This is a genomic window from Sebaldella sp. S0638, from assembly GCF_024158605.1.
GTDB lineage: Bacteria > Fusobacteriota > Fusobacteriia > Fusobacteriales > Leptotrichiaceae > Sebaldella.
In genome coordinates, this window is record NZ_JAMZGM010000026.1 from 1 (window position 1) to 47,789 (window position 47,789).

Consider the following 47,789-nt stretch of genomic DNA (forward strand, 5'->3'; position numbering starts at 1 on the left):
ATTTCGGACACCTGCCTTCTCTCAATTAGTTTACACAATCAAGATTTTTGTGTCCACTTTTTCATACTAACACCAAATACTGTATTTCTTTCTCCCTTTATATTTACTGTGTTTGTTCCTGTTGCATTCATGTTACTTCCTGAATCAAGATATACCCCTACTGAATTATTTTTATTCATATTCAGGGTCATATTAGATATATTCAGATCACTGTTTTTTGCATAAAGTCCTGTTCCTGATTCTCCAACACTTATTGTACCTCCGCCGCTTACAGTGGCATTATCTGCATAGACTCCTGTACTTCCATTAGAAAGTGACATATCTACAGTACCGTTTGATAAGTTTAGAGTTCCTGTACTTCTCACTGCTCCGGTTTTATTGTTATTTACATAAATACCTGTTGCTTTTTCAGAAGTGTTCGCAGTTATGATTCCGTTATTTGTTACATCTACTAGTCCATTTCCATAACCTGCATCAGGCTCAGCAGGATTCTGATAAGAAACTGCATATATTCCCACTCCGCTGTCAGCTATATTTATATTCCCGTTATTAGTAATAACAGAACTGTTTTCACCGAACAAGCCTGCGGAATTCTTTCCTGTTACACTTACATTTGAAACATTATTAATTATTCCGTTATTCGTATATATCCCTACTGACTTATCGCCGGAAAGATTTATAGTTCCGTTATTCTCCATTACTACATAAGTATTTCCGCCCGGAGTCCCTCTGTAAGTATCTTTTCCTCCTAATGCTATCTGATTGTCCTGTGTTCCTGTTATGACAATACCTGATTCTACTGTAATTCCTGTAGCTGCTTTATCAGTATTAGCATAAAAATCATCAGGATCATCAAGATTAATTGTTCCAGTACCGTCTAACACCAAAGTACCCTTATTTAAAAGTGTGTTTCCGCCATTTCCTGATATACTTCCAAATAGTCCTGCACCAGTATCAAGATTTTCTAATTCGCTCAGTTTTAATGTTCCGTAATTATTAAGAACGAATAATCTCGCATCATCAAGTACATTTACATTTAAGTTGTTAAGACCTGCAAAATTTGCATTCAGATAATTGTACAGTGTATCCTGCTGCATTTTTGACGAATCACCGTCATAGACAAAACCTATACTTCCGCCTGACAGATTAAGAGTCTGGTTTGCTCCTGAAAAGTTTACTTTTATTCCGGCAGTTCCAAGTGCATATGCGAAAACAGAATTATTTTTAACATTGTATGTATTACTTCCGTTTAAATTAATACTTCCTCCGTTAGCCATGATAAGAGTTCCCTTATTGCTGACCTCAAATGTTGCATCACCTGTAATATTTATATTTCCGTCTTTATTATACAGAACTACACTGCCTTCACCAAGAGCTTTATATGTCCCTCCTTCAAGAAAATTAATCTCAGATTCTCTATTATATATAGCAGCAGAATTATCACCATGTGTGATTACCGAAATGGATTTTGCTGCTCCGTCTATTGTATTATCAAGTTTCGATCCCAGAGTATAAAGAACTTTACTAAATGTTTTATTTATTGAGTCATTGTATAGTCCGTGTGAATACTCCCCGTATGTTTCTATATTTCCTGTAAGATGGGCTATACCTCCGTAATTATACAAAGCTAGTGTATTATTTACCGGCTTATTTGCTGTTCCGACATTTATATCCGGTTTTATATATAAAATAGGGACAGAAGCATAAGTACCATTACTCATATTACCTTTATTATAAAAAACTACATTGTTTGAACCTGAATCCGCATCAATGGAAGAAACTACAGAATTATCCATGTAAGTTTCAAGTAATGTTGATGTTGAACTAAACGTCTTGCTTGTCATATTATATGAATTGTTGCTGTCATTTAGAAACAAAACACTGTTTTTGGCATAATCTCCAAATTTTATATCATAATCCCTGAAAATTGCTGTTGATGTTCCGGCAGATCCGTTAGGTCTCGTATATATATAAAGACCAATGGAATTTTCGACATAATTTGGATCATTATTACTTATATTTCCCGTGTAACTGTTTTTTTCTGTTCCGATAGTTACTTTGAATATTGAATTTTCAGCTTTCATATTAGTAGGTGTATAATAAACCCCTATGCTGTTGTCACCATGTATATTGATAGGTTTCTCAAGCAGAATTTTCGAATTTGTCTGATCGCTCCCAGGTGTATATCCGCTTAAAGAAGAATAAACCATTTTTATACCCAAACTATTTGAACCATACATATCAATACTGCCTCTGTTATATGCAGTTAGATATTTCCCTAAATTGACACCTCCTATATGAAACCCGGTTGAACTTGGTGCCCTGAATTCCATTACTCCATCATTTCCCATAATAAGTCTTTCGCCTTTAGTACCCAGAGTAGCAGAACCCTGAAATGCAAAACCAATTTGTTCTTTATTCCTTGAATCAGCATATTCTCCTATAATTGTACCGTCATTTACCAGTAAATAATCATTTCTGTTTCCAGTCTGATTATTTTTATTCATTAACATACCCGCTACTATATAGTTACCAGATATAGTAATAGTCCCGCTGTTTCTAAGGATAGAAAACGGCACATTTGCCGCAGAATCCGGATACGCCATAGAACCGCCGAAAGCATAATCAGCATCTGCATTAAGAGCTGACCGGTTTGAATTCAATGGGTATTGTAACATTATAGGTGCATATTGATGACTGCCCGTTGTATTATCATAGGATGTATAATTTATATTTACAGCACTGCCTATTCTTATACTAGGTGATGATGTAGAAACTACCATCATAGCTGCCATGCTGTTAATAGAATTAGAATCTGATGTTGGAATAACAGCCGGCTGATTTAGTGTAGCATCGGCTAATGCAGTAGGATCTATACTTCCCACAGCATTATCAAAACTAAAAGAGGCACTGTTTACAGAATTTGTAATATTTCTGTTAAAAGTATAGTCACCGCTTTCCAGATTATAATTCGAAAATAAACCGCCGTTCCACGTCTGTACTGAAGTAAGCCCAGGATTATAAAATGTCTTATCATACATAGAAGACGAGGAAAACAAACTAGCTGCTGATACTGATACAGTGGGCTGATCAATTATTACAACCGGCAATTCCGGTATAACAAATTCCGGTATTGTTATATTATTACTATAACTTACCTCAGGAATAGCGGTAGTATTTTTATTTATATTTACTGCCGGAGACTTTACCGATACACCATTTATATTTATATTACTATTGTCTATAACCACATTTGGCATACTTATACTTACGTCTATTGTGCCGGATGTGGAAGGAGTCGGTATTTCATTTACCTCTTTTTCTCCTTTTCTGTCTTTTACATTATAGAAACCTGAAAAGAATATCTGCCATTCCAGATATTCAGGCTTCACAATATAGTCACTCTGTAAATACAGATCTTTTAATTCTCTGTTTCTCTGATTCAATACCTTTTCCAGCAGCTTATAATTACTGCTGTTTGATATATTTTTATCAAGATTTTTTGTCATCTTGTTATACATGTTTTCATATTTATTAAATTCATTACTGCTGCCGACTGCTGTAGCACCAGCTAATGAATTTAATGCTAAAAACATCAATAATTTTTTATTTCTAAACATTTTTTATTACTCCTTCTTTGTTTGCAACTACAAACATTCTTTAGAAAATTTGTCTTATAACTTATTTTATTCCATCTTTTCATCAAAATCAATCTTTTTAACAAACAGTTAATTTGCATAATTTATGTTTAGATACTTATTTTATTTTATTTATTTTATAAAAAAATCTATTAAATAAAAAAACAAATAATTATTATCACTTTATTTTCAGGCAAAAAATGAATTTAGTTTTCAGTTTTTCTTTTATAAAATTCTATTTATTTTTATTTTATATCATTCATATTTTGTATTTTCAATTTATGATCAAACCCAAAAATAAACTTAAGTTTATAAAAAAATTAAAAAAACATTAGAATATTTATTCTAATGTTTTATAAACTAAACTTATTTTATTTTTTTACTGAACAAAACTTTTACTTCGAGTATCCGGAATCCCTTTCATTATGAATAAATTCAGGGTCTTTAAAATGCTCTGTAGGATCTGCTGCCATACAACTTATTAATGATGTTAAAATTGCTAATATAATAAAAATTCTCATATTCATCGCCTCCAAACTGCATCATTGTTTATACAAGAATTTTATATCAGAATCTAATAATTGTCAAATAAAATCTATAACAGAATAATTTCATTTTTCATTATTTTTTCTGCTTTTGCTTTAAGTTTTTCAAGATCATCTGTATTTGGAAGGGGTAATAATTTTTCCTTAAATTCTTCTTTTACTCCAAAATGTCTGTAAGCTATTATTTTATATCTTACTTCAGGATAATCCTTTAATATCTCTGCTGTTTTCATTATTGTCTCTTCGGCGTTTATCATAGAATTAACCACGGTTCTTACTTCAAACATTTTATCTTTTTCCAATAAAAACTTCAGATTTTTCAGCACTTTATCATTGATTACACCTGTAAGTTCCTTATGCTCTTCTGAATCCCATGCTTTTATATCCAACATAAATTTATCTGTTATTTCTATAAATTCTCTGTATTTCTCAAGGCTTATATCTATACCGCCGTTAGTATCAACAAAAGCACTCAGATTCATCTTCTTTACTTCTTTAAAAAATTCTGTTATAAAGTGTGCATTCAGCGTAGCTTCTCCTCCGCTTACAGTGACTCCCTGTATAAATATTTTTACTTTTTCCACTTCTTTTATTAAATCTGTCACAGTATACTTTTCAGTTTTCGGGCTGGAAAAAAATCTGCATGTTTTTATACATTCATCACAGTCTATACATATCTTTTTATCCCATTTTACGATTCCGTCTTCTGTTTTCAGAGCGCTAACAGGGCATACCCGCACACATTCACCACAGTTATTGCAAAAATGTATAGTTTCAGGATTATGACAATATGTGCATCTAAAATTACAACCCTGAAAAAATATTGCCATTCTGTTTCCCGGACCGTCTACATTTGAAAATTTTATTATATTATTTACTACAGCGTACATATTGTTTCTCCTCAAAAAATAAGACCTGGAATGTAATTTCCAAGTCTTATTATATATTTTAATGTCTTAATTTTCTATCAAAGGCTTTTGCATTATCTCTTGCACCCATACCAAGAACTGTAGTATCAGCAAGAACAGCTTCTCCTTTTTCCAGCTTTGCTATTTCTGATTTTTTCACGAGATATCCAGTAACTCTTACTACGTCACTGTCCTCGCTATACACAGAAATAAATCTCAGATCTGTGGAGTTAAAAGCTCCTCTTATTATATCCAGTATTGCCTGTGGATTTTTCTTATATGTCTCATCAAATGTAAAGATGTCACCTATTCCGCTTGGAAAGTATTTGTGGAAAGGTGCGCTCTGTACAAGATGATTCCATATTTCAGGCTCTTCTCCCACAGGAATTCTGCATCCCGGTGAATCAGACGTATCTGTATCTATTCCCACCTGTGCATGAAGCAGGTGATTTCCATCAGTGAAAGGACAATATTTATTTTTATGACCTTTTACTTTTTCATTTAATTTTTGTATAATCTGCATTCCCAGCTGATTTGCCTTTTCGGAATATCCGAATCTGTCTTCCTGGTTTTCAGCCTTCAAAAGATTATTTACACATTCTGCAAGACCTACCACACCGAATAATCCTGTAAATTTATCTCTTTCGATCAAACCTTCCCTTGCAAGAAAATTAGATTCAAAGAATGGAGTTTCCTCTACGATAAATCTTACTCTTTCATCTATATAACCAAGCATAGTATCAGCAAGATCAGGAAGCACTTCATCCATAAACTGTTCTACACTGTCAGCTTTTTCAGATAATTCACCAAGCTTTACCCTTACCAGTGTATAAGCTCCTCCTCCTACTTTCAGCCCGTTATAACAGCTTACTATTCCGTACTCTCCCTTAAAATCTTCTGAATATACTTTATGATTAGCAAAACTTGGTTTTGCAGTAACAAGTGATGTTTCCACAGAGGCAATTGCCAGTCTGTCACTTGTTTCATCACTGTATTTCAGTGTAAGATTAGGTGTAGGAAGCTGTAACTCTTCCATTACTCTTAATATAATAAATGCCGCTTTTGTTTCTTTAGGCCCTATATTTGCATGGCAGAATGAATCTGTAATTGTAGTGTCTATATGCTTCAAAAATAATTTTATAGCTCTGTATGCCTCTTCTTCATCTTTTACATACGGCTCCAGCAAATAGTCCAGATTACCTAGATATACAGGCATTGTTGTAATTGATGGAACATGTTTGTAAAGCATTAATAAATTATGTGTTGCTTCCCAAATATCATTTGCCGGCTCTATTCCCAGAAACTTGGAACCGTTTTTCATGAACTTCCCGTAATCAGGAACTATGTATCTAGGCCTGAAAGGTGCGTTCCCTTCGAATAAATCACATATTATTCCTTCATCTCTGTATTTTTGTGCTTTTTCACTGATATTCAAAACATTCAGACTGTTTTCGCCTTCTTTCGCAAGATTCATTACTATCTGCTCATATGTTAGTGTCTTATTTTTAATAATGTCTAATGCTCCCATATTCTCACCTTCTCAAAACTTGATTTAGTTACTTTATCTGGTCTCTCGTAGGATAAACTACTATTTCGCCAGATACTATTTTTCCTTTTATATCATTTAATTTATCAATATTTTCCTGACCAATAACTTCTTTTGTAAATTCAAAATCTGTAAGCCCCAATCCGTCTTCTTTCAAACCGTATTCATAGACTTTTCCTTCAAATTTATCTTCTGTTACTTCTTTTACTGAATTAAACACTGCTGTATCCACTTTTTTAATCATTGATGTAAGTATAGTTCCTTTTACCAGCCCGTCCTGATTAGAATCTACACCTATTGCATATATTCCTCTGTCTTTGGCAGCCTGGAATACTCCGCTTCCGCTTGCTCCTGATGCGTGATATATTACATCTGCTCCCTGATCTATAATGGCTCCTGCTTTTACCTTAGCTGACGCAGGATCATTAAATGCATTTGTTCCACCTATATACACAGGTAAAAATTTTATATCAGGCTTAACATACTTTGCACCCTGTTCAAATCCTATTTCGAATTTCTGTATTACCGGAGCTTCTGCTCCTCCTACATAACCTACTACATTTGACTTAGACATCATTGCAGCTAAAGCACCTGCTAAAAAAGATCCTTCATGTTCTTTGAATGTAAGTGATGCAACATTAGGCATTCCTTCTATTGTCTCATCTATGATAACAAACTTTTGTTCCGGAAATTCTTTTGCTACATTTACTAAAGCATCTTTCATAGTGAATCCTGTAGCCACTATTAAAGCATAATCTCCTGATTCTGCGTATTCTCTCAGTTTATTTTCTGCTTCTGTGTTCGGGTCTTTTGGTTCATATTCGTCATAAGTGATACCAAGTTCCGCTTTTGCCTTTTCCAAACCTCTTTTTGTAGCGTCATTATACGAGTTATCCCCTAGTCCTCCCGTAGAATAAACCACTGCTACTTTTACATTTGCATCTTTGGCAGTTCCTTCCGCAGCTGCTGTTCCTGCAGTTTCACCATCGGTGCTTTTTGATCCGCATGATATTAAAAATAACATCATCAAAGTTAAAATGAATAGTGCCTTTTTCATTAATCCTCCTAAAATATCTTTTCTACAACTAAATTATAACCCTCTTTCCTGCTTTTGCCAATTAATTTTCACAGACTTCTATATTATTTTAGAATTAATTATTTTAATGCAATATTTTTTTATTTTAGTTTAGAAAAAATATCAGACAGCATTACAAGGCTTTATCATGACAATACTATTCCTTACAATTGTATATAACAACATTTTTTAAACATAAGTTTATAAAATAGAAATTATAAAAATATTTTTATTTTAAGTAATTTGAGAAGAATAACAGCTGAAATTTTATTTCTTCTCTCCAATAATCCCAATTATGTTTTCCCGGTCTTTCAATATAAGTGTGTTTTATTCCTGCTTCAAGCATTTTTCCGTGGACTTCCCTGTTTATATCAATAAAAAAGTCTTTATCTCCGCAGCTTATTACTATATTAAATTTTTTGTCCGTAAGCTTATCAAGGTTATTTTTTACTGCGACACTATCCCACAGCTCTTTATTATCTTCATAGTTTCCAAAAACTTTCCGTAAATTCCATTTATTATCAAAACCGCTTATTTCTACTGCTCCGCTCATGCTTCCCACATTTCCGAAAGTTTCGGGATAATGAAACACTGCATTAAAAGCTCCGAAACCGCCCATGCTGTATCCTGTTACTGCTCTTCCGCTTCTCTTCTTCACTGTTTTATACTTTTTATCTATATATTCCGGAACCTCTTTTCCTACATATGTCCCGAATTTTAGCTCAGAATTTATCTTGCTGTCATAATACCATTTATTCAGATTTCCGTCAGGCATTACTATTATAAAGTCATATTCATCGCTAAGCTTCCCTATTTCAGTATGATAATTCATGCTGTCATAATCATTCAGCCAGCCGTGAAGAATATAAACCACTGAATATTTTTTACTTGTTTTTCCATAAGTTTTTGGTGTAATTACTGTTGCATTAAAAGTTTTATTCATGGTACTGCTGGTTATTTTTTCCACCTGAACGTTATAAGGCAGAAGTATAAATGATAATATCAGCATTAAAAATCCCACAGTGAGCTTCATCTTTGTTCCTCCGTTTTTTCTGTTATAAAGAGAAAGTACCCTGTTAAAAAACAGAGTACTTTTCTATTATTATCTTGTTGATTTTATCTCTATTTCACCATCAGCAATTTTCTTTTGTATTTCTTCCAGTTTCTTGATGTTTTCTTCACCTATTTTTTCTCTAGTAAATTTGAAATCTGTTAATCCGACTCCGCCTTCTTTCATACCGTATTCATAGATTTTCCCCTCAAATTTACCATCTTTAGTTTCATTAATAATATTGAAAACAGCTGTATCTACTCTTTTCAGCATAGAAGTAAGAATTACGCCTTCTGCCAGTCCGTCCTGATTAGAGTCTACTCCGATAGCATAAACACCTTTCTCTTTAGCCGCCTGGAAAACACCTTTTCCACTTGCACCTGCAGCATGGTAAATCACGTCTGCACCTTGAGAAATAAGAGCTTCTGTTCTTGCTTTAGCAGAAGTAGGGTCATTAAATGCATTTGTTCCGCCAACATAAACTACAAGTACTTTTATATCAGGCTTTACATATTTTGCACCCTGTACATAACCAACCTCGAATTTTTGGATAAGAGGTGATTCTGCTCCTCCTACATAACCTATTACATTTGATTTAGACATCATAGCTGCAAGAGCTCCTGCAAGGAATGAACCTTCATGTTCTTTGAAACTTAATGATGCTACATTTGGCTGACCTTCTATTCTCTCGTCGATTATTGCGAATTTCTGATCAGGGAATTCTTTAGCCACATTTAATAATGCATCTTTCATACTGAAACCTGTTGCTATAATCAAGTTGTACTGTCCGCTTTCAGCATAAGTTCTTAACTGATTTTCTGCTTCAGCACTAGGATCTTTTGGTTCATATTCGTCATATGTGATTCCAAGTTTTGCCTTAGCTTCTTCCAGTCCTCTTTTTGCCGCATCATTAAATGAATCGTCCCCAAGCCCTCCTGTAGAATAAACTATTGCTACTTTCATATCGCTTGCCGGCGCAGCTGTTTCTGTTTTAGTTTCTGCGGTACCGTCTTTCGGTGCCTCTTCTGTCTTCTTTCCGCATGATACCAGAAATAATAACGACAGTGTTAAAACTAATAAGATTTTTTTCATTACTTTCCTCCTAGAGTTTATGAAATTTTGATTTTATTAAATTTATTACATAAAACATTTAATAATAATACTTATATAAAAATGAGGCTCCAAATCAAATACAGGGTTACCTCAGTTTTATTTTTTAATGCATATTACAGGAAAAATATCCCTATAAATGACTGTTTATTTTATCTTTTATTTCGTCTTTTGTCAGGAATCCTATCATCTGTTCTGCAACTTCCCCGTCTTTGAAAATGAACATAGTCGGTACACTTCTTACTCCGTACTCAGCTGCCAGATCTCTTGACTGATCCACATCTACTTTTACTACTTTATAATCAACTTCTTCTGATAAATCATCCAATACTGGTCCGAGCATCTGACAAGGACCGCACCATGTAGCAAAAAAATCTACAAGAGTTATTCCTTTTGCACTTACCACTTCACCTTTAAAATCTTCACCGTTATAATGAAAAACTTTGCTCATTTTATATTCCTCCTAGATCTAAATTATCGCTTTTATCTTATACTAAGTTTACTATACTACCCTTTATTTGTCAATATTCCGGAATTACTTAAATATCTCCCCTGCCTCTTTATACCACAGAATCAGGTCTAATTTGTCCATTGTAATTTTTGATTTTTTGGAATATTCTCTCATTTTACTCTCTATTTCATAATAATTTTTTTCTGTAATAGACTTAGGTACTTCGTCAATTACTCCCAAAGCTGCTATATTCCGAAGTATATGTCTGTCCAGAATAGCTATATCACGTCCGAATCCCAGATTTCTCAAAAGATGGTTAGCTTCTTTCATACCCATACCCTTGATATTATCAAAAATCCATTTTCTTGTCTGGAATACGTCGCCCTGCTCACTGAGAATTGTCTTCGGCATAAGCTTGCCGTCCCTTGTCATAAGGTTTCTCAGCTCCACGAGATACTTTGCTTTATTATTCTTAAATCTCACAATATTAAGATGTTCTGCTATTTCTTCAGCTTCACCGTCAAACAGCAGCCCGTTTTCCTTTAATATACCTATTGCCTTCCATGCATTTCTGGCTTTAGACTGCGGCGTCAGTACGCAAAAAGCGACTTCGGCAAAGATATCTTCTTCACCTCCCTTTTCCCAAACCTCCTTAAATTCACCCAGTCTTTTATCTACATCATTCCCTATTTCCTTGTATATCTTTTTTATTTCACTGTCCAGTTCTTTATTTACCTTCATTTGTCCTCACTTTGTCAAACTCTTTTATTATATACATTTTACCACATTAATTTTAAAAATGAAAGTTATTTGCATATTCAAATTTCATACTTTTAAAAGAAATATTCTCTAACTCTGATAGTCTGTACTTTACCCATTTTTCATTTCTAACTGTTTTTATTTAATAATTAATTTTAAAAATAAAATTTTTACATATTTTGATACTTAAAATTCTAATTTGAATTTTTGCTGTATATATAATCTGCGAGCCTGTCCATTTCGCCCCACTTCATCAGCCATCCGCTTATATTTGCCCTTGATCTGTTTCTATAAACCAGTGTGATATTTGTACATAATGCGGCTCTGTCTGCTGTCTTGTTTATTGTTTTTACATTTACTATCTCTACTTCTTTTGAAGTGAATATACTTTTTACATAGACATAACTCTCATCAATAATTATTCTTTTTCTTTTTATAACCATTCTGAACAAAATCTGAAGCAGTATAATCAGAATTAACGTTCCTCCAATAGTCAGCCAGAGTTCAGGTGCGGCATTTTTCACATCCCTTATTACAATGTCAGGTTTATTTATAAGCCCTATAACAGGTACCATAAGTAATAAAAACCACATTGCAAAGGCTGTCATGGATAATATCCCTGCTGGAAACATCATTCCGAACTTTGACGGCTTTAATATATCACCGGATTTTAACTTAGTCACTTTTCCTCTCCTTTATTTCTCTGTAAGTATTTTTTTCATAAATATATGAAGGATGGTATAAACCTGTGGGTTCATAATATTCATCCCCTGTATAGGTGAACCCGAGTTTTGTCAGAAGTTTTGCCGAGGCTGCATTAGCCGGATTATGCCCTGCAAAAAGCTTTTCCGCCCCTAATTTTTCAAAAGCATATTTTATCATACCTTCTGCTGCTTCTTTTCCGTATCCCTTTCCCCAGTATTCAGGCTTTAGATGAAAGCCTATCTCGAAAATCTTTTCACTGTTTTTATACGGGCGCAGTCCGCAGCATCCTGTGAACTCGCCTGTTTCCAGCTCAAAGACAGGCCAATACTGTATACCGTATAATCTTTCATTTTCTATTTCCAGATTTAATCTCTCCGATGTTTCTTCTCTGGTAAATATTCCAGATGCTGACAGATATTTCGTCACTTTTTCATCTCCCCACAAAGAATACGCTGTCTCTATATCCTCTTTTTTCCAGTGTGAAAATCCCAGACGTTTTGTCTTTAGAAAATATTCTCTCATTATTTTCCTTTCTATTTCATAAGTTTATCTCATTAATCAAAATCTCTGTTAAAAAAATTCCTGATTTCATTTATATTCAGACTTTTCTGATTTTTCCGGTGTTTTTTACAGGGTTTCTTATAAAAATTATCCAAACAGCAGTATTCCCGCTATAATAAATAAAGTGAACAATGCTGCCTGTATACCGCACATAAGCACTATAATAACAGACAGTATTCTCTTTTTACTTAGTATAGCCATAATCAGAGAAAGCACCATAATAAAAAAAGGAAAAAGTGTATTTAATGAAAAAAAAGCCCCGTTAGACAGGTCAATCATTCTATTTCTTCCATATGCACCACTTACCCAGAGACCTATTTGAATCATATTCAAAAGCTGTAAAATATAACTTCCTATTTGAATTTTCCTTACCATTTTTCACTCCTTAAAAACATTTGTAATGTGTTAATTTATGTTTTGATTTCATATTATACTATATTTTAATATAAAAAAGAACCATCGAAGTTCCAAGCCTTCTTAAATAAAAGAAAAAATCAAAATATCTGCTGTTAGTTGATATTTCGTATATCATGTTACCTCATTATCCAGCCATATCTCAATATCTTTTTTCATTTCAAGCACTGAATTATCCAAAAGAATGCGTATTCCCTGACAGCCGCCCTGACAAGGCTCGTTACGCAGTTTTCTGTCACAGCCATATCCTTGTGAAATTTTCTCTTGTAAATATAGAGGAAAGCTTTTTATAACATCTGCATATTTATCTGTTTTTTTCGCTCTTACAACTAAACTATAGCCGTATTTCACAGATAAACTAAACTCCCATACCCTTTTCTGAAAGATATCCCGTCTGGACAAAGTTTTCTTGCTCTTCTTTGTATTCGCATAAACAAAATGATTCGCATCATCATAAAGCGTTACGCAAGTCATCTCCATATCTGTATAACGCCGGTGTAATTCCAGCGCGAATTCTTGAAGCTTTTCAGGCAAAGGCTGTAGAAAATCTTTTAAAACATCAAGAATATCAGAATCTTCCACTTTTATAGTTCTGTAATCATACCGTAACAGGTTATCAGCATTATTATGAAATCTTACCCATAATTCCTTCGCCGCTATTGAAAGAGCTTTTAGACCTGTGAGCATTTTGGGATTGTCAGGATACGTTACTTTGAAAAGCTGCCCTTCCGAAAAATCAATTTTCTTTGTATCTAAATCAATATCGGAGAAAACAAAACCGCATAGAGTTAAGAACTTTAGACATTCAGTCTGTTTAGAAAAAGGTATTTTGGGTTTTGATGCAGTGAACAGCGGCATTTTATCAATTAATAATGAATTGCCGTTTTCAGAAATTTTGCCGTGAAAGCCTATTTCAATTAACAGGTGATTAATATTATTCAGAAATGGATAATCCTCTAAGTTTTTTGTTTTGCGCGGTTTTGAATATAAATGTCCGTCTGAAATCAAGCGGTCACAAAATATATGCAGATAATCTCTGAAAGCTATGATGCCGTTCCGTATATTTTCTTCGCTTGCAATATTCTCAAATATGGGCTTTAGTGCATAAGTTTCAGGTATATCTGCCGGTATCATATTCTTAATATATAAAGCATATTCGTTAATTGGCTTTTGCATTACTGTTTCACCATGATCTGAACTCATTCTATCACTCCTTTTATTGATTTTTTTGCATATATATCCTAAATCTTGTATAAAATTTCTTAATTGCTGTATTTTTTATCTTTCATACATTATTTTTTTATGCTTCACTCTTTAGTCTTTCTCTCATTTTCCTTTTAATTATACCCTACTTTCAGGCATATTAAAAGAACCTTTTCAGGCTCTTAAAAAGTTTTATTTAATTAATTTATTATATCTTATTCAAATAATTCAAGTCACTCTGATAATCTATATTCTCCCCTACCACTTTATTCCCGCCTTAATTCCGATTCTTGCTTCCTCAAGTTTATTTATCTGCCCTTCCAGATACGCTTCAAGATATCCTTTATCCTTTTCTGTTATTTTAAGGTTTGTAGTCGCAGCAAAATCATTATTTGTATACTTTGTATTATTTAGTATATTATCTACTGTTTTAGATACTATAACATCTGGTATACTGTTTATAGCTTCATTTTTATTATTGGTATTTTCTACATTCAAAGCTGTCCACAGCAAGTCTGTTTCCGGCCAGAATAATTCTATAAAAAATTTCAAAACACTGTTTTTAGTATTTGCTAAAACCCATGTTCTCAGAGTATTCAGCAGTAAAACAAGCTTTACTTTATTTAGTACATGTTTTCCGTAAATATTCAGTAAGTTTACCAGATATTCCGTCACTTTATCAAGTTTGTTTTTTTTGTAAAGAATATATGCGGTTCCTCCTATTAGTAATATAAGTATAGTTATTATGAATGTATTCATTTTTTCCCCTCCCTGAATTCTAAAACTGCTTCTGTCACAGCTTTTGCCATTGCAGCTATATTTTTATTTCCTGTTTCCAAATCCTTGCTGTTTGTAATAAAAAAGCTTTCCATCATCACAAAAGGAACTTTTGTATTCTTAAACATTGTCCATCCTCTTTGATTAAGAGCGTCTTTAGTGTCTTTGGGCTTTCTTCTTCCCTTTATTCCTCTGTCAGGAAGTTTTAGCACATCTGTGAGTTTCTTTTGCAGCAAACCTGCGAGCTTTTTCCCGTTTATGCTAGTTTCCCAGTAAAGTACCTCGGTTCCCGAAGCTTTTATATCGCTGTTCAGATGAAAGGATAAAATAATGTCGCCAGTCTGAGCTGCTTTGTTCAAATCACTTACTAATTCTTCGGTATCTGTTTTCCTCAGGATAATTTCATAATTCAGATTATTTTTCTGAAATTCCTGTATCAGATAATTTTTCACAAAATTTTCATTCCAGTGAAATTCATCTGTTTTATAATTCTGGTTAACTGCGCCAAAATCTCTTATTATTTTTCCTGATGAAGATTTTCTGCTTCCTCCGTGTCCTATATCCAACAATATTTTCATAATACCATCTCCTTTACTAATAGTAATATGTCAACTGTTTGGTTGCTTTATGACAAACTCTTATTATTTTGTTTTTACTTTTTTATAATTCATTGCGAGTGATTTTTATATTATGCGGAAGCAAAATTTCTTTATATGATAATATATTTTTGTTAGTTTATTTCAACAGCCTCAAAACTGTGAGCTGTACTTTTGAAGAAATCTTCCATCTCTTTTAATGAATTAAAGAATGTATCATGTTTATATTTGTTTTCCAGTCTTACTTTTCCTAATTCCTCGTATGCGTGAAATTCAAATTCTTCGTTTTTATATTTTCCTTTTATAAATAATCCTTTCATGGCTATTCCTCCTATTTATTTTATATAGAGATTTTAGCATTATAAATAAGATTAATCGAAGTCGAACAGCGGCTTTTTCGGGAGATTTGAAAAATTCAGCATCAGGGATTTTTCGGCATTTAAAACAATATTTTTCATTTTTCGCAGTTTTTTGAGTTTTTGAGAAAAATATTCATTTATAATTATCTTTATATTCTGAGATATAATAATAAAAAAAGGAACTATATTTTCTATTTCAATATAATTCCTTATTTATACACATTCTTCCTATGACCAATATTTAAAAGTAAGATAAGAACTGTATCATCATTAATATCTGCAATAATTCTGTAATTTCCTATTCTATATCTCCATTCTCCTGAATGGTCTCCTACCAATCCTTTACCATGTATTCTAGGATTTTCACAATTAATAAGTTTCTTTTTTATCCATCCAACAATATAAGCACTTTCACTTTTATCCATTTTTTTCAGTTGTTTTAAACATTTTTCAGTATATTCAACATTATATTTTTTTCCTTTCATAATTATAAATCCAATTCTTTTTCAATATCCGCCTGCGAATATGTTTTCGAATTTTTTTTATATCTTGCCATCTCTTTTTTATATATGTCTAAATCTATTTCATCTTCGATTTTTTCCAATAAAGTCTTTCTTATTAGATCAGACACAGATATATTATTCATCTTCGCATAATTCTCAATAACCTTTTTTTCTTCTGATTTAACTCTAGCCTGTATTGTTTGAGTATGATTTAAATTCACAAAAACCACTTCCTTCCGTAACACATTGTAACACAAGCATATTTATATGTCAATGATATACTCCTTTTATATTTTTACTCCTACAGCTTGCATTTCCATATATTTAAATGTTAAAATATATTAAATTTTTATTTTTTGGAGGGGTTATGGTTACATCTCGATTAAGAATTTTAATGGCTGAAAATAAAATAAGAAGTATTTCAGAATTATACAGGTGTTTAGACCAAAGTAACCTGTACATATCAAGGCAGACTTTGCAAAGAATAACACAGGATGAAGGTGTTAACAAAATGAATTTTGACACTATTCTAAAACTTATGAAATTCTTTAACTGTTCTCTTACTGATCTATTTGAAATTGACTGGGACACTGTTTAGTGTCTTTTTATCTACATTTTTTGGTAAATATATTTGACAATTTAACATATACATATTACAATATATTTGAGTTAAAGGAGGTGAATAAAAAAATTAAAAAAGGCATCTGACTTTTTACGGTCAAATGCCAAAGAACTATATATAATATAAACTTAACTCATCTATTATAATATATTTCTATTTTAATTTCAAAAAATAACATTAAAAAACGTTGAATTTAGAAAACAATAATATTTTTAAGAGGGGGAAATTATTTTATGAACAATAGTCAAAAAGATTTAATATTTTATTTTCTTGAAGAAATGGACTTAAATAATACTGACAGTACTTCTTTCCATAATCAAACCGTTACTTTAATTGAAAAATTTGAAGAAATCAGCCGGAATCATGACGAACTTAAAAATACCATGAATGAACTATCTGATCTTTTTATTAATCTGTGTGCATCTATAAAAGCCAGATATTTTGAATACGGTATTATAACTGCTTCGGTAATTGAAAATACACGATTTGAATAAAAATAAGGGTCTGTATCCTGTAATTTCAGATACGACCCTTTCTATTTATACTTGCTTTATTTACATCTCAAACTTCTATCCTGATATATTTTTTCCATTTTATCTTCTGCAATATTTTCTTTGTATACAGTACCTGTTTTCATATCCAGTTTTAAATAAGCTCTGTTTACAGTATGTGTATCATGATCTTCAAATACTTCATACTTATACTCTTTTCCATTTATTTCCGGACTGAAATATTTCAAATTATCTTCCGGAGAAAAAGTAAGTTTTTGTTTTATCACATTCTTTACTAACTTATCAGCATTCAAACTGCAATTCGCAAAATTCATTATCACTGAAACTAAAAATATTCCGATTATTAACTTTTTCATTTACATCACTCCTATATTTTTTTATAAAGTTCCTCCTATAATATCCACATAAAAATAATAAAGATTACTCTCTATCCATCTTACCTGAAATCCATAACGGTCTCCTACACTCATCAGGTTATATTTTCGGTCATTGCCTACATAAACCCTGTATTTTGTGTCTTCACACGTTAGCATGCCGCCCTCGGCTTTCTGATCAACATTACTTGGAATTCTTTTTTGTTTTGCTGTCACTAAACATTCTATAGAGTCAGAAGATTCCCCTTTTTGGGTTGAACCTTCAAAAGCCTCTTTTGCTGTAATAAAATTAGCTTTATTTTTAACTGCTAAGCAAACCATTCGTAGAAATATTATCTGTTTTAAAATCCCAAATTCTCTCGCATCTATTTTATTAGTAAATACATCTGTAATTATTCCGCCATTATAATCATAGTACAAATAGCTTAAAAACCTGACAATAATAAAATAATATTTTTCCCCTCTTCTTTTCCTTTGAAAAAATTTCACTCTAGATAGAACATTCACTAAATTATATTTCATTTACTAAATATAATCAAGCAAAATATATTAGGAAGTAAACACTATTTATATTGATTTTATTCAATGTTCTAATCCAGAGCGAAGGTTTTTTTTATTTCAAGTTTATAGATTCTGTGCTTTTATCTGAATCTCGGCGGTCTGGTATCAAGATGTCTGTAATTATTATAAGGTACTCTCCTATTCTCATATCTTATACATCTTCCCCGTCTGTCTTTTCTTACACATACTTTTCTATAAGTATATCTTCTGTCATTTCGTCTGTTATGCCTGTCATGTCTGTATGACCCAAATCCTACAGATGATATTGATATTAATAATATCGCCATTGCTAAAATTACTTTTTTCATATTATCCTCCAAATTTCTAATATAGTTTAAGTCTAACATTCCTATGTGAAGATAATGTGAAATAATAGAATAATTATTCCATTATTTTTTCTATCTTTAAAATTTCAATATTTACAGCTGTATAAAAAAGGCATCTGACTTTTTACGGTCAAATGCCTAGGAACTATCTATAATATAAACTGAACTTATCTATTATAATACATTTCAATTTTAATTTCAAAAAATTACATTAAAAAATGTTGAATTCAGAAAACAGTTTAAATAAAATAAGGATCTGTATCTGGTAATTTACCATACAGATCCTGTTATTATATTTCTATTTTCAAACTATTTAACTTTAACTACTGCTGGAGGTGTCCACTGTCCGCTGTTTATCGCCTCTTTAGGCCAGTAAGCTCTTACATACAGAGAGAAATCTCCGCTTTTTGGTGCAGGAAGCCAGTTGCTTTCCTTGTCTTTCGACGGTTTTTCCGCCTGGACATATAATGTCAGCGACCCGTCTTTATTATATTTCAAATCTTTATTCTTTGTACCTAATGAATATCTGTTTATATCATTCGGCTCAAAAAAGTGAGCTGAATTATATAATGTTAATGACCAGAAGCCGTTTACAGGCGGTGTCTGCCCTTTTGCAAATGTTACTGTATATTTGCTGCTTCCGTTTAATCTTACTCTGTTTGAATCAAAATCCTGATAAAAATATTTTGTTTCATTAGATTTATTTATAAAAATATTAGATTTTGCCGCTGCTGTTCTTGTATAATAATCTGTTCCGAACTCTGCTCCGTTACTTGTAGTTGTCCAGTTATCTTTCAGCTTAGTTCCGTAGTTGCTGAATTGGAACAATGGTGTTACTAATTCATTGTCAGCTTCTATTGCTCCCTGAGTGAAGGCTTCTTTTAATTTCGGATTATTCTTTACTGCTTCAAGTACAGTTTTCATAGTGGCATAAAGGCTTTCCTCCCCGGCTAACGGCGGTACATCCTGTAATATAGCAGGAAGCTCATCCACAAATTTAGCGGGGTCTACCCACTTCACTTCTTCACTTCCGCCTTGTGATGCAGCCACAGGCAATATTGGTAAATCAGCCCAGCTTCTTTCCTTCATTTTTCCGTCAAATTCTGAAAGCGGATAAATATCTATCTTATTAATAAACTGCTGTACATCTTTTTTATCTTCTGCAGTGTCATTCATGAATATTCTAGGTACTGCATATGCAATTTTTGTATCAGAATGAAATACTTTGATTACTTCTTTCGGTACCGTTCCTTTCCAGTCAGGCCCTACTATCATATAGAATCCCGGTTTTGAATTATACATAGAACCTAATTCTGCTATAGAATCTGTTCTTTGGTTTACTATCTGATAAACCCAGAATCTTCCTTTAAAATCCGGAACCTGTACTATAACAGCATCTTTGTCAAGAGACATCATTGACTGCCCGTAAACTACGTCCTGATTAGGGCATGCTACTATTCTTCCCGTAGGGTCTGCATAATCGTGAAGCATTGCAATATGATTAAGCGGTGCAGCGGGAACTTTTCCTACCTGTAATCCAATTGTAGTATTTTGTGAAGTTATCATATATCTGTTATACATATTTGCCATTGGCCAGCCCCAAAAATATGACATTTTACCTACTTCTTTTACATATGCTTCTGTAAGTTCTATGTTTTCAGCATTTACAGTTTTTGCAGCTGCGGTAGTTGTTTTCGCAGGAGCAGCGGCAGTTCCTGCCGAGTATCCCGCTGTTGTCAGCATTAATGCCAATAGCGCTACAGAAAATAATTTAGATTTTGACATGTATTTCCTCCTTGTTTTTCTAGTTATTGATCCGTTTTCTTATTTTTCTCTTAAGTTAATTTAAGTATATCCTATATTTTAAATATTGTCCATTATAGTTTTCTTAGATTTAATTATTTTTTTCTATTTTGAAAAGATATATTTTGGCTCTTGTTATCTATGTTTAAGTGTACACCCTTAAAACTCCCCTTTTTCTCAATTAAAAATATTGACTCAGAAATTAATTAATGTTAGCATAAATAAAAGAGGTGGGGGATTATGGCTATTACTATTTTAAGTGCCAGTTTTACAGGGATGAATTCATATATTGTAAATGTGGAAGTGGATATTTTTAATGGATTACCCGGTTTTTCCATTGTGGGAATGGGTGATACGGCTATTATAGAAAGCAGAGAGAGAATACGAAGCAGTCTGAAAAATATAGATGTTATTTTTCCTGCTAAAAAAGTCGTGGTGAATCTTTCTCCAGCAGATATCAGAAAAAAAGGAAGCCAGTTTGACCTGAGTATATGTACAGGAATACTGGCTAATTTAGGTTATATTGAAAATATGGCACGGCTGGAAAAGTATCTCATCTTAGGAGAACTTTCACTAAACTGCGCCGTAAAAAGCTGTAAAGGAATAATAAACGCTGTTATTCTTGCCAAAAACAATAATCTTGAAGGTATTATAATCCCATATGAGAATTACAAAGAAGCCTCATTAATAAAAGGAATAAAAATAGTTCCCGTAAAGAATCTAAATGATGTATTCAGATTTTTAAACGAAGGGAAATACTATACGATAAAAAACACAGAGCCTGAATCTGAACTTCACATTGACGATATAGATTTCTCCGATATCAAAGGTCAGTCCCATGCTAAACGAGCTGCTGAAATAGCTGCTGCCGGCGGACATAATCTGTTTCTTATTGGTGATCCTGGTTCGGGAAAATCCATGATAGCTAAAAGGGTTATCACTATACTCCCTCATATGCATGAAGAAGAAATAATAGAAACTACACGTATATACAGTATCGTAGGTATGCTCTCGCCGGAATTCCCCGTAGTTTCCCAAAGACCGTTCAGAGCTCCGCACCATACCGCGTCTACGGTTTCACTTGTAGGTGGTTCACAGCGTCCGGGCGAAATTTCACTTGCTCTAAACGGCATCTTATTTCTTGACGAACTTGGCGAATATCCCCTGAAATTACTGGAAGTATTAAGACAGCCCCTTGAAGACGGGAAAGTAACCATATCAAGGGCTGATTTTTCTGCTGTATATCCTGTTAGCATGATTCTCATTACAGCATCTAACCCCAGCCCCAGCGGATATTTCCCTGATGATCCCCGCTGCACTGATACTCTGCGTGATATAAAAAGATATATAAAGAAATTCTCTGGGCCATTATTAGACCGTATGGATCTTTATGTAGAGCTGAAAAAGCTTTCCCATACAGAGATTTTGAGTATGACTAAGGGAGAATCTTCGTCTGAAATCAAGAAACGTGTTTTAAAAGCACGTAAAATACAGTATTTCAGATATAAAAGCATAAAATTAAATAAAGATATGAAAAAGAAAGACATAGAAAAATACTGTGAATTAACTGATGAAATGTTTGAGTTTTTGAACTCAGTAATAGAAAAATTTGATCTGTCTGCGAGAGCTTATGATAAAGTATTGAAAGTAGCAAGAACCATAGCAGACCTTGAAGGAACAGAAAATATACAAATACATCATTTATCTGAAGCTTTGAATTACAGGAAAAAATAATCAGTATTTTATGCTGAATTACATATAAACGAAAGATAAGGTTTATATAAGCTTATTAGGGTCATTCTTTTTATAGCCCTAAAATATATATATTTCATAAAATAATAAAAGGTTACAAAAAGTGATAATGCCGTAAAGCAAAAAACAGAAAAATTAAAAAGGGCAAAATGCCCTTCTTCACAGTATCATAATTACTAAAAGCTCTGATTACACTGATAGAATTACTTCCAATACAGTAATTATGATTCTTTCTTAGCTTTACATTTCCGTAAAACTCTTTTTATTATATAAATTATCCGGATTAATGCATATCAAACCAAATACCATAAAGCATCAGATAAGAAACCAAAATACCCATAATTTTTATAATTTTATGTGCTTTATTCAAATTTTCCTTACTGCCTAATTCCTCTAAGTTTTCCCCTACATGCTCATTTTGAGTATTGTACTTTTTATGAAACCGAACCTGTCCGGTAAAAAGCATATACATTCCATATGGTATCCCGAGTATGCCAAGCACTACCCAAATTGTCATTGTTACAGCAATAATAATCATAAAGCTGTCTCTCTCTATATGTAAATCTAAAGTTTTAACAGCAATCCCCACTCCATATGGAACTACTATAGATAAAATAAATAAAACCACGCCTCTCTTTAAGTTTATTAATTTATCACTATATATCGCTATTGTTGTTATAATCAGAGTGATTATAAAAAAAATTATTTTTACAGCCATGATGTATTCTCCTAATCTTTCTAATGTTTTATAAATATGCTACACTTTAATATTATACACAAGCAGCAATTAAATCTGCCTTTCACCTATTTAGCCAAAATTACCAGTCCGTCTATTACATTAAATCCGTTTTTCTCATAGAATTTCTGTGCCGGATACCCTGCTTCCGTATTTAAAATTATAGCGTTCATTCCCTTTTTTTCTATATCCTCTTCAATCTCCCGTATAAACCAGCTTCCTATACCGCTGCCCTGCATTTCATAACTCACGCAGAACTCATCAATGTAATACTCTGTTCCATTAATCCACGGCTTTTTAAAACCAACACTTAAAGCAACAACTTTATCACCCAGCATTGCTGCGTAACCTGTAAAATAATTATTTCCAAAATGATTATTAAAAAAATCAACTACCTGCTCTCTGGATTCATACACATCATTCCACGGCTCTTTAGTAAATGTATTAATAAATAAATCAACATAACTGTCTATCATATTTTTCTTCATTTCCAATAAGATTATATTTTTCATATCAATACTCCCATTCCAAATTACTAAAAAGTATAACATAATTATACTGCTTTGACAATTTTAGGTTTTTTATTTAATCCATGCAGCATTTACTGCTTAAAATATGTAATTTGATTTTTTTTACTAAATAAACTATAATTGACTTATATTCAATGTCGAATAAATAAAATCAAAGGAGATCAAATATGAGAAAATTATTGTTATTTACATTAGTCTTATTTGGAATCTTGAGTGTACAATCTTTAGCATGGAATTACGGATGCGGAGAAAATATCCCGCCTGATGTGTGCGGTGCAAGCAATGGCGGTAACAGCAGCGGTGATTCATGGATTATAACGCCGACTATAGGAGCAGTTGCTATAGACCCTGACACAGGAAAATGGGCAAGTATTTCCAATACTACAGATAGAAAAGCGGCTAAAAACAGTGTATTGGAACGTTGTGGTGCTGACTGCAAAGTTATTATGGTAGACAGCAAAAGATGTGTTGGTGTTGCTTATTCCAAAGGCGATAAAGCTTTCGGCTCTGACTCTGCTACAGATAATATCGGCGGAATCGGTTATAATACACGTGTACAGAGATCTAATGAAAAAGCACTGAAAAAATGTGAGAAAAGCGGCGGAAAAAGCTGTAAAGTAATAGTAAATGTCTGTGCTGTAGAAGGAACCACTAAATATTGACTTATTTGATAAATTTACTATATATGAAAAAGAACCTGACTGTAGTTTTTCAGCCGGGTTCTTTTTTATAATATCGTTTCTGCTCTAATCGTTCCAAAACTTATTCTTCCGCTTTTCCAAAATACTTTACTTTCTTAAAATTTATTTTATTTTCTGAAATCAACAGTCCCGCAAACGTAATAATCACTCCACATACAGAAACAACAGTAAGTTTTTCTCCCAAAACTGCCGCCGCACTCAAAACTGTAACTATCGGTACTATATAAATATACACGCTTGTTTTTACGGCACCGAGTATATTAACAGCTGTATTCCATGCTGCAAAACACAAAGCCGAAGCCCCGGCTCCCAAAAATATAATATTAAATAAATTTACCGGATCTGCAAATCTGATAAATTCCCATTTAAAATCAGACATTAGTATAGCTGGAATCATAAAAAACAATCCGTAAAAAAATACACGCTTTGTACTTTCCAGATTACTATATCCGAATTTACTGGCTTTTTTCATTAGTATAGAGTAAAGCGACCAGAAAAATGCTGCAAGTAAAGCTAAAAAATCTCCCATTGGATTCAAATTCAAATTAACCATTCCGTTAAAGGATATAAGTGCTATCCCTGCCAAAGCTATAACAAAACCAATGAAAAAACTCGCATCAGGTTTTTCTTCATCTGAAAAATAAAACGATAAAATCCCTGTAAAAAACGGTGACAATGATACGATTACTCCCGCATTGGAAGCTGTAGTATGCAGCAATGCTATATTTTCCATAAGAAAATACATTGTTATTCCGCAGAATCCCGCGGCTGCGAATATAAATTCCTGCCTTACATTTTTCACTGATATTTTATGCGGACATAGTATAAAAAGAACAGTGAATCCTATAATAAAACGAAAAAACAATATTTCCACAGGAGCAAAACTTCTTAATAATATTTTAGTTGAAGTAAAAGTTGTTCCCCATACCAATATTGCAGTTAATGCAAAAAGATGTCCCGATATTTCTTTTTTTGTTCTCATTTTTCTCTCCTGTCAAATACTTTCTTTATATAATTTTTGATACTGTTTTGGTGTAAGCCCGATAAGGCTCTTAAAAAATCTTGTAAAATGGCTCTGATCAGAAAAACCTGTATTCAAAGCTGTTTCTGCCGGTGTACTGCCTTCTTCCAGATATATTCTGGCTTTCTCTATCCTGATTGTTTCCAAATACTGATAAGGTGTTAAACCATGTATTTTATTAAAATTTCTAAGCAGAGTAAACTTATTCTGTCCTGCTATTTTGCTGAAATCATCAAGTGACAGCTTCTGGCAGTAATTATTCTCCATATATCTGCATAAACGTCTTATTTCGGCTGTTGCTGTTATTTCATCATTTTGGTCCTGTTCTGTATATTTTTCAAATAACTTTTCAATAATTTTATAAAATACTGCCCTTCTTGTTTCGCTGCTCTCTGAGCCGATAACAATCATGCTGTGCAGTTCTTTCAGCAGAGATAGTATTTCATCATCTGAAAAAACTGTTTTTGAAAATACCGGCAGATAATCGTAACCATAGATTTTTTCCACAGCTTCCTTCATTACTTCTTTTTTTATATTAATGCACCGCCAGTCAAGTGCCTCGTCATTAACCTGCAAGCATGTATGACTGTCAAAAGGATTCAACACCACCATATCTCCCGGATTTATTATATAATCTTTATTTTTGCAGTACAAACGACGCTGTCCGTTTTCTACAAAACCTATAACGTAATATTCATGAAAATGATTAGGAAATTTCTGCATTATTCCATAAAACCAGTAAGCTTCTGCTTCCAGTTCCCTGTCCAAATATACCCGGCGCTTTTCAAGTCCCATTTTTTCTCCTTCCATTTACATTGAATATATAATAAAGTAAAAATTTTTTATTGAATAATATTGACTTTTTACCTTTTTCTTATTTTAGGTATGAGATAAATCAGGAAATTTCAGTTTATTGCTGTCAAAAATAATTTTATCTCTGCTGTAAACAAACAACACATTATCTCTGTCAGTTTTCAGCACATTCTGATAATGACTACCCTCATATGCAAACCCCAGCACGGCTTTTTCTGTTTCAGCTAAAGACATTATGTCTATAATATTATCCAAGTCAATTTTCTTGGAAGAAAAAACATCATATAAATAAAGTACATTTCCGTCATATTCAGCAATAACAATAATATCAAGATTTTCGATATAATACACAAAATTTTTCATAAAAAGCGTACAGTAAAACATAACAAGCTCAGGATTTCCCAGCATTGATACTTTGAATAAAGGTATACTGTCTCTGACTTTTCTGTATAAAAACTCTTTATTTTCTGAATTATTCATATCAAGTCTTTTTACTTGAGCATTCGTTTTCAAATAACTTATATCCTTAGAATAATTATATTCTTTAGCTTCCCTAAATCCCATTTTCGGATAAAAATCAAGAACACTTTTATTGGCAAAAAGATATATCAGATCACACTCTGACTCTATCTCCTTTATTACCCTTTCCATAAGATAACGGCTCAATCCCTGATTTCTGTATTTCTTATCAGTCATAACAGTTCCTATCTGCACATAATTTTTCTCTTCTCCCAAAATAGAAAACTTTATCTTATTCACAGAAACATTAGAAACTGCAGTTCCTTCATCGAACAATGTATAAGGTATGTGCTTTTCTCCCCAGTATCCGTTCTGATACCATGCTTCAAAACTAAATCCATATGTTTTCTCAGTTAATTTATTATACTCTTCCCGCAGTTCATTGTCTTCCCTGTAATCTTTTGCAAAACCGTATTTCTTCCCGTTTATAAATAAATATTCCATCTTATTCCCTCACTATAGCCGTATTTTCAGCTATTCTCCATTATTAATAAGCCTTTTTACACTTTCGTTATGCCACGGATATGGTATTACATATTTGTTTATCTTATATTTTAATTTTTTACCATCAGAAAAATTTATAATCAATGTATGACTAAGAAGCCCTTTTTTCAGTTCAAACCCGTCTATTTCATCAAAAATTTTCAAAACCACAGGATTTTTATCCTCCAAAGCTCCCAAAACCGTCACAGGCAGCATAACTATACAGTTTTTTCCTGTTCCGAATATCTGCATATCTGCAAAACCTGTTAACTTTGATAATTTATATCCAAATATAAAATTATTATAATTATTTTCAATATTATATTTTTTCAAAATTTCTTCCAATGTTTCCATTGTTATTTTAGCCATTCACACAACCTCCCTGAATAATTTTCTATCTGATTTTATTTTCTCATGTATAATCGTATCTATTTTATAATAACATTTTACTATTCTTTTTAGAAGAAAAGAATTATTTATTTTTGTATTTAAAAAAAGCCCGAAGGGCCTTTTAATGTATGTTAACTGTACTATCAAAATACTAAATTATTTCTGTAACAGTATAATGTCCTGAACTGGTAATAATATTTTCTATCAACTCATTATCAACATCTCTTGATAATTCAAGCGAAACAATACCTTCCGCAGGATTGATTTCCACCTTTTCTGTTTCTGTAAGACCCTTTAGTGCATTTTCTATTTTTGATGTGCACCCTGAACAACAAATTCCATTTATTTTAATAGATTTTTTCATTATCTGTCTCCTTTATTTTGAAATAAAAATATTATAACATACAAACTATTTTTTTGTAAGGGAATTTTTCTGCATTATTTCAAACTGCTCTAAAGGATTTCTCACAAAAACAGGGATTTTTTCTTATCTAACTCTGCGATTTCTCCGTTATAAACCATATTTCATCTGATTGTAGTGTTCCGTCACCTGAATTTCAATACTTTATTTACTATTGTGCTTTCATACTTTCTTCTAAAATACCAACAATTTCATCATGATTAAGCACTTTATAACCGCCCTCAAGAATAAAAGAACCTTTTGCAATGCCGTCCAACATATCTTCTGTAGCGCCTAATTCTTTGATACTCATTGTAAGTCCTATTTCTTTCATCCATTTCTCCATGCATGCAAGCCCTTCCAAAGCAACCTGTTCGTCACTTCTACCTTCAGGATTTACATTCCATACATTTACGGCAAAACGTTTGAATTTTGCAAGACCATACGGCATAATATGCTTATAATAAGGAATTGATATTGCTGAAAGTGTCATTCCGTGTGTTGCATCAGTATATCCTCCTATAGACTGCCCGATCATATGCACCATCCAGTCAGTAGATTTCCCTTTTGCAACAAGTGTATTTAATGCCCATGTTGCGATCCACATAATATTACTTCTTGCTTCATAATCTTCAGGATTTTCCACAGAAATTTTTGAAGAATGAATAAGTGATTTTAACAGACCCTCCATAAGATAATCTGATGTATTATCATCTTCACCTGAAAAGTATTGCTCAAGAATATGAGACATAATATCGAAGAATCCAGCAACCATTTGATATTGCGGCAAAGTAAATGTATAAACCGGATTCAAAACAGCAAATTTTGGAAATACATTTTCGCCGAATACATGACCGATTTTTAACTTACTTTCAGGGTTTGTAATAACAGAACCGCCGTTCATTTCAGAACCTGTTCCCACCATTGTCAAAACAGAACCTACAGGAATGATTTTATTATCCACATCTTCCATACGTAAAAAATATTTATCCCAAGGATCTTCATCACTGTAGACAGAAACAGATACAGCTTTTGCATAATCACAGACAGAACCGCCGCCCACTGCTAAAATAAGATCAACATTACCTTCTTTTGCTCTTCTGCATCCTTCGTATAATTTTTCTACAGTAGGATTAGGCATAACTCCGTCATCTTCAAAAATCTCTTTGTTATTAGCTTTCAAAATTTTTACGACTTCATCATAAATACCATTTTTTTTAATTGATCCTCCGCCGTAAACCAGTAATACATTCTTTCCGTATTTTGGCAGTTCTTCATTCAGACCATTTAAAGAGTCTTTCCCAAAATATAATTTTGTTGGATTTGAATAAGTAAAATTCCCTAACATATTATCTTTCCTCCTAATTTTTTAATTTATTAAATCTTTACTATTTGAAGCATTTACTTAAATATGCTACAATATTTTCAACTTAATTCAATTGTACAACTTAAAGTTAACTTTAAGTCAACAAAAATTTTTATTATTTGTGTAAGGAGATAATTTATATGTTATATAGTATAGGGGAAATGTCGAAAATGATGAATATAGCACCTTCAACACTTCGTTATTATGATAAGGAAGGACTGCTTCCATTTGTAAAGCGTTCTGACGGCGGCATCCGCCAATTCGGCGAATCGGACTTTGAATGGCTTTCCATTATACACTGCTTAAAACAGGCGGGAATGCCCATAAAAGATATAAAAAAGTATCTTGATATGATAACAGAGGGTGATTCAAACATTGGGAAACGTCTGGAGATTTTTAAAAAACAGCGTGCCAAAGTGGAGAAACAAATTGAGGAGTTAACACAGACTCTCAGAGTTCTTGAGTATAAATGCTGGTATTATGAAATTGCGAAAGAAAAGGGGTCTGTTGACCCTGTGGAGAATATGAATATTGAAGATATGCCTGAAAAATACGGACAGGTTAAAGAAAAACTGAACAGCCTGAAACTAAAGTAATATTTATCCGGAAATTCAGCTGATAATCAGAACATAATTCATGTAAAAAGTAAGTTCTAATGAACGGATTACATTTTGAAACCTGAAATTGAATCTCTCAATATTGTAAAATAAGTGTAACTGTCTGAGTATCTGAGCATACTTCTGCAATTACACTTTTTTAGCAATAAAAAATAAGCCCTAAAGCCTATTTTCTATTAAAGTTATGTAAATCAATCTCTTTCAATCAGCAGAAAAGTCAAATCATCCTCCAGCTTTTCACTTTCTGTGAATTTATATAATTCTCCCAGAATAATATCAAGTATATTATCAGAATTTTTACTTTTCAAAAGTATATCTTTTATTCTTTCAATCCCGAAAAACTCTCCGGCATTATTTCTCGCCTCTACTATTCCGTCTGTATACAGAAGAAGTTTATCTCCTTTATTAAAATCAGTGGTTTTCTCCTCAAAATTCACAATATCAGGAAAATCAATTTTTGAAAATAAGCCCAGTACCTGACCTTCTGTATTAAGTTCTTCTATTTCATCAGTATGCCCTCTCAGAAGAAAGGCACTTTCCTGTGCTGCTTTACAAAATTTCATTTTATGATTATAAAAATCTATCATTAAGTAAAACAAACTAATAAACTTACCTCTCGGAAAAACTCTTATTACATCTTCATTAAGTGTTTCTGTGAGTTTAGCTGTATCTGTTATATCATATCCATAGTTAAGAATATACACTTTAAGCATAGTTGACAATAACGAAGCCGGTATTCCATGCCCTGATATATCTGCGAACGCCACTGCAAAATTATTCTCGTCAACCTCCAGAATATCACAAAAATCTCCGCCTATATCCTGTGAAGGTTTATAAATGTATCTGATACGGTATTCCCCAAAATGAAGATCATTTTTAGGCATAAGGCTTTTCTGTATTTCAGAAGCAAGTGTAAGCTCTTTCTCAAGATTATTATAAAGTATAGTCAGCTCTTTTTCCCTTTTTTGAATCTCTCTGAAAAGTCTTGCATTTTCCTTTACCAGCTCTGACTCCACAGCTACTCTCTTTACAGCATTACTAATTTCTTCCCTTTTAAAAGGCTTTCTCACTATTTCATTTACACCAAGTCTTATAGTAGTCAGTGCCTGTTCCAGATCACTGTCATTGGAAAGAAGAATTATAGGTATATTTTTATCTAAATGCTTTATCCTTTTTATTACTTCAAAAAAATTCTTTTTCTCATCTTTATACTCAAGAATTACCACATCTTCATCTATTTTCTTTTTCATAAGAAAATCTTTTGATGAATATTCAGTTACGTTAAATCTGTCATTTGTAAGAATATTGGTAATGAGTTCTTTTACGAACTGTTCATTATTAACATTAGCAACTTTAAATTTTATGAACCTTTTCAGATTTTCGTATTCTTTATAAGTATTGAAAATAGAGAAATATTTATTATACTTTTCAAGAAGAAGCTTTTTAAATGAAGCTTCGTCTCCCACAATGAAAATTACCGGTCTCTTGCGTAAAACGGCCTCTCTTTGTATAAATAACATAAAATACAAAATTTGGGGATTAATAAAATTATCCCCAAAATCAATTAATATATTATCATTTGTCTCTTTTTCAAAAAGAGTAAAAATTTCACTCTTTGAAGTTTCTATATCTTTAAATATCACTATTTCCATATTTTTCTCCGATAATTCAGCTCACCAGATCTGCAAGTATTCCGTTTATGAAATCCGGTGTTTTATCTTCACCATATTTTTTAGCCAGTTCCACTGTTTCATTAATAACTATCTCATGTCCGGTACCTGCTTCTGTTATTTCATAAAATGACATTTTCAGAAGCGTCTTCTCCACAGTTCCCAATCTATCAAAGGACCAGCCGACAAGCTTGGATTTTATTTTATCTTCGATACTTTCTTTATGTTCGGTAACATTCTTTATGTATTCTCTCATAAATTCAATATCTTCTTCTTTGGTAATGTCATTTTCCTCAAGAACTTCTGCCAGTCTCATATCCATGTCATTATCCACAAGTTCTCTTTCAAACAACAGTTTAAATATCTCTTCCCTAAGCTTTCTTCTACCCATTTCGGTCCTTTCTTATTTTGTTTCCTGTAAGTTAATCTCTTTATTTTCTTTCTCTTCTTCTTCTTTCATTCCTGAAATTTTCAGTGTAGACTCAAATTCTGGTTTTTCTTTATAGTCCAGTATTTTAGTATCTGTATTTTCAGCATAGAAAGTATAAATTTCCTGATTTTGTATAAGTTTTTTTATCTTAAAGTATGATTTTTTCAGCTCTACCCCGGTAGAATTAAAAAGATACTCCACCAGTTCATTTTGCAGCTCCTGAAGCCTGCTGTTCAAGTCTTTTATTGAGTATAATTCCAAAACTGCATGTATTACCACGCCACGCCCTTTTTGAGCTGTTTTGGTCTTTATTGATTTTATAAACTTCTGGGCTCCGAGATACTCCTTTACCAGATTGTTTATAGTTTTATATGTTACGGTAATTTCACCGCTTTTACTTTTTATTACTTTATTTTCAGAGTACTTTGTCAGTTTGTGGACAAAATATAAAACGAAAATTATGAGATACACTACTATTAATAATACTAAAATTATTATTACCTGCGGATCAGATAAATCTATTCTTCTCTGCACCGCTTCGAGATATCCCGTTTTCATTACTACATCTGACAGACCCATTGTTACTATAATAAGACTTCCTGATATTATCGATAACCAAGCTAAAAATACTAAAAATGTTATCATTTTTGCCTCCTTAAGCTACGCTTTGTCTAATTCATATCCAATATTAATATAACAAAGTGTTTCTACATTGCCGTGATTTGTTATCCTAAAGCACAGGTTTCTATAATTCGCTTTCATCCACTATTTCTTCAGCATCCAAAGGTTTTACATCTGAATTTTCCAATTTTGGAGTATCAGCTTTTACTATTTTCTGAATATATACATTTACTTCCTGTACTTTTAATCCAGTCATTTCAGTAATTGCCTTAACTACTCTTTTCTGTATTTCTCCCGCAAGTGCCGGAAGCTGGAATCCCATTGTTGCTATTACATATAAATCTATTGTACATTCAGTTTCTCCTACTTCTACCTCAATTCCTTTATTACCCGAAGATGAAACAGATTTAAAAAATTTCGTAAATTCATTTTTAGGCTCTGCACCTGCTAAACTGTATACCCCTTCTACGTCTGAAGCAACTGAACTTGCTATTGTAGCTACTACTTCCGAAGAAATGCTTATATTTCCTAAATCATTCATATTTGTTCCTCCTAAATTTTAATTATTAAAATGTGTTTCAATAAAGTTAGTAAATATCTCCCCGCTTTCGAAATCCTCATTGTCAAGGACTTTCAGATGAAACGGTATTGTAGTGTCTATTCCTTCAATTATAAACTCCTGAAGCGCTCTCTTCATTCTAATGATAGCTTCTTCTCTGGTATTTCCCCATACGATAAGCTTAGCAATCATAGAATCATAGTAAGGCGGTATATCATATCCCTGATAAGAATGTGAATCCACTCTTACACCTGCCCCTCCTGAAGTTATGTAAGTCTCAAGAGTTCCCACAGAAGGAAGAAAGTTGCTTTCCGGATCTTCTGCATTTATTCTGCACTCTATTGCATGTCCTTTTATCTCTATATCTCTTTGTGTGAAACTCAGTTTTTCTCCTGCTGCTACTCTTATCTGCTCTTTTATCAGATCTACTCTTGTTATTTCTTCAGAAATAGTGTGTTCCACCTGTATTCTCGTATTCATTTCCATAAAATAGAAATTCCCTTTTTTATCCACAAGGAATTCCAATGTTCCCACGCTGTCATACTTTATCCCTTTGGCAAGTGCTACAGCTGTTTTCCCCATTTTTTCCCTTATGCTTTTGTTTATTCCTGCAGAAGGTGCCTCCTCTATAAGCTTTTGGTGTCTTCTTTGTATAGAACAGTCTCTTTCTCCAAGATGAACTACATTACCGAATTTATCCCCGATAATCTGGATTTCCACGTGTCTTGGTTCCTCTACGTATTTTTCTATATATACATCAGGATTTCCAAATGCTGCCTGTGCTTCTGTCTGAGCGGCAACCATGTTTTCTTCCAGTTCCTTTTCGTTTCTGGCTATTCTCATCCCTTTTCCTCCGCCTCCGGCAGTTGCTTTTATGATAACAGGATAAGTTATTTCCTTTTTAGCAAGAATCTTAGCTTCTTTAATGTCTTTTATTATTCCGTCAGAACCTTTCGTAATAGGCACTTTATGTGCTATAGCCGTGGCTCTGGCTGTTGCCTTATCCCCCATTTGACTGATAACTTCAGGACTTGGTCCTATGAATACTATATTATTTTCAGCACATATTTTAGCGAATCCTGCATTTTCTGCAAGAAATCCATATCCGGGATGTATCCCTTCAGATTCTGTTACAAGTGCCGCCGAAATTATATTTGGTATTTTCAGATATGATTCTGAAGCACTCGCAGGCCCTATACATACAGCCTCATCAGCAAGTTTCACATGTAATGAATCCTTATCCGCCTCTGAATACACTGCTACTGTTTTAATCCCAAGTTCCCTAGCTGCCCTGATAATCCTAACAGCAATCTCTCCTCTATTGGCAACTAATATCTTTTTAAACATTTTTCCTCCTAATAATTATTCACTTATCTCAATCTCAAATAAATTTTTCCCGTAATCTACAATTGATTGATCTGCTACAAAAATTTCAGTAAGTATTCCGCTCACCGGAGCTTTTATATCTGTTGTTACCCCTATTGTTTCTATTGTAGCAAGTTTCGTTCCAGCTTTTACTTCCATTTCTTTTTCAATATTTAAAAATTTTATTTTCCCAACATTTTTAGATTTTACTATTTCTTTTGCCGGTTCAGGCTCTTCAAGAAAAACAACTTTTTCCTGAACACTCTGGAAATTCGTATTCGGACTCTTGGTATTTTTCAGATGCAGTTTTTCTGCCCCGATATTTACCTTAATTTCTCCCAGGTCTTCTTCCTTTATAAGTTTCATTAACTCCTTTATTTCTTTTAATTCCATTTCTCCTCCTGCAAAAAATCTTTATATAATTTTACCACACAGTCGTTCTTTTTGCAATCTAATAGTTAAACTGGCTGTTTGAACAGCTAATTCTCACACAAAACTGTTTAATATTTATGCTTTTTATCTTTAATTTTTCTGTAAATTTTGTCAGACTTAGATTACTCTATACACATTTTATCATTATTTTACAAAATATATACTACTTTATTTTTATTTTTTTATAATCAAGAAGTTCCGAAAGCTCTTCAATGAACTTGCTTGTAATACTTACCCTGTATTTTTCGCTTAATTTTATTATCTCTTTTTTGCCGGCTTCATTTACTGCGAAGTAAACCTGATTTGTCCCTTTATTTTCAGTTATGATTTTTTTTACCTGAACCATTTTGCCTTTTGTTTCTTCGTCTATTAGTATATAAAGCTTTAATTTACGATTCTCGTCTATATCCTTCAATGAATTTATACTGGTCATATTAACATTAAGTCTTCCGATGTTATCTGATGATACTGTTCCTTCCGCTATTACCACATTCCCGTCAAATATTTCATGGCTGAAATTTATATAATCTCTCGGAAAACATACGACTTCCGTCTTTGTGCCGTAATCCTCAATAAAGAATCTTGCCATAGGTTCCCCGGTTTTTTTGGTAATCATTTTCTTTATATCTTTTACCAGCCCTATTACCCTTACTCTTTTGCCCTGTTTCAAATTATCCATACGGCTTTTGTCTATTGTATCCATAAGAATTTTGTAATTATCGAGGGGATGCTTAGATAGATATACACCCAAAAATTCCTTTTCTTTTTCCAAAAGAAGGCCTTCACTGTATTCCTCCGACTTCTCTATAGAAAATATCCCTATTTTCTGAGACTTTCCTCCAAATAATATCATCTGAAGATCTTCCTCGGAATTGAATTTTTTCTCACACCATTCCAAAACTTTATCTATTGATAAAAACATCTCTTTTCTGTTATTGTGTATTTTATCAAGACTTCCTGAAAATACAAAAGCTTCCAGCTGTTTTTTATTAAGCCCTTCTTTTTTCAGCTTATACACAAAATCTTCATAAGAATCAAATTTCTCGTTCTTTCTTACCTCTATAACCTTTTTTACTATATTTATCCCTACATGCTTTATAGCCAGAAGCCCGAAACGTATTCCGTCTTTTTCAGCAAGAAATTCATATGCTGACAGATTCACGTCAGGAAGAAGCACTTTCACTCCCTTATCCCTTGCTTCATTTATAAAAAGCGAGAGCCTGTCTATATTATACATTTCCGTGGACATTGTGGCAGCAAAAAACTCTTTAAAATAATTAGTTTTCAGATATGCCGTCCAGTAAGCCACAAGTGCGTAAGCCACAGAGTGCGACTTTGGAAATCCGTATCCGGAAAATTTATCTATGAGATTAAATATCTCTTCTGCCTTATCAGGAGTAATATTATTTTCCACAGCTCTTTTTATAAATATTTCTCTGTTTTGAGCCATTAACTCGGGAATTTTTTTCCCCATTGCACGCCGGAGGCTGTCCCCTTCCCCCATAGTATAATTGGCAAGCACATTTACTATTTTCAAAACCTGTTCCTGATAAAGTATTACCCCGTATGTCTCACTTAAGACATCTATTAATGCATCATGGGGATATTTTATTGCGGCACCTTCATTTTTACTTGCTATAAAGTCATCCACCATTCCGCTCCGCAAAGGTCCCGGTCTGTACAAAGCCAGCAGTGCCACTATATCTTCGAACTTCTCTATTTTCATTTTCTGCATAAGTCTTCTGATACCGGGAGATTCACACTGAAATACCCCTAATGTATCTCCTGCTGTGAGCATTTTATACGTTTCTTCGTCATCAAGAGGTATATCGTCGAGTTCCATGACTTTTTCCTGTGTTACCCTTATATTCTCCATGGTTTTCCTCAGAATCGTAAGGTTTTTCAATCCCAGAAAATCCATCTTAAGTATTCCCAAATTTTCCAGTTCTTTCATCTGATACTGTGTAGACAGAAAAGAAGCCCGTCCGTCTGAATAAGTGGGTATTTCATCATCAAGAATATCTTTGGAAATAACCATTCCCGCGGCGTGAACCGATGCATGTCTTACTTTCCCCTCTAGTTTCAGGGAATAATCTATTACATCCCTTACCTCATTATCACTGTTATAAAGATCTTTTAACTCACGGACATTTTTCAATGCATCTTCCAGTTCTGAAAAATGCGGTATTAGTTTTGCCACTTTATCTACTTTTTTCAGGCTGATATCCAGAACTCTTCCTACATCCCTGATTGCCGCTCTGGCTTTTAAAGTACCAAAAGTAATTATATGTGCCACTTTTTCATGCCCGTATTTCTTTACTACGTAATCTATTACCTCTTCTCTCTGCTCCTGATCAAAGTCTATATCTATATCAGGCATTGAAATTCTTTCAGGATTCAGAAAACGTTCAAAGATCAGGTTATATTTTATTGGATCTACTTCTGTTATGTTCAGGGCATATGAAACTATGCTTCCTGCTGACGACCCCCTTCCGGGTCCCACATAGATACTGTTATCTTTTGCATATTTAATAAAATCCCAGACTATTATAAAATAACCGTTATAACCCATTTTATTTATTATATCAAGCTCATAATCCGCTCTTTCAGTAATTTTTTCCTCAAGAGGTTCTCCGTATTTCTTCCTAAGCCCGTCATACACAAGCTCTCTTATATACTCTGCCTCGCTTTTCCCTTCTGGAAGATCATATTCAGGGAACTTAAATTTATCAAACTCAAAAGTCACATTACATTCTCTTGCTATTTTCACACTGTTATCAATAGCTTTTTCATATCCTGAAAAATTTTCTTTCATCTGTTCTGCTGATTTCAAATAAAGATCATTATTTTTTAGTTCTGTATTTTCCGAATTTATTTTGGTTCCGTCTTTTATGGAGATCATTATTTTTTGCAGGACACTGTCGCCGAAATTAGGATAATATACATCATTGCTCGCCACATATTCCGCGTTGCATTCCTCTGCCATTTCTATATAAAGCTTTATCTTATCCTTTAGTCTCTCCGCGGCAGGCACTTCCACATAAAAGCTTTCGCCGAAATCCTGTACAAGCTTAGTAATTATATTCTTAAACTCGCTGTATTTATAAGTCAGTATTGACTCAGTCAGTTCGCTGTTTATCCCACCTGAGAGTATAAAAAGACCCTCAGAATATTTTTTTAATTCTTCATATCTTATTTTATTCCTGCTTCTGCTGAATCTGCTGAATGACAATGATGAAAGCTTACACAGATTCTTATAGCCTGTCTGGTTTCTTGCAAGCAGTGTCAGCGAAAATTCACCTTCGGAAAAAAAACCGTCCATAAATATTTCAAGCCCGATTATAGGCTTTATTCCCTTTTTAAAAGCCTTTTCATAAAATTCAACCACGCCGAACATAGCTGTGTCAGTCACAGCCAATTGCTTAATATTCAGTTTTTTCGCCCTGTCCAGATATTCTTCTATTTTGCCTACTCCCTCAAGAAGTGAATATTCTGTATGCAGTTTTAAATGTACAAACTCTTCTCTCATCATTCAATCACCAGTTTAGATCAATTTTTCCAAAATCTGTGCTACTCCGTCTTCGTTATTCGTTGCAATAATTTTTTCTTTATCAAATATTTCTTTGAGATTTTCAGGGGCATTTCCCATTAAGTAACCGTATTTCACATAACTGAGCATCTCTTTATCATTCCAGTGGTCTCCGAAAGCCATGGCATTTTCTCTGGAAATTCCGCTTTCTTCTAACACTTTTTTTACAGCACTTCCTTTATTTACACCATTTTGCAGAATCTCCATATAATACTCACTTGAAAATACATATTCCACTCCTGAAAGCCTTTTCTCAAGTATTTTTTTCATCTCTTCAAGCCTGTTATATTCTGCTACAAAGAGAGCCTTTGTGGATTTTTTCCCGACGAAATCGTCAAAATTTATAAGATTCCATTTGATATCTGTTAGGCTTGAATAATATTCTGCCTCTTTACCTGCATTTTCCACGTACCATTTATCATCTTTATATAAATTCAGGTGAATTTTATACTCACGTGATATCTCTATGAGCTTTTTTACTGTTTCTTCGTCAAGCGGTCTTTCTGAAAGCACTTCTTTTGTTTTCAGATTAATTATTCTTGCTCCGTTATAATTAATTGCCAGATCATCAAGACCTAGTTTTTCTACATATGAAGAGGCAGATTCCCAGCTTCTTCCTGTGGATACATATATGTTTATCTGTTTTTTCAGCTCTGTTATTACATCCAAAAGTCTTTTTGATATACTTTTGTCATCATGCAGAACTGTTCCGTCCAAGTCTAAAAATACCGATTTTACATCCATTTTTATTTTCTTCCTCCCGCATATTTAGTATCTTATTTATTTTATTGCCGCTAATATAAATATAACAATATCAACAGCTTATAATTACCAATCTTATCCATCAATACAAGATTCTATATTTTTGCAGTTATTCAAATAATCAAGAGCTATATCCAGAATATTCAAAAACAAAAAATCCGGTGATGCTGTTACTCCATGATTAAGTATTTTTGCATAAAAATCCAGAAAAGTCATATTTTCTTTCTCTTTGTCAAAGCTTCGCAAAATCTCTATTGTTTTATAATTCTTCACAATATATCCCGTATTGCCCAATGTTTTCATATTTCTTTCCAGATCAAAAATAAATTCTTTTTCTCCGATTATTTTCATTGCTTTTTCCAGTTTTATAAAAGTAGAATATATATTTATTCCGTTATATTTATAATAAATTTTCTCGAATTTCTGCATATTTTTCTTAGATGTAAATTTTTTCAGAAATTCTTCATATCTTTCATCTGTTAATATATCTGACACATTATCCGTTCTGAATTTTTTACCAAACCAGTTTAGTGAAAATATTGATTCTACCTCTTTTATTTTGGAATAATTCAGATTCTTTTTCTCTGACTCCAGTATTTTCTCATTTCTCAAAAGGTAAAAATATTCTTTCTCGATTGTGTAATAAACATCTACGGCTTTAGCCGGAGAAACTCCGCTTTCTATTATGCCGTCAATTATGCTTATATAGATTTCCACTATATAATTCAGTATGGTATTCTTCCAGTCAATAAGCCTTTCTTCCCCTTTATCGCCGTAATAATAATGAAGCCTTCTAAAATTATGTATTGATTCAAACAGCCTTTTCTCATTATCTGTATAAAGTTTCAGATATTTACTGTATTTTTCAGGAAGTTTTTTTACTTTTATCAAAAAATATTTAAGTATATGAACATAGACCTCTTCATACCACTTTTTCACAGCTTCGGCAAAATCATCAATTTTGTAAATTTCCTGAAAATTTTCTATCATTTCAAAAGTAAAGTCATTATATTCAAAGTCTATTCCTGTTATTTTCAAAAGGATTTCATTTCCTTTTATTTTTTCAGCTGACAGCTTCATCTCCCTGTCAGTTTTGTATAATTTTAAAAAATCATTTCTTCTTTCTTCATGAATAATACATTTATTAGCCAGTGAAATATCCTCATTTGTTTTTACCATATTTACAAAATCGATAACAGCGTAAAGATATCCCTGATCTCCCTGTTTTTCCCTGCTTATAAAATATTTATGATCCAGTACAAATATAAACAGATCATTTATATTAAAGCCTTCGTAATACTCTGTCATAGAATTAGACTCAAGAATACCCGTAATACTTCTGAAAATATCCCTGCGCCAATATCTTGCGGCTTCCTTATAAGTGCATTTTACGGATTTTTTTTCAAGAAGAAATTTTTGATATGATTTTATTTCGGTATCCAGTCTGTCGTATCTTCCAAGTTCTGTGAAAACAATATCCTGTATATCTGTTTCTTTTTCAAAAATAAATTTTTCCCTGTATACAAGATCTTCTGTATCTTCACCTGAAGGGAGAAATTCAGTAACTTCCGCCTCTATACTGGGATAATGCAGAAACTTCGCCACCGAAACACGGTGGTTTCCGTCATAAACATAGTAAGTATCTTTTATTTTATATAAAATTACAGGTGGCAGTGACTCTTCCTTCATACAGGCTACATAAATCTTTGTCCATCTTTCCTTTATTACTTCATTTTTCGGAACAAAATTTTTATCAAAATCCTTATATTTTTCCACGCTTCCTGCTATTTGATCCACTCTTACGTCCCTTATCCCGAGAATAGAACTATTATACGCCTGTTCCTGTTTCTGTACATTTTTAAAAGATTCCAGCCCGCTTTTTTGTTTATTTATACCAAATAGTCCTTTAGATGTCTTAATAAATTTCTTATATGCATTTTCTGCTTCTCTCTGTAAGTTTTCATTATACAGATCCATAACACATTACCTCTTTATTTCTTCATTTTTCAATCTCAAGCAGTTTATAACCAAAAACATTCATTATCCTCGTCTCACCCACATAAGTTTCCTGCACTGCAAGATAATTATGAAGATGCACATGACCATGAACCCACAGCTTCGGCTTAAACCATTTTATTACTTTATTAAATATCTTAAATCCCTCATGGACTTTCTCGTCAGTGTCATGTATACCTTTTGGCGAAGCATGAGACACCACAATATCAACTCCCCGCCATAAGCTGAAAATATTCTTTATCACCTTGCATGTCATCTGAAAATCCGTGTACTGATGTTCCTTGTGTGAATAAAGCTTTGAGCCGTCCAATCCGAAAATCCTCAGTCCCTTATACTTTAAAAACTTTCCGTCTATATTTTTCGCAAATGTAATGGGATGATCTTTATGATAAATATGATTACCATTTACATAAATCAGATCTTTATCCAGTGTGGATACAAGAAAATCTATATATCTGTTGGAGACATCACCTGCAGATATTATAAAATCAATATCCCTGAATTTATTTTTCATAGATTCCAGATTCATATTAGACAGGATATCTATGTCACTGACACATAAAATCTTATACTTTTTCTTCATCATTTCATTCCTTTTAACTTCCAGTATAGTTAAAACACGTTGCAATTACTGCTATTTTGATAATGAAAAATATTTTTATACAGAAAAAACGAAATTTCTGCTGCCGCATTCTGTCTGACTGATTAAACAATACAGAATAAAGTACAACATTAAAGTCTTTTTTGAATTTTACTCGTCATATCCAAGTTCTTTTAAAAAGTCTTTTTTCTTTCTCCAGTTTTTCTTTACTTTTACCCATAAATTCAAAAAGACTTTCTTTTCAAGAAGAGCTTCTATTTCAAGTCTTGCTTCACTTCCTACTTTTTTCAGCAGATTCCCGTCTTTTCCTATGATGATCCCCTTCTGCGAATCTCTTTCCACATAGATATTTATGTCGTATTTAGCTATTTTAGGAGTATTTTCTATATTTACTATCTCTATTGCTATACTGTGAGGTATCTCGTCTTTTGTATAAAATAAAAGTTTTTCCCTTACAATCTCTCTTATCATCTTATTTATGGAAATATCAGTATACATATCCTCAGGATAGTACCATACATCTGATGTGAGGTATTCCTGAAGCTCTCCGTATATTTTATGCATCCCTATTCCATATTCAGCTGCTATTGTAATAATCTTGTCAAAATCACCGAGTTTTTCCTTTATTTCTTCAAGTTTATCCTGTATCTCCTGATCACTCATTTTGTCAGTTTTGTTTATCACAAGTACCACGGGAGTATTTACCGCTTTTACATGATCATTTACAAATTCATCGCCTGTACTTATTTCCTGAGTACCATCGAGCAGAAACATTATCGCGTCTACTCCTTTTAATGTTTCCAAGGCTACATTTGTCATATGTTCACCCAGAAGATGTCTGGGTTTGTGAATTCCCGGAGTATCCATAAAAATATACTGGTTTTCCCCTTTATTCACTATACCTTTTATTCTGTCTCTTGTTGTTCCAGATTTATTTGAAACTATTGCTACCTTTTCCTCTATTAGTTTATTCATCATAGTAGACTTTCCTACATTTGGTCTTCCTACTATTGCTATGAATCCTGAACGCATATTACACCTCTTTATTTAATATATTAATTTTTTTCTGTTGACTTTTCTTATAAAACATTGCATAAACATCACTGAAAATAAGATTTTTCTTTCCTGTGTATGATTTTTATTATTTTTTATATTGTACCACATTAAAAACCACAGAATCAATAAAAACCGGAAAAGCCGAAATCTTATAAAAAACCTACTCCGCCCTTTCTTTATAGCTCATATAGACTTCATTCAGCTTATTTATGCCAAAGTATTTTTCATAAAGCTCAACAGTGTATAAATCCATCATTCCTGAAAGATAATCTATTATGTTACGTTCTTTATCTGATTTCCAGTTTATTCTGTATTCTTCTGGAAGTAAAATACCGTTTCTGTTAAACTTTTCATCCATAAATAATTCAAACAGGCTTCTTAGAATTATTTCTCCCCGTTTTTCATAAATCACAACATTACTTTCCCTGTTTATCAGCTTAAATATCAGTTTCTTTAATTCTGAAGCCAGATTTCCGTATTCGTTGAAATAAAGTCTTTTTACCCCGTTTTCCTCGACGCAGATAATATCCTGTATTAAATCATTTACTATATTGCCTCTTACATTTTTTCTGAAAATTTTGCTGTATTCCTCAGTTGTATTAGATTCTTCTGCCTCTTCATGAGCATTTTCAAAGACATTTTTTACAAGTTCGTATTCTCGCTCGCTCAAATTTTCTTTTTTCAGCTGATTCATAAACTCTCTGTCATTAAAAAATTTCAGATTCAAGGCATCCTCAAGGTCATGTCCTATATACGCTATTTCATCTGCAAGATCCATTATCTGTGCATCAAGTGTCATAGGCTTTATCCCAGTTTTATCCACAATAGACTTTATCACTTCATAATCATCAGCGTATAAGAATCTTTTCTGTCTCTCTGTATTTTTATTAAAAGACTTTACTATTGACAAAAGACTTCTTTTAGACAGATTCAAGCCTTGTATTCCGCCTTTTGCCCTTTCCAGTCTCGTTAATATACGTAATGTCTGAGCATTTCCTTCAAAACCTTCAAGACCGTTTTCCACTGCAAGCCTGTCAAGCACTGTCTCTCCGTAATGACCAAAAGGAGGATTTCCCAGATCATGAGCCAGCGAAGAAAATTCCAGAACATAGTTATCTTTTATGGAATAAAAATTATCATCCCCAAGCTCATCAGGAAAAATACTGATAAAATAATCTACTATTCCCCTTGCTATCTGTGACACCTCTATACTGTGCGTAAGCCTGTTTCTGTAATGTTCTGCATAATTAACATCCAGAAGCTGCATTTTCCCCTGAAGGCATCTGAACGAAGACGAATGTATAAGCCGTGCATAATCCTTTTGGTAAGGGTTTCTCTCTACTTTGCTTATTATTTTTTTCTTTTCGTTTTCGAGACGTTCTTCAAACACCGGCTTATTCAGCTCGGCATATTTTTCTTTCAGATACTTAAGCAGTTTCCCGTTATTTTCCGAAGTTCTCGGCATAAGTTCCCTCATTTCTTTATATAATAAAATTTTTTTATAATCTTAAATTTCTCTTTTATATTATAACATAAAATCACTTTATATGCTTTATTTCGGTAAACGCTTTTTTTCATACCGCAGAAACCATTTTTACATATCAAATACAGTTTTTTAAATAACATAATATTCTTTGATAAAACTTAGAGAAAACTAAGCTTTATTAAGATAAAAAATAACGTTGACTTTGATTTTTTTTCAGAGTATAATTTGTTAACAAAAAACATTTATATTCTTTTTAATCATATAATGACTGGAGGCAAATATTATGTCAGCAGAAAATGTGAGGAACAGAAAGGCGTATTTTATAGGAGGAGGTGTAGGTGCACTTTCCGGTGCGGTTTTTCTTATCAGAGACGGAAAGATGCCCGCAGAAAACATTCATATATATGAAAAACTAAATATAAGCGGCGGAAGTATGGACGGAAGCGGAAATGCAGATGACGGATATGTTATCAGGGGAGGACGTATGTTTGACTATGAGCAGTATCCCGCACTCTGGAATGTCCTTTCGGAAATACCGGCTATTTCCAATAAAAATATCTCAGTTTATGATGAAATAAAAGATTTTAATGAAAAAGTACAGACAAACGGCAAAGCCCGTCTTGTGGACAGAAACGCTCAGATAACCGATGTTTCTTCCATGGGTTTTGATGAAAGCGACAGAATATCACTTGTAAAACTTATGGTAAAATCTGAACATTCTCTTGAAGATATTACCATTGAAGACTTCTTTTCACCTCATTTTTTTACTACCAATTTCTGGTATATGTGGGCCACTACTTTTGCTTTTGAACCCTGGCACAGCGCTATAGAGTTCAAGAGATACCTGCATATTTTCATTCATGAATTTCCTAGAATAAATAATCTTTCCGGAGTAAAGCGTTCTCTTTATAATCAGTACGATTCTGTTATCCTCCCTATGGAATTATGGCTGAAAGAACAGGGTGTTGTTTTTGAATACGATTGTGAAGTAAAAGACATAGAATTTAATACCATTGAAAATAATGAAAAAAGCGTTTCAAAATTATACATTTCGCGAAACGGTACTAATGAAAACGTTAATATAAATCATGATGATATAGTCATAATTACAAACGGTTCCATGACAGCTGCCACTACGCTGGGAACTATGACATCCCCGCCTGTTTTTTCAAAGTCAAACCTTGGCACTTCATGGGAATTCTGGGAGAAGATATCTGCCGGAAAGCCTGAATTTGGTAATCCAAAAGTTTTTGACAGTGACATTGACCGGAGTTTCTGGGAGTCATTTACTGTAACATGTAATAAAGACAATAAATTCCTTGATATGATGGAAAAGTTTTCGGGTAATACACCGGGAACAGGTGCCTTAGTTACCCTGAAAGATTCAAACTGGCTTATGTCTATAGTTATAGCATATCAGCCGCATTTTCTGAATCAGCCTGAGGGGGTCACGGTTTTCTGGGGATATGGTCTGTTTCCAAACAGGGAAGGCGACTATATTAAGAAAAAAATGACAGAATGTACAGGAGAGGAAATACTTGCCGAACTTCTTCATCACTTGAAATTTGACGACTATATTCCGGAAATGATCAGTACATCGAATTGTATTCCTTGTATTCTTCCTTTTATCACCAGTCAGTTTATGCCGCGAAAAATTTCTGACAGACCCCGTGTAAGACCTGCGGGATATAAAAATCTTGCTTTTATCGGGCAGTTTGTGGAAATTCCCGAAGGTGTGGTATTTACCGTAGAGTATTCTGTGAGAACTGCTATGACTGCTGTTTATGACTTTCTGGAAATTGATAAGAAAATACCTGCTTATTTCAAAGGCGATAAGGATATAATGGTGTTGTTTGATTCATTTGTTACTATGCATAAATAATATATTAAATTAAATATTAAGGGTAAAAGAACTGCACGATCTTTTACCCTTTTTTTATTCCTAAATTCTGATTATAAATCAAACTGCATATAAAAAGAGCTGATTTCGCTGGCAGCTCTCCTGTGTTATAAATTTTTATTTCATTAAAACATCGTGAATATCATTATTCTTATCAAATATTAATTTTGCAAATGGGCATAAAGGCAGTATTTTCAGATTATTTTTTCTGGCAAAATCTACTCCTGCCATTACAAGGCTCTTCCCTACTCCTTTTCCTTCCGCCGGAATTTCTACTACAGTGTGGTCTATAATGAACTTGTCATCTCCTATCCATGTATAAGTCATATGTCCTAACATTTCGTTATTTTCCCATGCTTCAAACTGTTTCTGTTCTTTTTTGTGAATTATTTCCATAGATATTCATCCTCCGTCTTCTTTAAGTTACTCCGTTGTGTGGAATTTTTTGTATACTTTATTTATTTCTAATTTAAATATATTATAATATTATTTCCTTAGTTTTCTATTATTCTTTGAGTTTATTTTTACTAAATCTATATATTGAATTTTTATTTTATATTTTGATCACAAATGCCGGGAAATGATATCATTCACGTATAATCCCTTTTTGCAGTCCTGTAAAAAATTTTATTATTCCCTTCAAAGCTGTTTGATTTCTAGAATAGCTGAAATTTTCATAAACTATTTTCTTTTTTCCATTTTCAAATTCATATACTGCCGCTCCCTCAGCTGAATTTTTATCTCTTGTAATGTATACCCTTATTAATTTATTTTCTAACTTTAACATTTTCAAATAATTCTCTATTTTCACCATCAGGTTGTCTATAGATTCTTTTGTAATATCTTTATTTAAAGTTATTAATAAACTTCTATCCACATTCATATTTATATTTTTTTCATTTTGCCCGAATATATACAAATACCCCATTTCTTCATCAGAATATTTGAACCCTATATCTATTTTTTCTGTTGTTAAATATACTTCTTCTAATACAGGCATATTATTTAATATTTTAAGCAGCTCTTCTACATTCTTTATGTTTGAAATATTCGTGGAATAAACTACATTCTGCGGTTCAAAATAAAATATTTCAAGAAAATCCAGCAAAATGATTCCTAATATCAGACTAAAAAATATTTTTACTGCTAATTGAAACTTCTTTCCTTCTTTTCTAAATTTCAAAAATATTATAGTCAAAATTTCGATTAACAAAGTTATTAAATATGTGTATATTATGAATTTGTTCATCCGCTTGTTAAAATCACTATAAGCGGAAAATTTAATCAAATAGGCACTAAAACTAAAAACGAATAATAATAAATAGAAATTATACTTTTTCACTTTGAATACTACTAAAAAATAGAAAATCATCATAAATATGATATTAATAAATAGCATTATACCTGTAGTTTTATTAGAATAACCGTTAGATAACAGTACAATATTTTTCCCTAATAAAAAAAGAAAAAAATAATATATTACATTTTTCAACAATTGAGAGCCTGTGATAAAAAGTCTGTAAATAAAAAAATCTTTTTATGATAAACTAAAAACAGGAGGACTTTATTATGAAA

Annotated in this window: 49 protein-coding genes; 6 read left to right on the top strand and 43 right to left on the bottom strand. The window is 32.8% G+C overall.

Annotation, left to right across the window (positions count from 1 at the left end; translation table 11 throughout):
* Positions 1–38: 38 nt before the first annotated feature.
* From NK213_RS08825 to relB, 17 genes are all read right to left on the bottom strand, one after another.
* On the bottom strand, positions 39–3,620 hold the full coding sequence (locus NK213_RS08825; protein WP_253348586.1) for a hypothetical protein: 3,582 nt from the start codon (positions 3,618–3,620) through the stop codon (positions 39–41).
* Positions 3,621–4,233: 613 nt separating this feature from the next.
* Positions 4,234–5,073 (bottom strand): YjjW family glycine radical enzyme activase, encoded by an 840-nt coding sequence (locus NK213_RS08830; RefSeq protein ID WP_253348587.1) that lies wholly within the window; start codon positions 5,071–5,073, stop codon positions 4,234–4,236.
* 58 nt (positions 5,074–5,131) lie between these two features.
* Positions 5,132–6,619: a YjjI family glycine radical enzyme gene (locus NK213_RS08835; protein WP_253348588.1), complete on the bottom strand. Its 1,488-nt coding sequence runs from the start codon at positions 6,617–6,619 to the stop codon at positions 5,132–5,134.
* A 28-nt stretch (positions 6,620–6,647) separates the two neighbouring features.
* Positions 6,648–7,694 carry a BMP family protein gene (locus NK213_RS08840; RefSeq protein ID WP_253348589.1) on the bottom strand — a complete coding sequence of 349 codons (1,047 nt, stop codon included), beginning with the start codon at positions 7,692–7,694 and terminating at the stop codon, positions 6,648–6,650.
* A gap of 247 nt (positions 7,695–7,941) precedes the next feature.
* Positions 7,942–8,745 carry an alpha/beta hydrolase family protein gene (locus tag NK213_RS08845; protein ID WP_253348590.1) on the bottom strand — a complete coding sequence of 268 codons (804 nt, stop codon included), beginning with the start codon at positions 8,743–8,745 and terminating at the stop codon, positions 7,942–7,944.
* Between the two features lie 69 nt (positions 8,746–8,814).
* Positions 8,815–9,855: a BMP family protein gene (locus NK213_RS08850; RefSeq protein ID WP_253348591.1), complete on the bottom strand. Its 1,041-nt coding sequence runs from the start codon at positions 9,853–9,855 to the stop codon at positions 8,815–8,817.
* Between the two features lie 151 nt (positions 9,856–10,006).
* On the bottom strand, positions 10,007–10,324 hold the full coding sequence (gene trxA / locus NK213_RS08855; RefSeq protein ID WP_253348592.1) for a thioredoxin: 318 nt from the start codon (positions 10,322–10,324) through the stop codon (positions 10,007–10,009).
* 84 nt (positions 10,325–10,408) lie between these two features.
* Complete coding sequence (locus tag NK213_RS08860) at positions 10,409–11,065, bottom strand: N-glycosylase/DNA lyase (RefSeq protein WP_253348593.1); 657 nt, start codon at positions 11,063–11,065, stop codon at positions 10,409–10,411.
* A 212-nt stretch (positions 11,066–11,277) separates the two neighbouring features.
* Positions 11,278–11,766, bottom strand: coding sequence for a hypothetical protein (locus NK213_RS08865; RefSeq protein WP_253348594.1), 489 nt, complete (start codon positions 11,764–11,766; stop codon positions 11,278–11,280).
* Positions 11,759–12,310 carry a GNAT family N-acetyltransferase gene (locus tag NK213_RS08870; RefSeq protein ID WP_253348595.1) on the bottom strand — a complete coding sequence of 184 codons (552 nt, stop codon included), beginning with the start codon at positions 12,308–12,310 and terminating at the stop codon, positions 11,759–11,761. The genes NK213_RS08865 and NK213_RS08870 overlap by 8 nt, the downstream gene beginning before the upstream one ends.
* Positions 12,311–12,436: 126 nt before the next feature.
* On the bottom strand, positions 12,437–12,724 hold the full coding sequence (locus tag NK213_RS08875; protein WP_253348596.1) for a hypothetical protein: 288 nt from the start codon (positions 12,722–12,724) through the stop codon (positions 12,437–12,439).
* Between the two features lie 153 nt (positions 12,725–12,877).
* Positions 12,878–13,966 carry a hypothetical protein gene (locus tag NK213_RS08880; protein WP_253348597.1) on the bottom strand — a complete coding sequence of 363 codons (1,089 nt, stop codon included), beginning with the start codon at positions 13,964–13,966 and terminating at the stop codon, positions 12,878–12,880.
* Positions 13,967–14,224: 258 nt separating this feature from the next.
* Entirely contained in the window at positions 14,225–14,725 is a 501-nt protein-coding gene (locus NK213_RS08885) for a hypothetical protein (RefSeq protein WP_253348598.1), read from the bottom strand.
* A complete protein-coding gene (locus NK213_RS08890; RefSeq protein WP_253348599.1) occupies positions 14,722–15,321 on the bottom strand; it encodes an N-acetylmuramoyl-L-alanine amidase in 600 nt (199 codons plus the stop codon). The genes NK213_RS08885 and NK213_RS08890 overlap by 4 nt, the downstream gene beginning before the upstream one ends.
* A gap of 152 nt (positions 15,322–15,473) precedes the next feature.
* Positions 15,474–15,659, bottom strand: a complete 186-nt coding sequence (locus tag NK213_RS08895) for a hypothetical protein (protein ID WP_253348600.1) — start codon at positions 15,657–15,659, stop codon at positions 15,474–15,476.
* Between the two features lie 248 nt (positions 15,660–15,907).
* Positions 15,908–16,183: a type II toxin-antitoxin system RelE/ParE family toxin gene (locus NK213_RS08900; protein WP_253348601.1), complete on the bottom strand. Its 276-nt coding sequence runs from the start codon at positions 16,181–16,183 to the stop codon at positions 15,908–15,910.
* Positions 16,184–16,185: 2 nt separating this feature from the next.
* On the bottom strand, positions 16,186–16,422 hold the full coding sequence (gene relB, locus NK213_RS08905; protein WP_253348602.1) for a type II toxin-antitoxin system RelB family antitoxin: 237 nt from the start codon (positions 16,420–16,422) through the stop codon (positions 16,186–16,188).
* Positions 16,423–16,568: 146 nt separating this feature from the next.
* Between relB and NK213_RS08910 the strand changes: the two genes are divergently transcribed.
* Both NK213_RS08910 and NK213_RS08915 read left to right on the top strand, forming a co-directional pair.
* Positions 16,569–16,799: a helix-turn-helix transcriptional regulator gene (locus tag NK213_RS08910; protein WP_253348603.1), complete on the top strand. Its 231-nt coding sequence runs from the start codon at positions 16,569–16,571 to the stop codon at positions 16,797–16,799.
* A 257-nt stretch (positions 16,800–17,056) separates the two neighbouring features.
* Positions 17,057–17,317 (top strand): hypothetical protein, encoded by a 261-nt coding sequence (locus NK213_RS08915; protein ID WP_253348604.1) that lies wholly within the window; start codon positions 17,057–17,059, stop codon positions 17,315–17,317.
* Between the two features lie 56 nt (positions 17,318–17,373).
* On the opposite strand, the gene NK213_RS08920 is transcribed toward NK213_RS08915, so the two are convergent.
* The 4 genes from NK213_RS08920 to NK213_RS08935 form a co-directional block, all read right to left on the bottom strand.
* Entirely contained in the window at positions 17,374–17,691 is a 318-nt protein-coding gene (locus NK213_RS08920; protein ID WP_253348605.1) for a hypothetical protein, read from the bottom strand.
* Positions 17,692–17,712: 21 nt separating this feature from the next.
* The gene (locus NK213_RS08925) at positions 17,713–18,129 is read right to left on the bottom strand and encodes a hypothetical protein (RefSeq protein WP_253348606.1); all 417 of its coding nucleotides are present in this window, start codon (positions 18,127–18,129) and stop codon (positions 17,713–17,715) included.
* Positions 18,130–18,350: 221 nt separating this feature from the next.
* A complete protein-coding gene (locus tag NK213_RS08930; protein ID WP_253348607.1) occupies positions 18,351–18,578 on the bottom strand; it encodes a hypothetical protein in 228 nt (75 codons plus the stop codon).
* A 327-nt stretch (positions 18,579–18,905) separates the two neighbouring features.
* Positions 18,906–20,381: a DUF1254 domain-containing protein gene (locus NK213_RS08935; RefSeq protein ID WP_253348608.1), complete on the bottom strand. Its 1,476-nt coding sequence runs from the start codon at positions 20,379–20,381 to the stop codon at positions 18,906–18,908.
* Positions 20,382–20,639: 258 nt separating this feature from the next.
* On the opposite strand from NK213_RS08935, the gene NK213_RS08940 reads away from it, so the two are divergent.
* Positions 20,640–22,133 (top strand): YifB family Mg chelatase-like AAA ATPase, encoded by a 1,494-nt coding sequence (locus NK213_RS08940; RefSeq protein WP_253348609.1) that lies wholly within the window; start codon positions 20,640–20,642, stop codon positions 22,131–22,133.
* A gap of 301 nt (positions 22,134–22,434) precedes the next feature.
* On the opposite strand, the gene NK213_RS08945 is transcribed toward NK213_RS08940, so the two are convergent.
* A complete protein-coding gene (locus NK213_RS08945; protein WP_253348610.1) occupies positions 22,435–22,869 on the bottom strand; it encodes a hypothetical protein in 435 nt (144 codons plus the stop codon).
* A gap of 86 nt (positions 22,870–22,955) precedes the next feature.
* Positions 22,956–23,399 (bottom strand): N-acetyltransferase, encoded by a 444-nt coding sequence (locus NK213_RS08950; RefSeq protein WP_253348611.1) that lies wholly within the window; start codon positions 23,397–23,399, stop codon positions 22,956–22,958.
* 185 nt (positions 23,400–23,584) lie between these two features.
* Here NK213_RS08950 and NK213_RS08955 point away from each other — a divergent pair, with 185 nt between their 5' ends.
* A complete protein-coding gene (locus tag NK213_RS08955; RefSeq protein ID WP_253348612.1) occupies positions 23,585–24,079 on the top strand; it encodes a DUF4189 domain-containing protein in 495 nt (164 codons plus the stop codon).
* Positions 24,080–24,179: 100 nt separating this feature from the next.
* Here the strand turns inward: NK213_RS08955 and NK213_RS08960 are convergent, their stop codons facing one another.
* The 6 genes from NK213_RS08960 to NK213_RS08985 form a co-directional block, all read right to left on the bottom strand.
* A complete protein-coding gene (locus tag NK213_RS08960) occupies positions 24,180–25,100 on the bottom strand; it encodes a DMT family transporter (protein ID WP_253348613.1) in 921 nt (306 codons plus the stop codon).
* Between the two features lie 12 nt (positions 25,101–25,112).
* Positions 25,113–25,934: an AraC family transcriptional regulator gene (locus tag NK213_RS08965; RefSeq protein ID WP_253348614.1), complete on the bottom strand. Its 822-nt coding sequence runs from the start codon at positions 25,932–25,934 to the stop codon at positions 25,113–25,115.
* Positions 25,935–26,018: 84 nt separating this feature from the next.
* Positions 26,019–26,915 carry a GNAT family N-acetyltransferase gene (locus NK213_RS08970; RefSeq protein WP_253348615.1) on the bottom strand — a complete coding sequence of 299 codons (897 nt, stop codon included), beginning with the start codon at positions 26,913–26,915 and terminating at the stop codon, positions 26,019–26,021.
* A 30-nt stretch (positions 26,916–26,945) separates the two neighbouring features.
* The gene (locus NK213_RS08975) at positions 26,946–27,323 is read right to left on the bottom strand and encodes a hypothetical protein (RefSeq protein WP_253348616.1); all 378 of its coding nucleotides are present in this window, start codon (positions 27,321–27,323) and stop codon (positions 26,946–26,948) included.
* A 172-nt stretch (positions 27,324–27,495) separates the two neighbouring features.
* Positions 27,496–27,708, bottom strand: a complete 213-nt coding sequence (locus NK213_RS08980; protein WP_012861208.1) for a heavy-metal-associated domain-containing protein — start codon at positions 27,706–27,708, stop codon at positions 27,496–27,498.
* Between the two features lie 208 nt (positions 27,709–27,916).
* Positions 27,917–29,092 (bottom strand): iron-containing alcohol dehydrogenase, encoded by a 1,176-nt coding sequence (locus tag NK213_RS08985; protein ID WP_253348617.1) that lies wholly within the window; start codon positions 29,090–29,092, stop codon positions 27,917–27,919.
* A 158-nt stretch (positions 29,093–29,250) separates the two neighbouring features.
* On the opposite strand from NK213_RS08985, the gene NK213_RS08990 reads away from it, so the two are divergent.
* Entirely contained in the window at positions 29,251–29,706 is a 456-nt protein-coding gene (locus tag NK213_RS08990) for a MerR family transcriptional regulator (protein ID WP_253348618.1), read from the top strand.
* Between the two features lie 212 nt (positions 29,707–29,918).
* Here the strand turns inward: NK213_RS08990 and NK213_RS08995 are convergent, their stop codons facing one another.
* From NK213_RS08995 to NK213_RS09050, 12 genes are all read right to left on the bottom strand, one after another.
* The gene (locus tag NK213_RS08995; protein WP_253348619.1) at positions 29,919–31,379 is read right to left on the bottom strand and encodes a SpoIIE family protein phosphatase; all 1,461 of its coding nucleotides are present in this window, start codon (positions 31,377–31,379) and stop codon (positions 29,919–29,921) included.
* 16 nt (positions 31,380–31,395) lie between these two features.
* Entirely contained in the window at positions 31,396–31,788 is a 393-nt protein-coding gene (nusB, locus tag NK213_RS09000) for a transcription antitermination factor NusB (protein WP_253348620.1), read from the bottom strand.
* 12 nt (positions 31,789–31,800) lie between these two features.
* Positions 31,801–32,472, bottom strand: coding sequence for an alkaline shock response membrane anchor protein AmaP (gene amaP / locus NK213_RS09005; protein ID WP_253348621.1), 672 nt, complete (start codon positions 32,470–32,472; stop codon positions 31,801–31,803).
* A gap of 100 nt (positions 32,473–32,572) precedes the next feature.
* Positions 32,573–32,989 carry an Asp23/Gls24 family envelope stress response protein gene (locus tag NK213_RS09010; RefSeq protein ID WP_253348622.1) on the bottom strand — a complete coding sequence of 139 codons (417 nt, stop codon included), beginning with the start codon at positions 32,987–32,989 and terminating at the stop codon, positions 32,573–32,575.
* Positions 32,990–33,007: 18 nt separating this feature from the next.
* Entirely contained in the window at positions 33,008–34,354 is a 1,347-nt protein-coding gene (gene accC, locus NK213_RS09015; protein ID WP_253348623.1) for an acetyl-CoA carboxylase biotin carboxylase subunit, read from the bottom strand.
* A 15-nt stretch (positions 34,355–34,369) separates the two neighbouring features.
* Positions 34,370–34,765 carry a biotin/lipoyl-containing protein gene (locus NK213_RS09020; protein WP_253348624.1) on the bottom strand — a complete coding sequence of 132 codons (396 nt, stop codon included), beginning with the start codon at positions 34,763–34,765 and terminating at the stop codon, positions 34,370–34,372.
* 202 nt (positions 34,766–34,967) lie between these two features.
* Positions 34,968–38,333, bottom strand: coding sequence for a DNA polymerase III subunit alpha (gene dnaE, locus NK213_RS09025; protein ID WP_253348632.1), 3,366 nt, complete (start codon positions 38,331–38,333; stop codon positions 34,968–34,970).
* Between the two features lie 15 nt (positions 38,334–38,348).
* Positions 38,349–39,137, bottom strand: a complete 789-nt coding sequence (locus tag NK213_RS09030) for an HAD family hydrolase (RefSeq protein ID WP_253348625.1) — start codon at positions 39,135–39,137, stop codon at positions 38,349–38,351.
* A gap of 93 nt (positions 39,138–39,230) precedes the next feature.
* Entirely contained in the window at positions 39,231–41,132 is a 1,902-nt protein-coding gene (locus NK213_RS09035; protein ID WP_253348626.1) for a hypothetical protein, read from the bottom strand.
* Between the two features lie 22 nt (positions 41,133–41,154).
* The gene (locus tag NK213_RS09040) at positions 41,155–41,754 is read right to left on the bottom strand and encodes a metallophosphoesterase (RefSeq protein ID WP_253348627.1); all 600 of its coding nucleotides are present in this window, start codon (positions 41,752–41,754) and stop codon (positions 41,155–41,157) included.
* Positions 41,755–41,922: 168 nt separating this feature from the next.
* The gene (gene era, locus NK213_RS09045; protein WP_253348628.1) at positions 41,923–42,804 is read right to left on the bottom strand and encodes a GTPase Era; all 882 of its coding nucleotides are present in this window, start codon (positions 42,802–42,804) and stop codon (positions 41,923–41,925) included.
* A gap of 184 nt (positions 42,805–42,988) precedes the next feature.
* On the bottom strand, positions 42,989–44,293 hold the full coding sequence (locus tag NK213_RS09050) for a deoxyguanosinetriphosphate triphosphohydrolase family protein (RefSeq protein ID WP_253348629.1): 1,305 nt from the start codon (positions 44,291–44,293) through the stop codon (positions 42,989–42,991).
* Positions 44,294–44,597: 304 nt separating this feature from the next.
* On the opposite strand from NK213_RS09050, the gene NK213_RS09055 reads away from it, so the two are divergent.
* Entirely contained in the window at positions 44,598–46,196 is a 1,599-nt protein-coding gene (locus NK213_RS09055) for an oleate hydratase (RefSeq protein WP_253348630.1), read from the top strand.
* A 135-nt stretch (positions 46,197–46,331) separates the two neighbouring features.
* Here NK213_RS09055 and NK213_RS09060 read toward each other — a convergent pair whose 3' ends face one another.
* Together NK213_RS09060 and NK213_RS09065 are read right to left on the bottom strand one after the other, a co-directional pair.
* Positions 46,332–46,610 (bottom strand): GNAT family N-acetyltransferase, encoded by a 279-nt coding sequence (locus NK213_RS09060; RefSeq protein WP_041310619.1) that lies wholly within the window; start codon positions 46,608–46,610, stop codon positions 46,332–46,334.
* A gap of 190 nt (positions 46,611–46,800) precedes the next feature.
* Positions 46,801–47,322 (bottom strand): hypothetical protein, encoded by a 522-nt coding sequence (locus tag NK213_RS09065; protein ID WP_253348631.1) that lies wholly within the window; start codon positions 47,320–47,322, stop codon positions 46,801–46,803.
* Between the last annotated feature and the right edge of the window lie 467 nt (positions 47,323–47,789).

What these genes read in the sequence shown, in the direction of transcription:
- nusB (WP_253348620.1), bottom strand. Translation starts at nt 31,788, where the DNA reads ATGGGTAGAAGAAAGCTTAGGGAAGAGATATTTAAACTGTTGTTTGAA.
- NK213_RS08975 (WP_253348616.1), bottom strand. Translation starts at nt 27,323, where the DNA reads ATGGCTAAAATAACAATGGAAACATTGGAAGAAATTTTGAAAAAATAT.
- trxA (WP_253348592.1), bottom strand. Translation starts at nt 10,324, where the DNA reads ATGAGCAAAGTTTTTCATTATAACGGTGAAGATTTTAAAGGTGAAGTG.
- NK213_RS09020 (WP_253348624.1), bottom strand. Translation starts at nt 34,765, where the DNA reads ATGGAATTAAAAGAAATAAAGGAGTTAATGAAACTTATAAAGGAAGAA.
- dnaE (WP_253348632.1), bottom strand. Translation starts at nt 38,333, where the DNA reads ATGAGAGAAGAGTTTGTACATTTAAAACTGCATACAGAATATTCACTT.
- NK213_RS08840 (WP_253348589.1), bottom strand. Translation starts at nt 7,694, where the DNA reads ATGAAAAAGGCACTATTCATTTTAACTTTGATGATGTTATTTTTAATA.
- NK213_RS08980 (WP_012861208.1), bottom strand. Translation starts at nt 27,708, where the DNA reads ATGAAAAAATCTATTAAAATAAATGGAATTTGTTGTTCAGGGTGCACA.
- NK213_RS09055 (WP_253348630.1), top strand. Translation starts at nt 44,598, where the DNA reads ATGTCAGCAGAAAATGTGAGGAACAGAAAGGCGTATTTTATAGGAGGA.
- NK213_RS08930 (WP_253348607.1), bottom strand. Translation starts at nt 18,578, where the DNA reads ATGAAAAAAGTAATTTTAGCAATGGCGATATTATTAATATCAATATCA.
- NK213_RS08950 (WP_253348611.1), bottom strand. Translation starts at nt 23,399, where the DNA reads ATGAAAAATATAATCTTATTGGAAATGAAGAAAAATATGATAGACAGT.
- NK213_RS08825 (WP_253348586.1), bottom strand. Translation starts at nt 3,620, where the DNA reads ATGTTTAGAAATAAAAAATTATTGATGTTTTTAGCATTAAATTCATTA.
- NK213_RS08900 (WP_253348601.1), bottom strand. Translation starts at nt 16,183, where the DNA reads ATGAAAGGAAAAAAATATAATGTTGAATATACTGAAAAATGTTTAAAA.
- amaP (WP_253348621.1), bottom strand. Translation starts at nt 32,472, where the DNA reads ATGATAACATTTTTAGTATTTTTAGCTTGGTTATCGATAATATCAGGA.
- NK213_RS08965 (WP_253348614.1), bottom strand. Translation starts at nt 25,934, where the DNA reads ATGGGACTTGAAAAGCGCCGGGTATATTTGGACAGGGAACTGGAAGCA.
- NK213_RS08835 (WP_253348588.1), bottom strand. Translation starts at nt 6,619, where the DNA reads ATGGGAGCATTAGACATTATTAAAAATAAGACACTAACATATGAGCAG.
- NK213_RS08995 (WP_253348619.1), bottom strand. Translation starts at nt 31,379, where the DNA reads ATGGAAATAGTGATATTTAAAGATATAGAAACTTCAAAGAGTGAAATT.
- NK213_RS09050 (WP_253348629.1), bottom strand. Translation starts at nt 44,293, where the DNA reads ATGCCGAGAACTTCGGAAAATAACGGGAAACTGCTTAAGTATCTGAAA.
- accC (WP_253348623.1), bottom strand. Translation starts at nt 34,354, where the DNA reads ATGTTTAAAAAGATATTAGTTGCCAATAGAGGAGAGATTGCTGTTAGG.
- NK213_RS08860 (WP_253348593.1), bottom strand. Translation starts at nt 11,065, where the DNA reads ATGAAGGTAAATAAAGAACTGGACAGTGAAATAAAAAAGATATACAAG.
- NK213_RS08990 (WP_253348618.1), top strand. Translation starts at nt 29,251, where the DNA reads ATGTTATATAGTATAGGGGAAATGTCGAAAATGATGAATATAGCACCT.
- NK213_RS08875 (WP_253348596.1), bottom strand. Translation starts at nt 12,724, where the DNA reads ATGGTAAGGAAAATTCAAATAGGAAGTTATATTTTACAGCTTTTGAAT.
- NK213_RS08960 (WP_253348613.1), bottom strand. Translation starts at nt 25,100, where the DNA reads ATGAGAACAAAAAAAGAAATATCGGGACATCTTTTTGCATTAACTGCA.
- NK213_RS08890 (WP_253348599.1), bottom strand. Translation starts at nt 15,321, where the DNA reads ATGAAAATATTGTTGGATATAGGACACGGAGGAAGCAGAAAATCTTCA.
- NK213_RS09060 (WP_041310619.1), bottom strand. Translation starts at nt 46,610, where the DNA reads ATGGAAATAATTCACAAAAAAGAACAGAAACAGTTTGAAGCATGGGAA.
- NK213_RS09040 (WP_253348627.1), bottom strand. Translation starts at nt 41,754, where the DNA reads ATGAAGAAAAAGTATAAGATTTTATGTGTCAGTGACATAGATATCCTG.
- NK213_RS09035 (WP_253348626.1), bottom strand. Translation starts at nt 41,132, where the DNA reads ATGGATCTGTATAATGAAAACTTACAGAGAGAAGCAGAAAATGCATAT.
- NK213_RS09010 (WP_253348622.1), bottom strand. Translation starts at nt 32,989, where the DNA reads ATGAATGATTTAGGAAATATAAGCATTTCTTCGGAAGTAGTAGCTACA.
- NK213_RS08880 (WP_253348597.1), bottom strand. Translation starts at nt 13,966, where the DNA reads ATGAGTTCAGATCATGGTGAAACAGTAATGCAAAAGCCAATTAACGAA.
- NK213_RS08955 (WP_253348612.1), top strand. Translation starts at nt 23,585, where the DNA reads ATGAGAAAATTATTGTTATTTACATTAGTCTTATTTGGAATCTTGAGT.
- NK213_RS08845 (WP_253348590.1), bottom strand. Translation starts at nt 8,745, where the DNA reads ATGAAGCTCACTGTGGGATTTTTAATGCTGATATTATCATTTATACTT.
- NK213_RS08945 (WP_253348610.1), bottom strand. Translation starts at nt 22,869, where the DNA reads ATGGCTGTAAAAATAATTTTTTTTATAATCACTCTGATTATAACAACA.
- NK213_RS08935 (WP_253348608.1), bottom strand. Translation starts at nt 20,381, where the DNA reads ATGTCAAAATCTAAATTATTTTCTGTAGCGCTATTGGCATTAATGCTG.
- NK213_RS08940 (WP_253348609.1), top strand. Translation starts at nt 20,640, where the DNA reads ATGGCTATTACTATTTTAAGTGCCAGTTTTACAGGGATGAATTCATAT.
- NK213_RS08985 (WP_253348617.1), bottom strand. Translation starts at nt 29,092, where the DNA reads ATGTTAGGGAATTTTACTTATTCAAATCCAACAAAATTATATTTTGGG.
- NK213_RS08850 (WP_253348591.1), bottom strand. Translation starts at nt 9,855, where the DNA reads ATGAAAAAAATCTTATTAGTTTTAACACTGTCGTTATTATTTCTGGTA.
- NK213_RS08895 (WP_253348600.1), bottom strand. Translation starts at nt 15,659, where the DNA reads ATGAAAGGATTATTTATAAAAGGAAAATATAAAAACGAAGAATTTGAA.
- NK213_RS08830 (WP_253348587.1), bottom strand. Translation starts at nt 5,073, where the DNA reads ATGTACGCTGTAGTAAATAATATAATAAAATTTTCAAATGTAGACGGT.
- NK213_RS09030 (WP_253348625.1), bottom strand. Translation starts at nt 39,137, where the DNA reads ATGGATGTAAAATCGGTATTTTTAGACTTGGACGGAACAGTTCTGCAT.
- era (WP_253348628.1), bottom strand. Translation starts at nt 42,804, where the DNA reads ATGCGTTCAGGATTCATAGCAATAGTAGGAAGACCAAATGTAGGAAAG.
- NK213_RS08915 (WP_253348604.1), top strand. Translation starts at nt 17,057, where the DNA reads ATGAACAATAGTCAAAAAGATTTAATATTTTATTTTCTTGAAGAAATG.
- NK213_RS08870 (WP_253348595.1), bottom strand. Translation starts at nt 12,310, where the DNA reads ATGAGAGAATATTTTCTAAAGACAAAACGTCTGGGATTTTCACACTGG.
- NK213_RS08885 (WP_253348598.1), bottom strand. Translation starts at nt 14,725, where the DNA reads ATGAATACATTCATAATAACTATACTTATATTACTAATAGGAGGAACC.
- NK213_RS08910 (WP_253348603.1), top strand. Translation starts at nt 16,569, where the DNA reads ATGGTTACATCTCGATTAAGAATTTTAATGGCTGAAAATAAAATAAGA.
- NK213_RS08970 (WP_253348615.1), bottom strand. Translation starts at nt 26,915, where the DNA reads ATGGAATATTTATTTATAAACGGGAAGAAATACGGTTTTGCAAAAGAT.
- NK213_RS08920 (WP_253348605.1), bottom strand. Translation starts at nt 17,691, where the DNA reads ATGAAAAAGTTAATAATCGGAATATTTTTAGTTTCAGTGATAATGAAT.